43 protein-coding genes and 1 pseudogene (1 of these 44 running past the window's edge) are annotated in these 57,671 nt (G+C 68.5%); 20 read left to right on the top strand and 24 right to left on the bottom strand.

Translation table 11 applies throughout. The annotated features are described in order from the left end of the window. Together VQ02_RS10475 and VQ02_RS10480 are read left to right on the top strand one after the other, a co-directional pair. Positions 1–467, top strand: a 467-nt coding sequence (locus tag VQ02_RS10475) for a DUF4070 domain-containing protein (RefSeq protein WP_048444130.1), incomplete at its 5' end; no start/stop codon positions are given. A gap of 193 nt (positions 468–660) precedes the next feature. Further along, the gene (locus tag VQ02_RS10480; RefSeq protein WP_048444131.1) at positions 661–972 is read left to right on the top strand and encodes a polyhydroxyalkanoic acid system family protein; all 312 of its coding nucleotides are present in this window, start codon (positions 661–663) and stop codon (positions 970–972) included. Positions 973–1,438: 466 nt separating this feature from the next. Here VQ02_RS10480 and VQ02_RS10485 read toward each other — a convergent pair whose 3' ends face one another. The 3 genes from VQ02_RS10485 to VQ02_RS10495 form a co-directional block, all read right to left on the bottom strand. Then, the gene (locus VQ02_RS10485) at positions 1,439–2,746 is read right to left on the bottom strand and encodes an HlyD family type I secretion periplasmic adaptor subunit (RefSeq protein ID WP_048444132.1); all 1,308 of its coding nucleotides are present in this window, start codon (positions 2,744–2,746) and stop codon (positions 1,439–1,441) included. Positions 2,747–2,756: 10 nt separating this feature from the next. Further along, positions 2,757–4,487 (bottom strand): type I secretion system permease/ATPase, encoded by a 1,731-nt coding sequence (locus VQ02_RS10490; protein WP_425339893.1) that lies wholly within the window; start codon positions 4,485–4,487, stop codon positions 2,757–2,759. Between the two features lie 454 nt (positions 4,488–4,941). Continuing rightward, a complete protein-coding gene (locus tag VQ02_RS10495) occupies positions 4,942–6,309 on the bottom strand; it encodes a carbohydrate-binding domain-containing protein (protein WP_048444133.1) in 1,368 nt (455 codons plus the stop codon). Positions 6,310–7,135: 826 nt separating this feature from the next. Between VQ02_RS10495 and VQ02_RS10500 the strand changes: the two genes are divergently transcribed. Genes VQ02_RS10500 through VQ02_RS10515 form a run of 4 tightly spaced genes read left to right on the top strand, consistent with a single transcriptional unit; the run spans position 7,136 to position 16,428 of the window. Then, complete coding sequence (locus VQ02_RS10500) at positions 7,136–12,355, top strand: DUF4082 domain-containing protein (protein WP_167350722.1); 5,220 nt, start codon at positions 7,136–7,138, stop codon at positions 12,353–12,355. Between the two features lie 47 nt (positions 12,356–12,402). After that, positions 12,403–12,702, top strand: a complete 300-nt coding sequence (locus tag VQ02_RS10505) for a hypothetical protein (RefSeq protein WP_048444134.1) — start codon at positions 12,403–12,405, stop codon at positions 12,700–12,702. A gap of 22 nt (positions 12,703–12,724) precedes the next feature. Next, positions 12,725–14,863: a peptidase domain-containing ABC transporter gene (locus tag VQ02_RS10510; RefSeq protein WP_048444135.1), complete on the top strand. Its 2,139-nt coding sequence runs from the start codon at positions 12,725–12,727 to the stop codon at positions 14,861–14,863. Beyond that, the gene (locus VQ02_RS10515; protein ID WP_083469139.1) at positions 14,860–16,428 is read left to right on the top strand and encodes an HlyD family type I secretion periplasmic adaptor subunit; all 1,569 of its coding nucleotides are present in this window, start codon (positions 14,860–14,862) and stop codon (positions 16,426–16,428) included. The genes VQ02_RS10510 and VQ02_RS10515 overlap by 4 nt, the downstream gene beginning before the upstream one ends. A 517-nt stretch (positions 16,429–16,945) precedes the next feature. On the opposite strand, the gene VQ02_RS35520 is transcribed toward VQ02_RS10515, so the two are convergent. Next, positions 16,946–19,198 (bottom strand): glycosyltransferase, encoded by a 2,253-nt coding sequence (locus VQ02_RS35520; protein ID WP_083469142.1) that lies wholly within the window; start codon positions 19,196–19,198, stop codon positions 16,946–16,948. A 382-nt stretch (positions 19,199–19,580) separates the two neighbouring features. After that, positions 19,581–20,216, bottom strand: a complete 636-nt coding sequence (locus tag VQ02_RS10520) for a 2-hydroxychromene-2-carboxylate isomerase (RefSeq protein WP_048444136.1) — start codon at positions 20,214–20,216, stop codon at positions 19,581–19,583. 197 nt (positions 20,217–20,413) lie between these two features. Here VQ02_RS10520 and VQ02_RS10525 point away from each other — a divergent pair, with 197 nt between their 5' ends. Further along, positions 20,414–21,655, top strand: coding sequence for an argininosuccinate synthase (locus VQ02_RS10525; RefSeq protein ID WP_048444137.1), 1,242 nt, complete (start codon positions 20,414–20,416; stop codon positions 21,653–21,655). A 92-nt stretch (positions 21,656–21,747) separates the two neighbouring features. On the opposite strand, the gene VQ02_RS10530 is transcribed toward VQ02_RS10525, so the two are convergent. The 3 genes from VQ02_RS10530 to mtgA form a co-directional block, all read right to left on the bottom strand. Further along, positions 21,748–22,092 carry a hypothetical protein gene (locus VQ02_RS10530; RefSeq protein ID WP_048444138.1) on the bottom strand — a complete coding sequence of 115 codons (345 nt, stop codon included), beginning with the start codon at positions 22,090–22,092 and terminating at the stop codon, positions 21,748–21,750. A 167-nt stretch (positions 22,093–22,259) separates the two neighbouring features. Then, positions 22,260–23,264 carry a DUF4424 domain-containing protein gene (locus VQ02_RS10535; RefSeq protein WP_245239678.1) on the bottom strand — a complete coding sequence of 335 codons (1,005 nt, stop codon included), beginning with the start codon at positions 23,262–23,264 and terminating at the stop codon, positions 22,260–22,262. 67 nt (positions 23,265–23,331) lie between these two features. Beyond that, a complete protein-coding gene (gene mtgA / locus VQ02_RS10540) occupies positions 23,332–24,147 on the bottom strand; it encodes a monofunctional biosynthetic peptidoglycan transglycosylase (RefSeq protein WP_083469140.1) in 816 nt (271 codons plus the stop codon). 55 nt (positions 24,148–24,202) lie between these two features. Between mtgA and VQ02_RS10545 the strand changes: the two genes are divergently transcribed. The 3 genes from VQ02_RS10545 (at position 24,203) to VQ02_RS10555 (ending at position 27,030) form a co-directional block, all read left to right on the top strand. Next, positions 24,203–25,144 carry a polyprenyl synthetase family protein gene (locus VQ02_RS10545; protein ID WP_048444140.1) on the top strand — a complete coding sequence of 314 codons (942 nt, stop codon included), beginning with the start codon at positions 24,203–24,205 and terminating at the stop codon, positions 25,142–25,144. A gap of 174 nt (positions 25,145–25,318) precedes the next feature. After that, complete coding sequence (leuB, locus tag VQ02_RS10550) at positions 25,319–26,425, top strand: 3-isopropylmalate dehydrogenase (RefSeq protein WP_048444141.1); 1,107 nt, start codon at positions 25,319–25,321, stop codon at positions 26,423–26,425. Between the two features lie 26 nt (positions 26,426–26,451). Beyond that, a complete protein-coding gene (locus tag VQ02_RS10555) occupies positions 26,452–27,030 on the top strand; it encodes an LOG family protein (RefSeq protein WP_048444142.1) in 579 nt (192 codons plus the stop codon). Between the two features lie 434 nt (positions 27,031–27,464). Here VQ02_RS10555 and VQ02_RS10560 read toward each other — a convergent pair whose 3' ends face one another. Next, on the bottom strand, positions 27,465–27,875 hold the full coding sequence (locus tag VQ02_RS10560) for a hypothetical protein (RefSeq protein ID WP_048444143.1): 411 nt from the start codon (positions 27,873–27,875) through the stop codon (positions 27,465–27,467). 97 nt (positions 27,876–27,972) lie between these two features. After that, entirely contained in the window at positions 27,973–28,857 is an 885-nt protein-coding gene (locus VQ02_RS10565) for a hypothetical protein (protein ID WP_048444144.1), read from the bottom strand. Positions 28,858–29,283: 426 nt separating this feature from the next. On the opposite strand from VQ02_RS10565, the gene VQ02_RS10570 reads away from it, so the two are divergent. From VQ02_RS10570 to amaB, 3 genes are all read left to right on the top strand, one after another. Then, the gene (locus VQ02_RS10570) at positions 29,284–30,318 is read left to right on the top strand and encodes an aspartate-semialdehyde dehydrogenase (RefSeq protein WP_048444145.1); all 1,035 of its coding nucleotides are present in this window, start codon (positions 29,284–29,286) and stop codon (positions 30,316–30,318) included. A 138-nt stretch (positions 30,319–30,456) separates the two neighbouring features. Next, positions 30,457–31,764, top strand: coding sequence for an SLC13 family permease (locus VQ02_RS10575; RefSeq protein WP_048444146.1), 1,308 nt, complete (start codon positions 30,457–30,459; stop codon positions 31,762–31,764). 70 nt (positions 31,765–31,834) lie between these two features. After that, positions 31,835–33,364, top strand: a complete 1,530-nt coding sequence (gene amaB, locus VQ02_RS10580) for an L-piperidine-6-carboxylate dehydrogenase (RefSeq protein ID WP_048444147.1) — start codon at positions 31,835–31,837, stop codon at positions 33,362–33,364. A 256-nt stretch (positions 33,365–33,620) separates the two neighbouring features. Here the strand turns inward: amaB and VQ02_RS10585 are convergent, their stop codons facing one another. Further along, positions 33,621–34,790 (bottom strand): M20 aminoacylase family protein, encoded by a 1,170-nt coding sequence (locus tag VQ02_RS10585; RefSeq protein ID WP_048444148.1) that lies wholly within the window; start codon positions 34,788–34,790, stop codon positions 33,621–33,623. A 289-nt stretch (positions 34,791–35,079) separates the two neighbouring features. Here VQ02_RS10585 and VQ02_RS10590 point away from each other — a divergent pair, with 289 nt between their 5' ends. The 5 genes from VQ02_RS10590 (at position 35,080) to VQ02_RS10610 (ending at position 40,859) form a co-directional block, all read left to right on the top strand. Continuing rightward, on the top strand, positions 35,080–36,690 hold the full coding sequence (locus VQ02_RS10590; protein ID WP_048444149.1) for an ABC transporter substrate-binding protein: 1,611 nt from the start codon (positions 35,080–35,082) through the stop codon (positions 36,688–36,690). 175 nt (positions 36,691–36,865) lie between these two features. Further along, positions 36,866–37,846, top strand: a complete 981-nt coding sequence (locus VQ02_RS10595; RefSeq protein ID WP_048444150.1) for an ABC transporter permease — start codon at positions 36,866–36,868, stop codon at positions 37,844–37,846. Positions 37,847–37,861: 15 nt separating this feature from the next. Further along, on the top strand, positions 37,862–38,818 hold the full coding sequence (locus VQ02_RS10600) for an ABC transporter permease (protein ID WP_048444151.1): 957 nt from the start codon (positions 37,862–37,864) through the stop codon (positions 38,816–38,818). Positions 38,819–38,832: 14 nt separating this feature from the next. Beyond that, entirely contained in the window at positions 38,833–39,816 is a 984-nt protein-coding gene (locus tag VQ02_RS10605) for an ABC transporter ATP-binding protein (RefSeq protein ID WP_048444152.1), read from the top strand. Beyond that, a complete protein-coding gene (locus VQ02_RS10610; protein WP_048444153.1) occupies positions 39,813–40,859 on the top strand; it encodes an ABC transporter ATP-binding protein in 1,047 nt (348 codons plus the stop codon). Before VQ02_RS10605 ends, VQ02_RS10610 begins: the two co-directional genes overlap by 4 nt. Before the next feature lie 89 nt (positions 40,860–40,948). Here the strand turns inward: VQ02_RS10610 and VQ02_RS36910 are convergent, their stop codons facing one another. From VQ02_RS36910 to VQ02_RS39030, 5 genes and pseudogenes are all read right to left on the bottom strand, one after another. Further along, the gene (locus VQ02_RS36910; RefSeq protein ID WP_157080573.1) at positions 40,949–41,572 is read right to left on the bottom strand and encodes a PIN domain-containing protein; all 624 of its coding nucleotides are present in this window, start codon (positions 41,570–41,572) and stop codon (positions 40,949–40,951) included. Further along, positions 41,541–42,719: an XRE family transcriptional regulator gene (locus VQ02_RS35525; RefSeq protein WP_083469141.1), complete on the bottom strand. Its 1,179-nt coding sequence runs from the start codon at positions 42,717–42,719 to the stop codon at positions 41,541–41,543. The genes VQ02_RS36910 and VQ02_RS35525 overlap by 32 nt, the downstream gene beginning before the upstream one ends. After that, positions 42,716–44,098: a 7-cyano-7-deazaguanine synthase gene (locus tag VQ02_RS36915; protein ID WP_157080574.1), complete on the bottom strand. Its 1,383-nt coding sequence runs from the start codon at positions 44,096–44,098 to the stop codon at positions 42,716–42,718. The genes VQ02_RS35525 and VQ02_RS36915 overlap by 4 nt, the downstream gene beginning before the upstream one ends. After that, entirely contained in the window at positions 44,086–44,661 is a 576-nt protein-coding gene (locus tag VQ02_RS36920; protein ID WP_157080575.1) for a hypothetical protein, read from the bottom strand. The genes VQ02_RS36915 and VQ02_RS36920 overlap by 13 nt, the downstream gene beginning before the upstream one ends. Before the next feature lie 288 nt (positions 44,662–44,949). After that, positions 44,950–45,075, bottom strand: a pseudogene (locus tag VQ02_RS39030) (carbohydrate ABC transporter permease); the annotation flags it as partial. 191 nt (positions 45,076–45,266) lie between these two features. Between VQ02_RS39030 and VQ02_RS10615 the strand changes: the two are divergent. Beyond that, positions 45,267–46,493 (top strand): ABC transporter substrate-binding protein, encoded by a 1,227-nt coding sequence (locus VQ02_RS10615; protein WP_048444154.1) that lies wholly within the window; start codon positions 45,267–45,269, stop codon positions 46,491–46,493. A 126-nt stretch (positions 46,494–46,619) separates the two neighbouring features. Here the strand turns inward: VQ02_RS10615 and VQ02_RS10620 are convergent, their stop codons facing one another. Further along, complete coding sequence (locus tag VQ02_RS10620; protein ID WP_048444155.1) at positions 46,620–49,034, bottom strand: heavy metal translocating P-type ATPase; 2,415 nt, start codon at positions 49,032–49,034, stop codon at positions 46,620–46,622. A 132-nt stretch (positions 49,035–49,166) separates the two neighbouring features. On the opposite strand from VQ02_RS10620, the gene VQ02_RS10625 reads away from it, so the two are divergent. After that, on the top strand, positions 49,167–49,823 hold the full coding sequence (locus VQ02_RS10625) for a DUF1007 family protein (protein ID WP_245239679.1): 657 nt from the start codon (positions 49,167–49,169) through the stop codon (positions 49,821–49,823). Here the strand turns inward: VQ02_RS10625 and VQ02_RS10630 are convergent. The 7 genes from VQ02_RS10630 to VQ02_RS10660 all read right to left on the bottom strand — a co-directional run. Then, a complete protein-coding gene (locus tag VQ02_RS10630) occupies positions 49,790–51,193 on the bottom strand; it encodes an ATP-binding protein (protein ID WP_245239680.1) in 1,404 nt (467 codons plus the stop codon). The genes VQ02_RS10625 and VQ02_RS10630 overlap by 34 nt on opposite strands. Then, positions 51,162–52,304, bottom strand: a complete 1,143-nt coding sequence (locus VQ02_RS10635) for a lysylphosphatidylglycerol synthase domain-containing protein (protein WP_048444157.1) — start codon at positions 52,302–52,304, stop codon at positions 51,162–51,164. Before VQ02_RS10635 ends, VQ02_RS10630 begins: the two co-directional genes overlap by 32 nt. Positions 52,305–52,473: 169 nt before the next feature. After that, on the bottom strand, positions 52,474–53,103 hold the full coding sequence (locus tag VQ02_RS10640) for a uracil-DNA glycosylase (RefSeq protein ID WP_048444158.1): 630 nt from the start codon (positions 53,101–53,103) through the stop codon (positions 52,474–52,476). After that, on the bottom strand, positions 53,100–53,849 hold the full coding sequence (locus VQ02_RS10645; protein ID WP_048444159.1) for a PIG-L deacetylase family protein: 750 nt from the start codon (positions 53,847–53,849) through the stop codon (positions 53,100–53,102). The genes VQ02_RS10640 and VQ02_RS10645 overlap by 4 nt, the downstream gene beginning before the upstream one ends. A 255-nt stretch (positions 53,850–54,104) precedes the next feature. Beyond that, complete coding sequence (locus VQ02_RS10650; protein ID WP_048444178.1) at positions 54,105–55,340, bottom strand: glycosyltransferase family 4 protein; 1,236 nt, start codon at positions 55,338–55,340, stop codon at positions 54,105–54,107. Next, on the bottom strand, positions 55,337–56,161 hold the full coding sequence (locus VQ02_RS10655; RefSeq protein ID WP_048444160.1) for a sugar phosphate isomerase/epimerase family protein: 825 nt from the start codon (positions 56,159–56,161) through the stop codon (positions 55,337–55,339). The genes VQ02_RS10650 and VQ02_RS10655 overlap by 4 nt, the downstream gene beginning before the upstream one ends. Beyond that, positions 56,158–57,671: the 3' portion of a YcaO-like family protein gene (locus tag VQ02_RS10660; protein WP_245239681.1), read on the bottom strand. The gene runs 43 nt beyond the window's last position; only the last 1,514 of its 1,557 coding nucleotides appear in the window; its start codon lies off the right edge, out of view; the stop codon is at positions 56,158–56,160. Before VQ02_RS10660 ends, VQ02_RS10655 begins: the two co-directional genes overlap by 4 nt.

Below are 57,671 nucleotides of genomic sequence, written 5' to 3' on the forward strand. Positions count from 1 at the left end.
CCGGCCTCACCTCCCCCCCCCTGCGGCCCCGCCGCGAGATCATGCAGGACTACCGCGACGTGGTGGCAGCGACCTACAGCCCGGAGGCGTATTTCGACCGCGTGCGCCGGCTCGGGCGGCTGCTCGACCGGCCGACGCTCCGGCCGCGCCGCATCCACTGGCAGACGGTGCGCCGGGACGGAGCCGCCTTCCTTCGCCTCGTCTGGAGCCTGCACGTCCGGCACCCCGAACTCGCCGGCCAGTTCTGGCGCACGCTCTACGACTGTCTGCGCCACCGCCCGAAATCCCTTCAGGCCGTCCTGCGCAACGTCGCCCACTTCGTCCACCTCTACCCCTTCGGGCGGTACGTCGTGCGGACGATCGACGCGCGCATCGCCGAATTCGATGCCGGGCAATGGGCCGAGCCCGAGACCCTTCCGGCGGCTCGGGAGACCTGTGCCCCGCCTCCCGTCGCGGCGGTCGCGTGACGTCCGGGCGACGAGAGCATCGTCCGACGGAGCGGCCACCGGTCTGTCGCAGAAAATTCAACATAATCAAATACCTAGATCACCATACGATGGCGGCGCGATCGGATGGTGCTCTAGCCACGGCGAGCGGCGGGCCGTGCGCCCGAGCACGCTCGGCAGAGTGTCGCAAGACCTTCGAACCGGCAGAGAGACGATGGCGAAACCGCTGATTGTTGTCGTTCCCCACGCCCTGGGCCGGATCGAGGCGCGGCGGCGTATCGCGGCACGCCTCGCGCAGGGCCAGGACATGATCCCGTCGGCCGGCTTCAACATGGCCGACCCGACCTGGTCCGACGACCGCCTGTCGTTTCTCGTGACAGCGCTCGGCCAGACGGTCGACGGGGACGTCGACGTCGAAGACGCCTGCGTCCGGGTCAAACTCCGCATGCCGCTGCTGCTGTCCGTCTTCTCCGGCAACGTGCGGTCGGTCATCGCGCAGCAGGGCGAGAGGCTGCTCGGGAGCTAAGCAGATTCCACAAAGGTGGCCGCCGGTTCGGCGACAAAGATCTGCGACAATCCAAGCACCTGAGCTGACGAAGCGTTGGAGTGTCGACGCTTCGTCAGCTCAGCCCACGGTACCCGCCGCGGGCACGGGCGGTGGGCTGGGCGATCTCGGGCGGGACCATCGGTCGGACGTGGGCGGAAAGATCGCGCATGCGCTATTAATGCAGTGCGGTGAACCTTCCGCTGCGTCCGTCGTTGTAACCGGGAGCCGCCCGCCGTCGCGAATGTGTTGGCATGCGCCTTGCCCGCGGCGGGTATCGCCCAACCCGGCAATTCGAGGACCGTTGATGCTGAAGACCATCACCTATGCGATGATCGGTGTCCTGGCCTGCGGGCTGTTGGTGGCCGTAGTTGGCGCCTCCGGCGCCGTCGGAGGCTGAACGAACATCGGAAGGCCCGTCCCTCGCAGGGCGGGCCTTCCACCCTTTTTACTTCTCCCGGAACGCCCGGGCGACCTGGTCGACCAGGGGCTTGGTGAAGAAGCTCAGCACCGTCCGGGGCTGCGTCTGGATGAAGGCCTCGACCGGCATGCCGGGGGTGAGCCGCACGGCGCCGAGGCGCTGCATCTCGGCCTCAGGCACGGCGACGCGGGTGACGTAGTGGCCCTGGCCGGTGCGCGGATCGGTGGTCAGGTCCGCGGAGATCCGCGACACGGACCCCGTGATGACCGGCGTGGTGCGCTGGTTGAAGGCCGAGAAGCGCAGGGACGTCGCCTGTCCGACATGGACCTGGTCGATGTCCTGCGGCGCGAGCTTGGCCTCGACGGTCAGGTGATCGGCGGTCGGCACGATCTGCATGATCTCGGCGCCGGGCGCCACCACCCCGCCGACGGTGTGGACCGCGAGCTGGTGCACGAGCCCGTCCTGCGGCGCCCGGATCTCGACCCGCCGCAGCTGGTCCTCGGCGGTGATGCGGCGCTCGGCGTATTCCGACATCTTGCTGCGGATCTCGGCCAGCTCCTTGCCGACCTCGGTGCGCAGGTCCTGGTCGATCTGCAGGATCTGCAGCCGCGTCTCGGTAATGCGGCCGCGCACCTGGGCGATGGTGGAGATCAGCGTCCCCTTCTCGCCCTCCAGGCGGGCGAGGTCGCGCTCGAGGGCGCTCACCCGCTGGATCGGCACCAGCTTCTTCTCCCACAGGTCGCGCACCCCGCCGAGCTCCCGCTCGATCAGGACGATCTCCCGGGCCTTGGCGGCGATCTGCTCGTCGAGGCCGCGGATCTGCTCGTCGAGCTGGCCGACCCGCTCGGCGAGCTGGGACTTCTGGCCGTCGCGGGCGCTCGCCCGGGTCTGAAACAGCCGTCGCTCGCCGCTCATCAGCCCGGCGACCACCGGATCGGCGGCCCGCCCCGCGAGGGCGTCCGGGAACGTGACGTCGGCGGTCCCGTCGCGCTCGGCCTCGAGGCGGGCCCGGCGGGCGGTCGATTCGTCGATCGAGCGGGTGACGATGGCGAGATTGGCCTGCAGCACCGTCTCGTCGAGGCGCAGCAGCACGTCGCCCGCCGCGACCCGGTCGCCGTTCTTCACCCGCAACTCGCCGACGACGCCGCCGGTCGGGTGCTGCACCTTCTTGACGTCGGATTCCACCACCAGCGAGCCGGCGGTGACGACGGCGCCGGCGAATTCCGCGGTGGCGGCCCAGCCGCCGGCGCCGACGAACAGCAGGGCGCCCCCCAGGGCCCCGGCGAGGAGATGGCGGCGGATCGAGGCCTGCGTCGCGGGCGTGATCGGGTTCATCGCAGGCTCCCTATCGGCCCTGGGCCGCTCTGAGGGTCATCGGGGCGAAGCGCGCGCCGGCAGGCGTCGCTCCCGCGGGCATCGCGCGGGGCCGGTTGAGGGTCGAGACGATCTCCTCGCGGGGGCCGAGCGCCTGGACGCGGCCATGGGCCATCACCATCACCTGGTCGAGCGCCGCGAGCGCGCTCGGCCGGTGGGCGACCACCACCACGATGCCGCCGCGCGCCCGCACCCCGGCGATGGCCTCGGTCAGCGCCGCCTCGCCCTCCTGGTCGAGGTTCGAGTTCGGCTCGTCGAGGACCACCAGGAAGGGGTCGCCGTAGAGGGCGCGGGCGAGCGCCAGGCGCTGGCGCTGGCCGGCGGAGAGCAGCGCCCCGCGCTCCCCGATCTGGGTCTGGTAGCCTTCGGGCAGGGACAGGATCATCTCGTGGACCCGGGCCGCCTTGGCGGCCGCGATGATCCCCTCGGCCTCGGCCCCGGGCCGGAACCGCGCGATGTTGGCCGCCACCGTGCCGGGAAACAGCTCGACCTCCTGCGGCAGGTAGCCGACGTGACGGCCGAGATCCTGCGGCCGCCACTGGTCGAGGCGGGCGCCGTCGAGGCGCACCGCCCCCCGGGCCGGCGGCCAGATCCCGACGAGCAGGCGCGCGAGGGACGACTTGCCCGAGGCGCTGTGGCCGACGATGCCGAGCCCCTGCCCCGGCTCCAGGGTCAGGCTGACGTCGAGGGCCGTCAGGTGCTGGCCGTTGGGCGGGCCGACGCTCGCCTGCTCGACGGTGAGCCCGCCGCGGGGCGCCGGCAGGGCGAGCCCCTCGGGCTCCTCGCCCGCCGCCACGAGGGCCCCGCCGAGGTGGCGCCAGCACTCGCGGGCGGCGGAGAAGGTCTTACAGTAGCCGATGGCCTGGTCGATCGGCGCCAGCGCCCGGGCGCTGAGGATCGAGCCGGCGATGATCACCCCGGCGGTGGCCTCCTGGCGGATCACCAGGAAGGCGCCGACGCCGAGCACCGCCGATTGCAGCACCACCCGCAGGATGCGCGACACGGTGGAGATCGCCCCGGTGATCTCGGCGGTGCGCTCCTGCGTGGCGTAGGAGGTGGCGTTGACCCGCGCCCACAGGCCGGCGAGGTCGGGCTCCATGCCCATCGCCCGCACGGTCTCGGCATTGCGCCGGCTGGCCTCGGCGACGAAGCCGCGGGCGGCCGCCGCCTCCCGGGCGTCGCGGGCGTGATGGCGGGTGAGGATCTCGGCGAGCGCCGTCAGGCCGACGAGGGCGAGCGCGCCGAGGAGCGCCGTCAGGCCAATCCAGACGTGGAAGGCGAAGAGCAGCCCGAGATAGACCGGGACCCAGGGCAGGTCGAACAGGGCGCCCGGGCCGCCGCCGGAGAGCGCCGCACGGATCTGGTCGAGGTCGCGCATGGGGCGAAGCCCGTCGGCCTCGGCCCGGCCGCGCAGCGGCAGGGTGACGATGGTGCGGAAGATCCGCCGGCTCAGCGCCTCGTCGAAGGCCTTGCCGGCCCGCAGCAGCAGCCGGGAGCGGATCAGGTCGAAGAAGCCTTGGCCGATGTAGAGCACCAGCACGATCAGGCTCAGGCCTACCAAGGTCGGCACGCTGCGGCTCGGGATCACCCGGTCGTAGACCTCGAGCATGTAGAACGAGCCGGCGAGCGCCAGCAGGTTCACGGCGCCGCTCAAGACCGCGACGCCGATGACGACGTGGCGCAGCTGCGCCAGCGCCGCCACGATCGGCGGGGCCGAGCCGGCCCGGGACGGACCGAGGCCGAAGGCCGCGAGCGCGTCGTGCCGGATGCCCTCGCGGGGCGCGGCCGGCTCGGCCTCCTCGGCGGGGGCGCCGCGCGGCTGCCCGGCGCGCCGCAGGGCGGCCACCAGGCCCGGGACGGCCCGGTCGCGCGCGAAGGCGCGGACGCGCCGGACGGGCCCGGCCCGCTCGGGTTGCGGGAGGGGAAGATCGTGGAACGTCACGGGAAGGCTCCGTGTGGCGGCGCCGGCCGGCAGGGCGGGCGGACTCGCATCCGCCCGGGGCCCGGATGGGTCGCGGGTTTCTGCCGCAGAGCCGATGGCCGCCTCTGCGAGAGGAACCCGCCCGACCCGGGGGACGGCGGCGCGACGATGTGGCGGGGAAGCGCGAGGGGCCCCACCCCCCGGTGCGCGACCGGGGGGTGAGGCGACACGCGTCTCAGACGAGGTAGTCGTGGAAGGTGAAGTGCTTGGCGCCGTCCTGCTCGAGGCTCAGGTGGGCGCCCTGGACGTTCTGGCCGTCGTAGGTGGCGCTGTCGACGTAGAGGTTGCGATCCCGCGCGGCCGAGCCGCCCCAATCGTCGTTGAGGAACTTGATCGCCACGTCGTGGTTGCCCTGTCCCCAATCGCCGCGCACCGAGATCAGGTCGGACTGACCGGAGCTGTGCAGGGACTGCGCGGTCTGGACGCCGCCGATCTGCTTGCCGTCGACCGACACGGTGTACTGCGCGTTGCCGTGGTACGCGTCCTGGCTGATCTTCAGCAGGAGCTGGTCGGAGCCGCTGCCGAGAGTGACGCTCGGCTGCGCGGTGCCGCCGGTCGCCGGGGTCGTCGACGGCGCGGTCGGCGCCGGCGCCGGCGTGGTGACCGTGCCGGGGCTGGTCACGCTGTGGTCACCGCCGCCGGCCGGAGTCGCGGCGGTGTTGTTGGTCACCAGCTCGAGATGCGAGCGGATGGCGTTCATGTCCTTGAACAGGTTGTCGACCTGCTGGTCGCTCGCGCCCTGCTCGAGGTAGGCGAGCTGCAGCGTGTTGGAGCCGGCGGTGTCGGTGACGTAGCCGCCGTAGTTCTGGTAGGCCTTCGCCAGCGCCATGCCCTCGGGGGTCTGGATGCCGATCTTGGTCAGGTCGACGTCCTTCGGGATCGCGAACAGCGAGCCGAGGGGGATGCTGCCGGAGTAGCTGCCGCTGAAGCCGTCGGCGGTGGTCGCCGGCCAGACGTAGGGCGTGCTGCTCGAGCCGGCCTGGGTGGTCGAGATCGCCATCGCCACCGCGTGGTCGATCGAGAGGTTGTCGAGGTCCTCCTTCTGCACCAGGCCGCCCATCAGGGACATGCCGGCGGCGCGGATGCCTTCGTGGGCGCCCGGCACGTCGGCGATGCCGTCGCCGGTCACGGTGTTCTCGGCCAGGTAGGTAGCGTGGTAGCTGTTGTTGCCGGTCTTCGCTCCGAGCCAGGTCTCGATGTAGTGCTGGCCGTCCTCGGAGACGATGATCGCCCAGCCATCGCCGGTCTTGAACTGCAGGTCGGTCGGCGTCCGCATCTGGAACGTGCCGTTCGTCGAGGAACCGCCGAAGGTCCAGTCGGAGTTGGTGGCGCGGGACTCGTAGCTCCAGGTCGCCATCGGATCGGTGGATTTCGCCTGGTAGATCGGGATGGCGTCCTCGCCAATCCAGGTGTTCACGCCGGACTGGTGCTGGATGGAGGCGGTCTGCGCCCCTGATGCTGCCTGGAACTGGGCATTGGACCCGATCGGGGTGTTCCAGATGCTGCTCGGTGCAAAGGGCTGCGCGACCGTTTGATAAGCCATGTATCACGTCCGATTATGTGGATGGACAGCCGGACCGCAGGACGCGGCGGCATGGATGCGTCATCAAGAGAAGATCAAGGGCCAGCTGGGGCCCGGCTCGATGCGCACCGCGGACAATAAGTAGCAACGATTCACTGTCAAGCCGATGTTAATAAATGTAGTCTTGCCGATACTTCTGTGAATATTTCTGAGATCCCCGGCGCAGAACGGGCGATTCGCTGATTCGCGTCGGCAAATGTGCGGCAGTGAACTGTGGCTGGTGTGCCGTGCGGGCAGATTGCGCGCGAGACCTTAGGGCCGGCAACTCTCGGCGGTTCGATGCAGTGCAGCAACTCGGCCGTATTGAGGACCCGGCAAATGGTATGCGGACCTGCCGGAAAGCTCGCCTCTTTCATTCTGCCCAAGACGAATGTTCGTCCCATTATGGAACGCGAGCCGGCCGGCGCTGACGAGGGCCGGCGCTGATCGCAGCGAAGCTCGGCATCGATTGGGCGCGGCGAAGATCCGCCGCAGACCATCCCGGCCGATGCGCCGGCCCCTCCAGCCCGCAGAACTGGAAGCGCGAAGACCAGTCCGGACCCGACACCTGGAACGACTTGCGACAGTCACCATCACCATGGGGACGGACACCGCGCCTGCGGATCCGCCTGCCGCGAACTCAAGCACCACGCCGACCAGTCACGGAATACCTCCAAAAGAGGTAGGTAGAAGTCATCGTCCTCGTCGAAAGGCTGTGTGCGCAGCCGGCATATGGCTCCTTCCACAATTCAGGGCCAGGTGTGACAGTGCCGCTCATCGTGATTCCTTCTTGTCGAAAGCAGATGCCATGCTCTATTCCGACGAGACATCCGTCGATCCGGTGCTGAATCCCATTCAGACCGGAAGCAAAGCATCGTCCTCGGCCCCCGAACCGGCTGAGCCGCCGGCGGCTGCGCACGCTGCGGCAGCGACCGACGCGGGCTCCGGAACCAAGCCGGTCGCGCTTTCGACCCAGTCGCCGGTCGGCTCGAGCAGCCTGCCCGATGCCGCCTCGCTGCCGGCCCAGACGATCAAGGATCTCACGGTGACCTCGGGCTCGGCGGCCCAGTCGAACGTCGCGTTCTGCTGCGGCACCTGCGGCTACGTGAACTGCCCGTCCCGGCTGCTCGAACAATCGGCCGGCAGCATCCTGTCCGCGGACGGGCAGCTGCCCGGCTACGGCAGCGGCGCACCGCTCGGCGCCATGACGGTCCTGCCCGGCGGTCCGGAGACCGGCACCGGGCTCGGCCCGTCGAAGACCCAGATCTCGACCCTGAGCGGCCCGATCACCCGGGCGGTCGCGCCCACGACGTCCCGCCCGACGACCGTGACCCCCAACTCCCTCACCGGCACCGCGACCGGCTCGACGACCAACAAGATCGTGCTTGAGAATCAGAAGCTCGGCACCCCGGCAAGCGAGTGGGCGATCGACGGCGCGGGCGATTCGAACATCGAGGGCTTCGCCACCGACATCAGCGTGAATGTCGGCAAGAAGATCGACTTCAAGATCAACACCAACTCGACCAACTACAAGATCGACATCTACCGCCTCGGCTATTACGGCGGCCTCGGCGCCCGGAAGGTCGATACGCTCCAGCATACCGGGCTGCAGACCCAGCCGACGCCGCTGCGCGACGCGGCGACCGGGCTCGTCGACGCCGGCAACTGGTCGGTTTCGGCCTCGTGGAACGTGCCGGCGGACGCGGTCTCGGGCGTCTACATCGCCAGGCTGTCGCGTCAGGACGGCACCAAGGGCGAGAACGAGATCCCGTTCATCGTCCGCGACGATTCGAGCCACAGCGACATCATCTTCCAGACCGCGGACCAGACCTGGCAGGCCTACAATCCCTGGGGCGGTGCCAACTTCTACGGCGGCAACGGCCCGGCCACCGGCCAGGGCCAGGGGCGCGCCTACGCGGTCAGCTACAACCGGCCGATCACCACCCGGGGCGGCACGCTCGCGGCCGGGCCGCAGGACTACATCTACGGCGCCGAGTTCCCGGCCATCATGTGGCTGGAGCAGAACGGCTACGACGTGTCCTACATGTCGGGCGTCGACGCCGACCGCTACGGCAGCCTGCTCCTGAACCACAAGATGTATCTCGACGTCGGCCACGACGAGTACTGGTCGGGCCAGCAGCGCGACAACGTCGAGGCGGCGCGGGACGCCGGCGTCAACCTGTCGTTCTGGAGCGGCAACGAGATGTACTGGCGGACGCGCTTCGCCAACAGCATCAGCAGCGACGCCACGGCGTACCGCACGCTGGTCTCCTACAAGGAGACCTGGGGCCAGAACCAGAACCTCGACCCGACCAACCAGTGGACCGGCACCTTCCGCGATCCCCGCGGGCCGGCCGGGACGGTCGGCAACAACGATCCCGAGAATGCCCTGACGGGCACGATGTTCCAGGTCGATTCGTACGTCCTCGACACCATCCAGGTGCCCTACGACGACGCGAACCTGCGCTTCTGGCGCAATACCAGCGTCGCCAGCCTGCAGCCGGGCCAGACCGCCTCGCTGACCCAGAACTATCTCGGCTACGAGTGGGACGAGGCGCCCGACAACGCCTCGGCTCCGGCCGGGCTGGTGCGCCTGTCCTCGACCACGATCGACGAGACGACCTACCTCCAGGATTACGGCAACACCACCGGCAAGGGCACGGCGACCCACAACCTGACGCTCTACCGGGCCCCGAGCGGCGCCCTCGTGTTCGGCGCCGGCTCCGTCTACTGGTCGTGGGGCCTGTCGGCCAACCACGACAACGAGCCGACGCCGGCCGATCCGCGGGTCCAGCAGGCGATGGTCAACCTGCTCGCCGACATGGGAATCCAGCCGGCGACCCTCGACCCGGACCTCACGCCGGCCATCGCCTCGACCGACCACACCGCGCCGACCTCCGCCATCACGGCGCCGACCACCGGCAGCAGCGTCGCGGCGTTCCAGACCGTGACCATCACGGGGACGGCCACCGACGCGGGCGGCGGCGTGGTCGCGGGCGTCGAGGTCTCGACCGACAACGGCGTCACCTGGCGCGCGGCGACGGGCGACGAGAACTGGAGCTACAAGTTCGCGCCGCAGGTCGCGGGCACCTACGTGATCCGCACGAGGGCGACGGACGACAGCGTCAACATGGAGACGCCGTCGACCGGGCGGACCCTGACGGTGACGGCGCCGACCGCGCAGACGCTGTTTCCCGGCTCGGCGAAGCCCAAGGTGGTCAACACCGCCGACACCGATCCGGTCGAGCTCGGCGTCCGGTTCCAGAGCTCGACCGCCGGCACGGTCACCGGCATCCGCTTCTACAAGGGCTCCCAGGACATGGGGACCCATACGGGCACCCTGTGGTCGAGCACCGGGCAGAAGCTCGCCACCACGACCTTCACCAACGAGACGACGGACGGCTGGCAGACCGCCACCTTCTCGAACCCGGTGAGCATCAGCCCGGGCACGCTCTACACCGCCTCCTACCACTCGGACCGCGGCCACTACTCGAGCGACGTCGGCTACTTCGATACGGCCTTGACCAGCGGGGCGCTCACCGCCCCCACCAACAACGGCGTCTTCTCGTACGGCAGCACCAGCGCCTTCCCGAACGAGTCGTTCGAGAACACCAACTTCTGGGTCGACGTGCTGTTCAACCCGGGCGGCGGCACGACCACCAACCAGGCACCGACGGCGATCAACGACACCGGCCCGGCGGTGACGCAGAACACGGCCGTCACCTTCTCGACCTCGACGCTGCTGGCCAACGACACCGATCCGAACGGCGATCCCCTGACGGTGACGAGCGTCACCAACGGGACCGGCGGCAGCGTCTCGCTCAACACCACGAACTCCACCGTCACCTTCACGCCGACCACCGGCTTCACCGGCGCGGCCAACTTCTCCTACGCGATCTCGGACGGGCGCGGCGGCGCCTCCTCGGCCAGCGTCGCCCTCACCGTCTCGGCCCCCGGCACCGCGCCGGTCAGCCTGTTCTCGTCCTCCGCGACGCCCGCGGTCGCCAACGAGGGCGACACCGACGCGGTCGAGCTGGGGGTGAAGTTCCAGAGCTCGACCGCCGGTACGGTCAGCGCGATCAGGTTCTACAAGGGCAGCCAGAACACCGGCACCCACACCGGTACCCTGTGGTCGAGCACCGGGCAGAAGCTCGCCACCGCGACCTTCACCAACGAGTCCGCCAGTGGCTGGCAGACCGCCACCTTCTCAAGCCCGGTCGCCCTCACCCCGGGCGCGACCTATACGGCGTCCTACCACACCAATACCGGCCACTACTCGACGACGGCCAACGGCTTCTCGAGCGCGGTGACGAGCGGGCCCTTGACCGCGCCGTCCACCGGCAACGGCGTCTTCGCCTATGGCAGCACCAGCGCCTTCCCGACCCAGAGCTTCCAGAACACCAACTACTGGGTCGACGTCGTCTTCAATCCCGGCGCCACGGTCGCCAACCAGGCACCGACGGCGGTCAACGACACCGGCCCGGCGGTGACGCAGAACACGGCCGTCACCTTCTCGACCTCGACGCTGCTGGCCAACGACACCGACCCGAACGGCGATCCCCTGACGGTGACGAGCGTCACCAACGGGACCGGCGGCAGCGTCTCGCTCAACACCACGAACTCCACCGTCACCTTCACGCCGACCACCGGCTTCACCGGCGCGGCCAACTTCTCCTACGCGATCTCGGACGGGCGCGGCGGCGCCTCCTCGGCCAGCGTCGCCCTCACCGTCTCGGCCCCCGGCACCGCGCCGGTCAGCCTGTTCTCGTCCTCCGCGACGCCGGCCGCGACCAACACCAATGACACCGATGCGGTCGAGCTGGGGGTGAAGTTCCAGAGCTCGACCGCCGGCACGGTCAGCGCGATCAAGTTCTACAAGGGTACGCAGGACACCGGCACCCACACCGGCACCCTGTGGTCGAGCACCGGGCAGAAGCTCGCCACCGCGACCTTCACCAACGAGACCGCCAGCGGCTGGCAGACCGCCACCCTGTCGAACCCGGTGACGCTCAGCCCCGGCACGACCTACACGGCGTCCTACCATACCAATGTCGGCCGCTACTCGACGACGGCTAACGGCTTCTCGAGCGCGGTGACGAGCGGGCCCTTGACCGCGCCGTCCACCGGCAACGGCGTCTTCGCCTATGGCAGCACCAGCGCCTTCCCGACCCAGAGCTTCCAGAACACCAACTACTGGGTCGACGTCGTCTTCAATCCCGGCGCCACGGTCGCCAACCAGGCGCCGACGGCGGTCAACGACACCGGCCCGGCGGTGACCCGCAACACCGCCATCACCTTCTCGACCTCGACGCTGCTGGCCAACGACACCGACCCGAACGGCGACCCCCTGACGGTGACGAGCGTCACCAACGGGACCGGCGGCAGCGTCTCGCTCAACACCACAAACTCCACCGTCACCTTCACGCCGACCACCGGCTTCACCGGTGCAGCCAACTTCACCTACGCGATCTCGGACGGGCGCGGCGGCGCCTCCTCGGCCAGCGTCGCCCTCACCGTCTCGGCCCCAGGCACCGGACCGGTCAGCCTGTTCTCGACCGGCACGCCGGCGACGACCAACACCAACGACACGAGCCCGGTCGAGCTCGGGGTCAAGTTCCAGAGCTCGACCGCCGGCACGGTCAGCGCGATCAAGTTCTACAAGGGTACGCAGGACACCGGCACCCACACCGGCACCCTGTGGTCGAGCACCGGGCAGAAGCTCGCCACCGCGACCTTCACCAACGAGACCGCCAGCGGCTGGCAGACCGCCACCTTCTCGAGCCCGGTCACCCTCACCCCGGGCACGACCTACACCGCGTCCTACCACACCAATGCCGGCCGCTACTCGAACACCGCCAACGCCTTCGCGAACGCGGTGACGAGCGGACCGCTGACCGCGCCGGCGAGCGATGCGGCGGGCGGCAACGGCGTCTTCGCCTACGGCAGCACCAGCCTGTTCCCGACCCAGTCCTTCAACCGGTCCAACTACTGGGTCGACGTCGTCTTCAACCCCTCGGCCGCCGCCTGACACGGGCCTGCCGCGTCCTGACAGCCACTCTTGAGGAGAGAACCCCGATGATCCAGGAAACCTACTCGGACGGCATCAGCGAGATCACCGTGACGGGCTCGATCGTCCGCGTCGACCTGATGAGCCTGTCGCCGTCCGAGCGCGACGCCCACGGCAACCCGGTGCCGATGCTGCGCCAGCGCCTGATCATGCCGGCCGACGCCTTCGCCAACGCCGCCGACCTGATGCAGACGGTGAAGCAGAGCCTGATCGAGTCCGGCGTCATCAACCCCGGACAGGCCGCCCGCGAGCCGGTGCCCTTCGCCGGCGCCCGCCCGGGGCGCAACACCTCGCCGAACTTCTCCTGAACCCCAGAGACCGGGCGCCGCCGTGGATACCGGACTGCACTGCCTCGTCGCCGTCGCGCGCCACCACGGCGTCGACCTCACGCCCGAGCGCCTCGCCCACGCCTACGCGGTGGGGGACGAGGCGGTCTCGAGCCCGCGCCTGACGCGGATGGCGCGGGAGGTCGGCCTCCGCGCCGGCCGGGCCCGCCTGTCCTTCGCGGGCCTCACCGACCTCGGCGGCGCCTTCCCGGCGCTCGCCCGCCTGCGCAACGGCAACTGGGTCGTCGTCACCGGGGTCGACCGGCACGGCGACGGGCCCCGCCTCGTCGTGTTCGACCCTAAGGCCGTCCGGCACGAGCCGATGCTCCTCGACGAGGCGGCGTTCTGCGCCGCCTGGGCCGGCGAGGTGCTGCTGGTGCGCCCGAAGCCGGCGCGCCGCACTTCGGACGGGCGCCGCCCCTTCGGCCTCCTGTGGTTCGTGCCCGAGATCCTGCGCCAGCGCCGGCTCTTCTCCGACGTGATCGTGGCGGCGCTGGCGCTCTACGCCGTCGGGCTCGCGGTGCCGCTGTTCTCGCAGCTCGTCATCGACCGGGTGCTGACCCACGAATCCTACGCCACCCTGACGGTGCTCGCCGGCGGCGTGGTGCTGGCCCTGGTCTTCGAGGCCTGCTTCACCTTCTTGCGACGCTACCTGCTGCTCTACGCCTCGAACCGCATCGACATCCGCGTCGCGGTGAAGACCTTCGCCCACCTCCTCGGCCTGCCGCTCGCCCATTTCGAGCAGGTGCCGGCGGGCATCCTGGTCAAGCACATGCAGCAGGCCTCGCGGGTGCGGGAGTTCCTGACTGGGCGGCTCCTCACCACGGCGCTCGACGCCTGCTCGCTGGTGGTCTTCCTGCCGGTGCTGATGCTCTACAGCCCCAAGCTGACCATGGTGGTGCTGGTCTTCACCGGGCTCGTCGCGCTCACCATCGCGGCCCTGATCGGGCCGTTCCGGCGCCGGCTCCAGGCGCTCTACGACGCGGAGGGCGAGCGCCAGGCGCTGCTGGTCGAGTCGGTCCAGGGCATGCGCACCATCAAGTCCCTGGCGATGGAGCCGCTCCAGGGCCGCCACTGGGAGGATTCCTCGGCGCAGGCCGTCCAGATGCGCTACGGCGTCGAGCGGATCTCCGCCATCGCCCAGGCCGTGACCGGGCTCCTGGAGAAGCTGACCAGCGTCGCGATCATCGGCCTCGGCGCCATGGACGTGTTCGACCGCTCGATGACGGTCGGCGCCCTCGTCGCCTTCAACATGCTGGCGGGCCGCGTCTCGGGGCCGCTCGTCCAGATGCTCACCATGGCGCACGAGTACCAGGAGGTGGCGCTCTCGGTCAGGATGCTCGGCGAGGTGATGAACCGGGCGCCGGAAGCCGAGGGGCCGAGCCGCGGCCTGTGCCCGCCGGTGCGCGGCGAGATCACCTTCGAGGACGTGCGCTTCGCCTACGGGCCGGACCGGCCGCCCGCCCTCGATTCCGTGTCCTTCACGCTCGAGGCCGGCAGCATCGTCGGGGTGGTGGGGCGCAGCGGCTCGGGCAAGACCACCATCACCCGGCTGATCCAGCGCCTCTACCCGGTGCAGCAGGGGCTGGTGCGCCTCGACGGGCACGACATCCGCGAGATCGACCTCGCCCACCTGCGCCGCCAGGTCGGCGTGGTGCTGCAGGACAGCTTCCTGTTCCGCGGCACGGTGCGGGAGAACATCGCGGCGGCCAAGCCCTCGGCGAGCTTCGAGGAGATCGCCGAGGCCGCCCGCGCCGCCGGCGCCGACGAGTTCATCGAGCGCCTGCCGCGGGGCTTCGAGACGCTGCTCGAGGAGAACGCCTCCAACCTCTCGGGCGGCCAGCGCCAGCGGCTGGCCATCGCCCGGGCGCTCGTCACCGACCCGCGGCTCCTGATCCTCGACGAGGCGACGAGCGCCCTCGATCCCGACAGCGAGGCGATCATCCGCCGCAACCTGCGCCGGATCGCCCGCGGCCGCACGGTGCTGATCGTCTCGCACCGCCTCGCCACCCTGGTCGACGCCCACGCGATCCTGGTGATCGACGGCGGCCGGCTGGTGGCGACCGGGCGCCACGACCAGCTGCTCACCTCCTGCACGACGTACCGCCACCTGTGGAACCAGCAGACGAGGCAGGCCGCATGACCGCGTCCCAGCGCCAGAACGGCTCGCATCACGACGGCTCGTCCCAGGAGATCTCGCAAAAAGAGATCTCGCAAGAAGAGACCTCGCAACAAGGAAACCCGCGCCTGGACGGCTCGCACGACGAGGCGGCCGGGCGGCCGCCGCTCGCCTCCGTGCCCGCCGGGGAGCCGGCGCCCGGGCCGGCGGCGCGGCCCGCCCGCTCCGGGGGCGAGGTCGTGGCCCTGCCGGTCCGGCGCCGCCCGGCCGTGGTCTCGGCGTTCCAGCCCGACGCCCTCGCGGTGGAGGAGCGGGCGCCGCCCCGGACCGCCCGGGCGACGCTCTACTGCGTCGCGGCCCTGCTCGCGACCGGGGTCGCCTGGTCCTGCCTGTCGGAGATCGACGAGATCGCCAGCGCCCGCGGCCGGCTCGTCACCACGGTGCCGAACATCGTGGTCCAGCCCCTCGAGACGGCGGCGATCCGCTCGATCGCGGTCGCGGTCGGCCAGTCGGTCAAGGCCGGCGACACCCTGGCGGTGCTCGACCCGACCTTCAGCGAGGCCGACGTGCAGCAGCTCACCGCCCGGCTCGCCGCGGCGGAGGCCCTGGTGGCCCGGCTCGAGGCCGAGTACGACGAGCGCGAGGTCGCCTTCGACATGGCCCGCCCCGAGCAGGCGCTCGAGGCCCGCCTCGCCCGCCAGCGCCGGGCCCTGCGGGAGAGCCGCCTGCGCGGCCTCGACGAGGAGCTGGCCCGGGCGGAAACGAGCCTCAACCGCAACCGCCGGGAGGAGACGGTGCTGCTCGCCCGCCTTGAGGGCCTGCGCGAGATCGAGGGGATGCGTACCACCCTGCTCGAGCAGCAGATCGGCTCGAAGCTCAACCTGCTCCAGACCCGGGACGCCCGCCTCGACGTCGAGGCCTCCCTGGTGCGCACCCGCGGCGCGCAAGGGGAAGCCCGGCACGACATCGCCAAGGCCGCGGCGCAGCGCCAGGCCTTCCTCGACGAGACCGGGCGGACGGTGCTCGAGGCCCTGGTCGAGGCGCGCGAGAAGCGCACGATCGCCGCCGAGGAGCTGCGCAAGGCGAGCCTGCGGCGCCAGCTCGTCACCCTGACGGCTCCCGCCGACGGCGTGGTGCTCGATATCGCGCAACGCGGCGCCGGCTCGGTGGCCAAGCAGGCCGAGCCGCTCTTCACCCTGGTGCCGGCGGGCAGCCCCCTCGAGGCCGAGGTGCTGATCCACCCCCGCGACATCGGCCACGTCGCGGCGGGCCAGACGGCCCGGGTGAAGCTCGACGCCTTCCCGTTCCAGAAGCACGGCACGGTCTCGGGCCACGTCCGCACCGTGAGCCGCGACGCCTTCCCGTCCGACGCCGAGGGCCGCAGCGCGGGGACGGGCCAGCCGACCGCCCTGTTCTACCGCGCCCGCATCGCCCTCGACGACACGCCCCTGCGCGCGATGCCCTCCGGCGCCGGCCTGATCCCCGGCATGGCGGTGCAGGGCGAGGTCCAGGTCGGCCAGCGGCGGGTGATCGCGTACTTCCTCTACCCGCTGATGCAGGTGGCGGACGAGGGGATCCGCGAGCCGTGAGGGCCGGGGAGGACCGGCCGAGCCGCTCCGCGATCCGGATGCCGGGGACACATTCGGTCCGGGTGCGAGGTCACGCGGTGAGACTCGAACAAGCCCCGGCCCACCAGAGTATCATCGATCTCCCCAGCTCCGATGCGCACCAGCGGCACCGGTCTCGCCACGAACGTCGGCCGCGTCTGCACCGTCCTAGGTGCGGTCGCTCGCCGGGAATGGCTATGGCGGCGGCCAAGGAGCGGCCGGATTACTGCGCAGCGCGGCCTTTGCTCATATTCGCTGCTGCTTTGTGACGGTGGCCGGGTCAATGCGGAGGAACGCATGGCGGCGCTACGAGCATTGGAATTTTATAAGACGCCACATAGTAAATTTCATATCGAACGCGATAACTTTATAAATAATTGCTCAATTCATACATCTATTAAATTTGGGAAAGAGATTACTAGGATGCCCGACTAGCTTATAATCGGACGTCGCTGTGGCTTCAAATTAGAAATTAAACAATATTAAAAATAGTTGATTTCTACATGAAAATACGAACTCCACCCAACGCGTGGCAAGCTGCGGCGAAGTAAGAAAACTTCGCATGATTTGAGGCAAGTTCGATTCTCGAATTTGTATCATTTTTAATAAATTCGATCATCCCGTCAGGATAACATACGTCAATGTCCCCAAATTTCGTTCCGGACAAAAGTTGTTTTATATTTTTAACATCCCACCTCACACCAAATATAAATTCGTTTTCATGCTTGTCTTTCGACTCAAATTCCCATTTCTGAAAAACCTCTGAAGCTGTTAAATTTACAGCGGAATAGAATATGAATAAGGGCTGTGCTCGCTCTTGATCTAAGGCAAACGCGATGCATTTGCAGTTTTCTAAATCGAAATGACAATCATCAATTCCCAATTCATCCTTTGTCGATCTTATTAGGGTCGCGAACGGATGTGGCTGCCCATCGATTATATCACATGACTCATGTATATCATACGATCTATACATACCTTCCGCTATGGACGCATGGACTTTAAATATATCAGGTCGCTCTACGTTAGATCCTACTATAAGCTGCCTTTTCGATCTGGCGGTGGCTATGACGTAATTGTCGCTCGTAATAAATATTCCATTTACTCCGACTCTGTAGTGATACCGGAAATTTTCCAAACTTGCAAAACTGAGCTTATGCTTATGTAATCCCGTTGCTTCTCTGCGACTCACCGGGGAACCACTGTCAGGGTCTATAAAAATTGAATCTAAATTCCTATTAGGAAATACAAATCTTTCATAATTTGAAGGATAGAACTCAAAAGTATAAATATTTTCTCTCCTCCCGCTTGCGCCTTCTGGACGACTCACCAACATCCTGCGCATCGAATAAGTTCCATTATTATCAAATGTCTGTCCACGTTGTTCAGCATTGCGCTTATCTATTTCGATTTGATCTCGGAAAATTTGTTCAATTTTATCTGGATAATTAATCCATTTATCTATAAATCGTCCCTTGATGCGTTGCGGCGGGAGTGCGTTCGATTCGAAGAACAAGTTCTCGACACGAATATCACGAATATCAAGCATTTTTAGGATTTTTGACATATCCATCTCCCTTGATTCTGAAGCAAAAGATAATTTCATATCTGAGAAACCGAGCGTCAGAAGCAGATCATGAACTCTTTTATCCCAAGTAAATTCTCCTTTACGCAACATTCGCGCCAACGATCGCGCGTTTGCTTTTGACTCTTTAATATTCAAAAGCATTTCTCTCAGTATTTTTTCAGATTTTTTAACGTCTTCTGGATTGGCAGTTTCATCGTGATGTCCGTTTACTTCTACAGTCCTAATATATCCAAGCAAGTCCGGTCTATTGCTTGCGATGTAACGTGCCAATCCTGTTTGTTTTGAAATTAAAACAGGCACCTCCAATGCCATTGCCTCCCATGCTACGAGACCAAACCCTTCCCTTGCTGACAACATCAACAAAACATCCTGCTTTCTTAACAAATCACAATAATCATCGAAGTTCTTCGTATATCTAAATGGCATATAAGAAATCCTTTTTCCCGCTATCTCATATATTTTTGTCCCGATCAATTTCCTTGGAGACAGACTCTCTTCACTTAAACCGAATATTGTTATCAGTGGATCAAATCCATCGTCGACAAGAGTCGAAGAAACTTTTGCCGCGGAGGTCAACATCAAATCAAATTGCTTTATCAAGGACTGCTCGTCCTCAAGTCGTCCTGCTAGCATTATTCTGCGGAATTTTGTTTCTACGGCCACTTCAGGCTCGGCATCTAACAAGCCGGGAACCATCGTGACAATTTTGCGTTTTCCACCTGTAATGATTGCTGCAGATTCGTGCAATGCCGGCCCAACCGACACAATGGTGGAACTTGACATAAGTATGCTACGTTGCTGGCGATATTTGTGCTCAAATTCGCTTTCAGATTTAAATGCGTAGTAGGCCTGATAACTCATATGATGAAAAACGATTAAATCTACTTTTTTGCTTATTTTAAGACCAATTGCATCCTCCGGAGTGAAAACATCGTGACCAAAAACGCATTTAACATCTCCGCCGATTTGAGCTATTTCTCTTGTATCGATAAGTGTAACCCCTTTAAGTTTTGCATCGTTATTATCTAAGTGATCAAATCTTTCAACGACACAATAGACTTTCGCACGGGAAACCCGCGCCAATGCTGAGCAAAAATCAACATTGAATGAACTCACACCACCATGTACGCGACCCCATTCCGGACAGAACACCAGAAATGACATGTCTGTACACGCCTCAAAATGAGTAATTTCGGCCTGGCGATACGAAAATCGAGCCCGATGCTGCCGATCAACTAATTACATTGCAAGGAATTTTTATACTGTACATACGCTGAGTATCTATTCGCACGGCCATTCACTGCAATCCCAGCAAATCAACGTTATTCGCATTGGATATAAAATAAATGTAAATATTACTAATTCCACATTATCCTTATACTAAAACCAAAATCGAATTTACTAAACATCTTACAATACAGAATTTTGTTGCAGCGCATGCTATTATTGCAGAAACTGTCCGTCGCACCAAGTGCTTATTCGATGATCGTTTGTGACTGCCCGCAAATTCGCGCCGCGCGATGCACCCATTAAAGGCATCGACGCATTAGTTTTGGCGCCGCATTCCCGCCGGCCGCTCCCCCACTGACCATTCCAGCGCCTGCTCCAGCCGGTCGTTGCCCCAGAACAGTTCGCCGTCCTCGGTCAGGAAGCTCGGGGCGCCGAACAGGCCGCGGGACTTCGCCTCCTCACCGATCGAGCGCAGGCGGTTCTTCACCGGCTCCTGGGTCGCGGCGCGGATCAGGGCCGGCCCGTCGAGGCCGAGGCCGTTGAGGATGGCCGAGATCGCGGCGGGCTCGGCGATCGACTCGCCGCGGGCGAACTCCGCCGCGTAGACCGCCCGCACGTAGGCGCCGATCCACGGCTCCTCGGCGCCGTGGACCGCCACCCGGGTCGCCGCCAGGCTGTTCTGGGGGAAACTGTCGGGGCGCACCACCGGCGGCAGGCCGAGACGGGCGGCCTCGCGGGCGAGGTCGCGCCACATGTGGCGGCCCTTCGCCGGGTAGAGGTTGAACGGCGAGGAGGTCCAGCCTTGCGCGGCGAAGACCGGTCCGAGCAGGAACGGGCGCCAGCGCAAGCTCACCCCGGCCGCGTCGGCGAGCGCCTCGATCCGCATCGCGGAGAGGTAGGAGTAGGTCGATGCGAACTCGAACCAGAATTCGAGCGTGGGCCGGCGCGGCATCGCACCCCTCCGTTGGATTGATATCGCACCTTCGCGTCCGCGCGCTCCGCCCACAAGCGCCGCCCCGGGCGTCGCATCGCCACGGGCGGGCGGCGGAACTTTGGCAGCGCAGTTGCACGCGGCCGGGCCGGGCTGTTAAGCCCCGGCGCGTTCATTCCGTTCCCCTTGCAGTTCCCCATCGCGTGAGGCCCGCCCGCATGTCCGACCAGCCCCAGAAGCGCGTGAAGAAGGTCGTGCTCGCCTACTCGGGCGGCCTCGACACCTCGATCATCCTCAAGTGGCTCCAGACCACCTACGGCTGCGAGGTGGTGACGTTCACCGCCGATCTCGGTCAGGGCGAGGAGCTGGAACCGGCCCGCCGCAAGGCGGAGCTGCTCGGCATCAAGCCGGAAAATATCTTCATCGAGGACCTGCGCGAGGAATTCGTCCGCGACTACGTCTTCCCGATGTTCCGGGCCAACGCCCAGTACGAGGGCGTCTACCTCCTCGGCACCTCGATCGCCCGGCCGCTGATCGCCAAGAAGCAGATCGAGATCGCCGAGAAGGTCGGGGCCGACGCGGTGTCCCACGGCGCCACCGGCAAGGGCAACGATCAGGTCCGGTTCGAGCTCGGCTACTATGCGCTGAAGCCCGACGTGACGGTGATCGCCCCCTGGCGGGAATGGGATTTCCGCTCCCGTGAATCGCTGCTCGCCTTCGCGGAGCAGCATCAGATCCCGATCGCCAAGGACAAGCGCGGCGAGGCGCCGTTCTCGGTCGACGCCAACCTGCTGCACGCCTCCTCCGAGGGCAAGGTGCTGGAGGACCCGGCCCTGGACGTGCCGGACTACGTCTACTCGCGCACCCTGTCGCCCGAGGAGGCGCCCGACACCCCGACCGTCATCACCATCGGGTTCGAGCGCGGCGACGCGGTCTCGATCGACGGCGAGCCTTTGTCCCCCGCGAGCCTGCTCGCCAAGCTCAACGAGCTCGGCCGCGCCAACGGCATCGGCCGCCTCGACCTCGTCGAGAACCGCTTCGTCGGCATGAAGAGCCGCGGCATGTACGAGACCCCCGGCGGCACCATCCTGCTGCCGGCCCACCGGGCGATCGAGTCGATCACCCTCGACCGCGGCGCGGCCCATCTCAAGGACGAGCTGATGCCGCGCTACGCCGAGCTGATCTACAACGGCTTCTGGTTCTCGCCGGAGCGCGAGATGCTCCAGGCGCTGATCGACAAGAGCCAGGAGATGGTCACCGGCACGGTGCGGCTGAAGCTCTACAAGGGCGGCGTCCACGTCATCGGCCGCGAGAGCCCGAACTCCCTCTACGACCAGGACCTCGTCACCTTCGAGGAAGGTGCGGTCGCCTACGACCACCGCGACGCGGCGGGCTTCATCAAGCTCAACGCGCTGCGCCTGCGGACCCTGGGCCAGCGCAAGCGCAAGCTGGGGGCCTGAGAACGAGCGAGGCCCGCACCGGGAACGGGGCGGGCCTCGCGGGCAGAGCGGAGGGTGCGGCCGGCCCTGCGCCGGCCGCGCGAGGCTCGCGCCTACGCCTCGTCCTCGTCGTCGATGTCGACCAGGAACAGGATGTCGACGTCGTCCTCCTCGTCCTCGTCGTCGTCGGTCTGGCCCTGGGAGTCGGTCGCGGCGGCCTCGGGGGCGTCGTCCTCGAACTCGTCCTCGTCCATGGCGTCCTCGAAGGACTCGACCTCGTCCTCGGTCGCCGGGCGGAGCTTCAGGGCTTCGGCCTTGCCCGACCACAGCGGGCGGCCGTCGCTCTTCATGGTGCGCAGGTCGTCCTTGAAGCCTTCGACCTCGAGAAGCTCCCGGGCCCGCTCCTCGTTCGACCGGATGATGGCGACGGGCGTGCCGTCGATCTCGAGAGTGAACATCGTGCTTCCCTTTTGAGGGCCGCGCCGCACGGGCGGGCGGCGCCGGTGTTACGGGGGGAAAGCCCGCCGCGCCAGCCCCGTTCCGGGCGGCCTCGGGGGAAAGTCGCGCCGGCCCGCGACGGTTCGCCGGCTCATCGGCGTCCGGCACGCGCCCTCCTTGGGCGCGCTCACCGGATCCCCAGCAGGGCGTCGTCGTTGGAGACGATCAGGATCATCAGATCCTTGTCGGGCACGTAGTCCTTCGCCTCCCACACGAAGGTGGTCGGCCCGGTCTTGCGCACGCCAGTGCGGCAGAAGCTCACCAGGGCGCCCGGGCTGCCCTTGTCGACCGTCAGGGTGAAGCGGCCGATGCGCCCCGCCCAGTTGCGGGCGGTGGTGACGATGTACGGCACCTCGACCGCCCGGGTCAGGCCGTGCTCCTTCTGCGGCGAGGCGGCGATCAGGCGCCGGATCCCGGCGAGGCCGGCATCGTCGAGGCAGTACTGGGCCCGGTAGGCGGGCGTGGCCGCCTCCTGGATCGAGAGCAGGTGGTTGCCCTTCACGGGCGCGTAGGCGTGGGACACGCGCAGGTCGCGGCCAGCCGGAAACGTCTGCTCCCAGTGGAACTTGGCCTCGCTGCGCCACTGGCCGTCGGCGTCGGCCTTGGCCTCCGACAGGAGGCCGGCCTTCTCCAGCTCCCCGAGCACCGCCGGGGAGAGCCGCTTGAGCGCCGCCTCGACGTCCCTGCGCCGCAGCGGGTTGAGCGGCACGCCGTGGCCGCGCAGCAGGTCGGTCACCTCGCGGGTGCCGAGATAGGCCCGCTCCTCAAGGAGCGGCGTCACCGGCGCCCCATCCACCGTCGCCGTGAAGCCGACGAAGTTCGCCCGGTCCTCGTAGGGCAGGTTGAGCGCGCTCATCGACAGCTGCGCCCCGTCGATGGCCGGCAGCGGGAAGGCCACCCGCAGGGTCTTCGGCGCGGATGCGCGGTTGCGGAAGACGTAGTCCACCGCGATGCGGTCGAGGCCGATGCGCAGGTCCTCGCTGGCGAGCGCGATGTCGGGATCGCGCACCAGCACCAGGCCGCCGGCCTCAAGGGCGGCGGCGCTGTCGTTGGCCCGGGCCGGTCCGGACGGCCAGAGTGACGTCGCCACCATGGCGGCTGCCAGAGCCGCCCGCATTCCACCGCCCGCCATCGCCGCCCCCCGCGCGAATCGCACGGCTCCGCTTACGGCACCCGGCAACGATCCAGCAACCGGCCGGTCACGGCCGCACGCACTGGCTCAAGGTCGCGATCCCGGCCGTGCGGCCCTGGATGCGGCCGGCCAGCGCCCGGAGCGCCCGGGTGGGTCGGCGCGGGTTGCGGAGGATCGGGTTCGGCAGGGCGGCGACGAGCAGCGCCGCCTCGCCCCTCGTGAGGTCGCGGGCCGGCTTGCCGAACCAGTGCCGGGCGGCGGCCTCGGCGCCGAAGATCCCCTCCCCCCACTCGGCGACGTTGAGGTAGATCTCCATCGTCCGCCGCTTGCCCCAGACGAGGTCGGCCATCAGCGCCAGCGGGATCTCCAGCGCCTTGCGCAGGTACGAGCGGCCCGGCCACAGGAAGACGTTCTTCACCGTCTGCATCGTCACCGTCGAGGCGCCGCGGCTCGGGCCGTCCTCGTCGTCGACCACGCTCCAGAGCGCGTCCCAGTCGACGCCGCCGTGCAGGCAGAAGCGCTGGTCCTCGGAGGCGACGACGCCCTGGACCAGGGCCGGGGCGATGGCGTCCAGCGGCACCACCTCCCGGGTCACCGGCTGCAGCGTGGCCCAGCGGCCGAGCATCAGGGTTGAGGGCGGGGTCAGCGCGCGATAGACGAGCGCCAGGACCAGGAGGAAGGCGACCGCCATGACGGGCACGAGGAGCACGGCGCGCAAGACCCGCCGCCCGCGGGCCCGGACCGGCGGCGCGCCCGCCGGCACCAGCCCCCGCAGCGGCCGCGGCCAGCCTCCGTCCCGACCTGCCCCGTCCCGGTCCGCCGTGGCGCGCGGCTCCTGAATCCGACCCTCCTCTCGGCGTGCCCGTCGATACGAGGCCACCATGACGTCAACGCGGGCCCCGCAGGACACGACGCCGGGCCGTCCCCAGGAAAATACGATGGCCGGCACCACTGGATACCCGCAGGCAGGCGATTTCACGGCGCGGCTCTCGGCCGTCGCCAAGACCGTCGAAGGCTTTCTCGCCGAGCGCCTCGGCGACGCGGTGCAGCCCGGCGAGATCGCCCGGCCGCCCCGGCTGATGGAGGCGATGCGCCACGCCGTGCTCAACGGCGGCAAGCGCCTGCGCCCGTTCCTCGCCATCGAGACCGCCCGGATGCTCGGCGGGCCGTTCGAGGGCGCGCTGGCGGCCGGCGCGGGCGTCGAGCTGGTGCATTGCTACTCGCTCGTCCACGACGACCTGCCGGCGATGGACGACGACGACCTGCGCCGCGGCCAGCCGACCGTACATAAGAAGTACGACGAGGCCACTGCGATCCTGGTCGGCGACGCCCTCCAGACCCTCGCCTTCGAGATCGTCGCCGATCCGGCCTGGCAGGCCGACCCGCTGATCCGCGCCGAGCTGGTGCTCGGCCTCGCCCGGGCCTCGGGCCTCGGCGGCATGGTCGGCGGCCAGCTCCTCGACCTCGGGGCGGAGGGGCGCTTCGGCCCGGCCAACCTCGACGTCGACGCGACGCTCCAGCTCCAGGCGATGAAGACAGGCGCCATCCTGGCCTTCTCGGTCGATGCCGGCGCCCTCGTCGGCGGCGCCTCGGCCGACGAGCGCCGCGCGCTCCTGGCTTACGGCCGGGCGCTGGGCCAGGCCTTCCAGGTCGCCGACGACATCCTCGACCGCGAGGCCTCCGCCGAGGCGATGGGCAAGCGCACCGGCAAGGACAAGGACGCCGGCAAGGCCACGCTCGTCGACCGCCTCGGCCTCGACGGCGCCCGCGCCGAGTGCGAGCGCCTCGTCGCCGAGTGCGAGGCGGCCCTCAAGCCCTGGGGCACGGCCGCCGCGACCCTGTGCGAGGCCGCCCGCTTCACCGTCGCCCGCAAGTCGTAACGCCCAGGGGCGCTGCCCACGATCCGCTCTCCCCTGGGAGCAGATCGCGACCTTGATGATGACGCGCTCTCCGGACGAACCGGGGACCGGTTCGTCCGGAGAGCGCTGTCGATCCCGGCAGAGGGAAGCCTTCCCTCTGCACACCCGGAATTTCCAGACGAAGAAGGTCACGCCATGGCCACGTACAAGATCCTGCTCCTGCCCGGCGACGGCATCGGCCCCGAGGTGGCGCGGGAAGTCTCCAAGGTGCTGGCCTGGTTCACCCGCGCCGGCATCGCCCAGTTCGAGACCGAGACCGACCTCGTCGGGGGTGCGGCCATCGACGCGCACGGCGTGCCGCTCTCCGAGGCCGCGATGGATCGGGCCAAGGCCGCCGACGCGGTGCTGTTCGGCGCCGTCGGCGGGCCGAAATGGGCCGGCGTTCCTTACGCCAAGCGCCCCGAGGCGGGCCTGCTGCGCCTGCGCAAGGACCTGGGCCTGTTCGCCAACCTCCGCCCGGCGATCTGCTACCCGGCCCTCGCCGACGCCTCGGCGCTCAAGCGCGAGCTGGTCGAGGGCCTCGACATCGTCATCGTGCGCGAGCTCACCGGCGGCGTCTATTTCGGCGAGCCGAAGGAGATCGTGACCCTCGAGGACGGCCAGAAGCGCGCGGTCGACACCCAGGTCTACACGACCGGCGAGATCGAGCGCATCGCGGCGGTCGCCTTCGACCTCGCCCGCAAGCGCCGCAACAAGGTCGCCTCGGCCGAGAAGCACAACGTGATGAAGACCGGCGTCTTGTGGAAGGAGGCCGTCACCCGTCTCCACGCCGAGCAGTACGCGGATGTCGGCCTCGAGCACGTGCTGGCCGACAACTGCGCCATGCAGCTGGTGCGCAACCCCAAGCAGTACGACGTGCTCGTCACCGACAACCTGTTCGGCGACATCCTGTCGGACGTGGCCGCGATGCTGACCGGTTCCCTCGGGATGCTGCCCTCGGCCTCCCTCGGCGCGGTCGAGAACGGCACCCGCCGCGCCCTCTACGAGCCGGTCCACGGCTCGGCCCCCGACATCGCCGGCCAGAACCTCGCCAACCCGATCGCCATGATCGGCTCGCTCGCCATGGCCCTGCGCTACTCCTTCGGCCTGATCGAGGCGGCCGACCAGCTCGAGAGCGCCATCACCCGGACGCTCGCCAGCGGCACCCGCACCCGCGACATCGCCGCGCCGGGCACCAACGCGGTCGGCACGGCCGAGATGGGCGACGCCATCGTGCGCGAGCTGCAGGCCCAGGCGGGCTGACATCCGGCCAGAGGAGGGGCGAACCCATGCGCCTGTGCGTGTTCTGCGGCTCCAGCGACGGGGCCCGCCCGCTCTACCGCGAGGCGGCGACCGCGCTCGGGCGCTACTTCGCCGAGAGCGGGATCGAGCTGGTCTACGGCGGCGGCAAGGTCGGGCTGATGGGGGCGGTCGCCGACGGCGCCCTCGGTGCCGGCGGCCGGGTGACCGGCATCATGCCCCGCGCGCTGGTCGAGAAGGAGACCGCCCATCTCGGCCTCACCGACCTGCGCGTCGTCGCCTCGATGCACGAGCGCAAGGCCCTGATGGCCGACCTCGCCGACGGCTTCGTCGCCCTGCCGGGGGGCCTCGGCACCTTCGAGGAGATGTTCGAGGTCTGGACCTGGGCCCAGCTCGGCTACCACAGGAAGCCGCTCGCCGTGTTCAACGCCGGCGGCTTCTACGACGGGCTCCTGGGCTTCCTCGATTCCGTGGTCGCCGAGGGCTTCGTGCGCGAGCCGCACCGGGCGATGCTGATCGTCGGCACCGAGCCGGCGGACCTCGTGGCGCGGATCCGGGCGTATGAGCCGCCGCGCGTGATCAAGTGGGTGAAGGCGGAGGAGCGGTAGGGGCGGAGCCGGTAAGAGACTTTGCCACATCCAGAACCTGTCGATTCCTCGCCGACACAGTTGACCTCCACCGGGGTCATTCCGGTCTCCGCCGCGCGACCCCGAAATGACTCCGTGATATTAGTAACGCCGCAAATCAAATAGAATTCGATGCTCGTCGATGTGGTGCGGCAAGTTGAATGACTGCCCGCATCGGTCGTCCTCGGCGTCATCCCGGGGCTCGCCGCAGGCGAGAACCCGGGATCCAGAACCGCTGACGATCCAGGACAGGCTGAACGCGGTCCGCCTCTTTCTTCAACGTCAGCGATTATGGATCCCGGGTTCCGCTGCGCGGTCCCGGGATGACGCGGAGGGTGCGAAACCGGTCGAGAGAAACTCCAAAAAGAAACGGGCCCCTCTCGGGGCCCGTCGCACGTCCGGTTGATGCGGTCGGCTCAGTACCCGCGCGCCCGCGACAGCGGCGAGGTCGGGTCGAGGTAGTCGATCGCCGACAGGTCGACCGTGACGGCGCTGCGGCGGGCGCCGATGAACGGGCCGTTGGTGATCGGGTCGGGCAGGATGCCGGCGCCGCCCCAGCGCTCGCGGTTGGCGATGTAGGGCGGCGAGTTCAGGTAGGACGCGGTGATGAAATGCGGGTTGGTGGCCGGGTTGCCGGTCGCGCCCGAATTGGCCTCCACCACGTTGCCGGCATCGAGCCAGCTGCGCGGGCGCACGCGGATCGCGAGGCCCTGGCCGTCCCGGTAGCTGCGGATGACGTAGCTGTCCTGCGCCTGCGAGGCGGCGGTGCCGGCGCCCAGGGCCGCGAGGGAAAGAAGCCCGGTCAGGGCGAGAGTCTGGAAGCGCATGACGCACCTTTGATGAACATCGCCAGGGTAGCGCCGCACTCGTTAAGAAACGACGCCGTTATGGAAAGAGACGTGCGAGCGCGGCCGAGGTTCCGTCTCACGGCGACGCTGGTCGCGAATGCCGCACTCTCGCCGCATTCTTTCGAACCGGCCTGCGGCCCGTCGGAACCGCGGCGGTGGTGGCCGGCTCCTCCGGGGCGCAGGCCGGGAGGCGGGGCTGCGCCAGCATCTCGGCCACGGCTGGCGTCAGCCCGGCACCCGGGAGCGGCGTGAGGCGATCGACCGCGCAGGCGACGGCCTGCGGCTCGGGCAGCTGCCCCAGGGGAGCGCAGAGCCAGCCCTCGAGCCGCAGGGGCGCGGTGCCGAGGCGGAACGCCGTGCAGGCGCGCCGGCCTTCCTCGCCCGCGAGGGTCGCGTCGACGGTGTCCAGCGCCCCGAACCGCGTCGTCAGCTGGCCGCGCTCGCCGGTGCGGGCGACCGAGAGGCCGCCGGCCTCGGCGGCCCGGCGGGCCAGGGTGACGAACAGGCTCCCCTCCCCGTCCGGCTCCGCCGCCTCGGCGGCGACGAGGCGCAGGAACGGCGCCTCCTGGGCCGCGAAGGTGCCGGCGGTGAGCGTGTCCTCCCGCAGGCCGGGCTGCACCCGGGCGCTGCCGGCCGCCTCCTCGCCGAGGCGGTAGCGGTCGGCCGCGACCGCGCTCCAGGCCGGCGGCGCCACCGCGGGGGCGGCGAAGCGCGGCACGAAGGCGGCTTCTCCGGAGAGGGGCGGATCGGCGGCGCGCCGCTCGCTGGCGAGCACGCTCAGGAGCGCGATCACCGCCGCCGCCCCGAGGGTCCGCCCGGCCGCGCGCCAGGGTCGAGGGACCCGCGGGGAGACGCGCCGCAGCGGCCGCGGCAGCAACGGCTCGACGGGACCGATGTCCTGTGCGAGGGCAATCCCCGCCCGCTCGAGGGCGGCGTCGTCGAAGTCCGGCCTCTGCCGCACGGGATCGCTCCTCCGGTTGCGCGTGGTCGTCGCCTCCGGGATCGCACCGCATTTTAGCGATTTCCTTGACCCGGGCCGGGTTGTCCCCGACGGGACCGGATCAGGGTGAACGCGGTGCTAACGGGTGACGGGAGCGAGAATCTGTTGCCGGCGACCGAATCCGGCCCTTGACAGCACGGCGCGTTCGGGCTGTTGCTGCGGGCGCTCGCGCACCCCATCTCGGGTGCAGCTTTCCGGGGACTGACCGCGCCATGCGGCCTGTGTCGACCACGACGAAACGCAAAGCCACGACGGCGATTACCGCCGCCGGCTGAAGCCTCGCGTCGTCCTCGGATCCCTCCCCGTCCGTGGCGGGCGGAGGCCGGGCTCCCTCAAGCCCGCCTGAGATCGCCCGGGGAGGAGCCATTCCGAACTGGAGCGATTGAGATGGGTTACAAGGTTGCCGTCGTCGGAGCCACCGGCAGTGTGGGCCGCGAGATGCTCGACATCCTGGCCGAGCGCGCCTTCCCGGCCGACACCGTGGTGGCGCTGGCCTCGCGCCGCAGCCTCGGGCAGGAGGTGTCCTTCGGCGACAAGACGCTGAAGGTCCAGGCCCTCGACCAGTACGACTTCTCCGACACCGACATCTGCCTGATGTCGGCCGGCGGCGAGACCTCGAAGGAGTGGTCGCCCCGCATCGGCCAGCAGGGCTGCGTCGTCATCGATAACTCGTCGGCCTTCCGCTACGATTCCGACGTGCCGCTGATCGTGCCGGAGGTGAACGCCGACGCCGTCGTGGGCTTCACCAAGAAGAACATCATCGCCAACCCGAACTGCTCGACCGCGCAGCTCGTCGTGGCCCTGAAGCCCCTGCACGAGGCCGCCACCATCAAGCGCGTCGTCGTCGCGACCTACCAGTCGGTCTCCGGCGCCGGCAAGGACGCGATGGACGAGCTGTTCAACCAGACCCGCGCGGTGTTCACCGCCGGCGAGGTCAAGGTGCAGAAGTTCACCAAGCGCATCGCCTTCAACGTCATCCCGCACATCGACGTCTTCATGGAGGACGGCTCCACCAAGGAAGAGTGGAAGATGGTGGCCGAGACGAAGAAGATGCTCGATCCCAAGATCAAGCTGACGGCGACCTGCGTGCGCGTGCCGGTGTTCATCGGCCACTCGGAGGCGGTGAACGTCGAGTTCGAGCGCCCGCTCTCGGCCGAGGAGGCGACCCAGATCCTGCGCTCGGCGCCCGGCATCCTGGTCGACGACAAGCGCGAGCCCGGCGGCTACATCACCCCGCACGAGGCGGCGGGCGAGGACGCGACCTACATCTCGCGCATCCGCGAGGACATCACGGTCGAGAACGGCCTGTCGTTCTGGTGCGTGTCGGACAACCTGCGCAAGGGCGCGGCCCTCAACACGGTCCAGATCGCCGAGGTGCTGGTCAACCGCAAGCTGATCCAGCCGAAGCAGAAGGCCGCCTGAGGCCCGCAAGGGCCCTCTCCCCTCGCGGGAGAGGGCCCTCCTTCGCCCGCGGCGAAGCCGCCCTCGCCGAACCACGTCTTTTCTCGGACCCTTCCAGGTCGGAAACCCTCCCGGACGAGAGCGGGGGGAGGATCCGTGATGGGATCGGCGACGGTGGGCGGCCTCGCGTGGCCCGCCCTGGTGGCGGCGGCGACCGTCGGGCTGTGGGCCTTCGCCCTTCTGCCCGAGTTCCTCACCGCCCTCCTGTTCTTCGCCGCCGCCACCATCCTGCGGCTGGCGCCGCCCGAGGTGGTCTTCTCCGGCTTCGCCTCCTCGGCCTTCTGGCTCGTCCTGAGCGGCTTCGTCATCGGGGCGGCGATCCGCAAGGTCGGCCTCGCCGACCGGGTCGCCGGGCTCGTCGCGCCGCGCCTCGCCGGTTCCTGGCCGGCCCTGGTCGCCGGCGTGATCGGGCTGACCTACGCGCTCGCCTTCGTCATGCCCTCGAACATGGGCCGCATCGCCGTGCTGATGCCGGTGGTGATGGCGCTGGCCGACCGGGCCGGGCTGCCGGCGCAGGGGCGCGGCCGGGTCGGCCTCGCCCTGGCGGTGGGATTCGGCACCTTCCAGCTCTCGGCCAGCATCCTGCCGGCCAACGTGCCGAACCTCGTCATGGCTGGCGCCGCCGAGAGCGCCTTCGGCCTCCATCTCGCCTACCTGCCCTACCTCGCCCTGCACGCCCCGGTTCTCGGGCTGCTGAAGGGCGCGGTGCTCGCCGCCTGCATCCTCGTGCTGTTCCGCCCCGGCCCCCTCGTCCCGGCCGACGCCGGACCGGGGCCCGGCCCGATGAGCCGGGAGGAGCGGCGGCTCGCGGGCCTGCTCCTCGCCACCCTGGCCCTGTGGATGACCGACGCGGTGCACGGCGTCCCGCCGGCCTGGATCGGGCTGGCGGCGGCCTGCCTGTGCCTGATGCCGCGGGTCGGGGTCCTGTCCGGCGACGAGTTCGCCGCCGGGGTCAACATCCGCACCTGCCTCTACATCGCCGGCATCCTGGGCTTCGCCGCCTTCGTCGCCCGCACCGGCCTCGGCGACCGGGTCGGCGCGGCGCTGGTGGCCGTGCTGCCCCTCGATCCGGCACGGCCGGGCGCGAGCTTCGCGAGCCTCGTCGGCCTCGCCACCCTCCTCAACTTCGCCGTCACCGCGAACGGGATCCCGGCCCTGTTCACCCCGCTCGCCCGCCTGCTGGCCGAGGGCAGCGGCCTGCCGCTCGCCACGGTGCTGATGGTGCAGGTGATCGGCTACGCCACCCCGCTCCTGCCCTATCAGGCGGCCCCGATCGTCGTCGCGATGGGCCTGGGCCGGGTGCCGGCACGGGACGGCGCGCGCCTCTGCCTCGCGGTCGCGGCCGTCACCTTCGCGGTGCTGGCCCCCCTCGACTATCTCTGGTTCCGTGCCCTCGGCTGGCTGTGAGCCCGGCTTGCCCTGCCGCCGGCGCTGTCGCAGTGTCCCGGCTCTCGTGAGATCCGCCGGAGCATCCCGCATGGCCCCCACCGTCCTGTCCGTCCGCGATGACGCGCGCGCCGTGCTGGAGCGCCTCGGCGTCCCGGCCTCCGCCTTCGCCGAGGGCGGGACGCCGGCGCGCTCGCCGGTCGATGGCGGCGTGGTCGCCGAGCTGCGCGAGACCGACCGGGAGGAGGCCGAGGCGGCGATCGGCAGGGCGGCGGAGGCGTTCCTGGCCTGGCGCCGGGTGCCGGGGCCGCGTCGGGGCGAGCTGGTGCGGCTCCTCGGCGAGGAGCTGCGCGCCCACAAGGACGACCTCGGCCGGCTCGTGACCCTGGAAGCCGGCAAGATCCTCTCGGAGGGCCTCGGCGAGGTCCAGGAGATGATCGACATCTGCGACTTCGCCGTCGGCCTGTCGCGGCAATTGCACGGGCTCACCATCGCCACCGAGCGGCCGGACCACCGGATGATGGAGGTCTGGCACCCGCTCGGGGTGTGCGGGGTCATCACGGCGTTCAACTTCCCCGTCGCCGTCTGGTCCTGGAACGCGGCGCTCGCCCTCGTCTGCGGCGACCCCGTCATCTGGAAGCCGTCGGAGAAGACGCCGCTCACCGCGCTCGCCGTCCACGCGCTCGCCGTGAAGGCGGTCAAGCGCTTCGGTTCGGACGCGCCCGACGGCCTGCTCGGCCTGCTGATCGGCGGGCGGGAGCTGGGCGAGCGCCTCGTCGAGGACCAGCGGGTCGCGCTCGTCTCCGCCACCGGCTCGACCGCCATGGGCCGGCAGGTGGCGCCGAAGCTCTCCGCCCGCTTCGCCCGGGCGATCCTCGAGCTCGGCGGCAACAACGCCGCCATCGTCGCCCCTTCCGCCGACCTCGACCTTGCGCTGCGCGCCATCGCCTTCGCGGCGATGGGCACCGCCGGCCAGCGCTGCACCACCCTGCGGCGGCTGTTCGTGCACGGATCCGTCTACGACGCCCTGGTGCCGCGCCTGAAGGCGGCCTACGGCTCGGTGCGGATCGGCGATCCCCGCGACCCCGCCACCCTGATCGGCCCGCTGATCGACGTCGCCGCGGCCGACGGCATGGCGCGCGCCCTCGACGAGGCGCGGGCGATCGGCGGCACCGTCCACGGCGGCGAGCGCCTGCGCGACATTCGCGGCGAGGGGGCGGCCTACGTCCGCCCGGCGCTCGTCGAGATGCCCGAGCAGGCCGGTCCGATGCGCCGCGAGACCTTCGCGCCGATCCTGTACGTGACGCGCTACACCGAGCTGGAGGAGGCGATCACGGCCCAGAACGCGGTGGCCGCCGGCCTGTCCTCCTCGATCTTCACCCGGGATCTGGCGGAAGCCGAGATCTTCCTGTCGGCGTCGGGCTCCGATTGCGGCATCGCCAACGTCAATATCGGCCCCTCCGGCGCCGAGATCGGTGGTGCCTTCGGCGGCGAGAAGGAAACCGGCGGCGGCCGCGAGGCGGGCTCGGACTCCTGGAAGGCCTACATGCGCCGGGCCACCAACACCATCAACTACGGCAAGACCCTGCCGCTGGCGCAGGGCGTGACGTTCGAGGTGTGAGGCCGACAGGCCTTCTCTCCACGGCACCGACACCCTCCGCGTTATCCCGGGGCACGCGAGAACCCGGGATCCCTAACCGCGGATGTTGGAGAATGAGGCGGCTCGTGCTCCGCTTCGTCCTGCATCGTCAGCGGTTATGGATCCCGGGTTCTCGGCTTCGCCGAGCCCCGGGATGACGTGCAGAGTGCTGACGAAGGGAGCAGACCCTCAGACTTCGTTCACACGAACTTTTATGAACCCTGAGGATCCCGCCCCGTCAGGCCGCCGGCATCGCCCGCTCGATCATCCGGGCGAACAGCGAGACGCCGTAGGGCGCCGCTTGGTCGTTGAAGTCGTAGGCCGGGTGGTGCAGGCCGGCGCCGGGGCCGGTGCCGAGGAAGATGTAGGCGCCGGGCCGGGCGTTCAGCATGTAGGAGAAGTCCTCCGCGCCCATCATCGGCGCGACGGCGCGCTCCACCGCACCCTCGCCCGACACCTCCGCCGCGACGTCGGCCATGAAGCTGGTGCGCTCGGCGTCGTTGACGGTCACCGGGTAGCCGCGGCCGTAATCGGCGCTCGCCGTGGCCCCGAAGGCGGCGGCGACGTTCGAGGCCACCTGACTGATGCGCGCCTCGCACAGGTCGCGGACCGATTCCGAGAGCGTGCGCACCGTGCCGTTGAGGATCGCGGTCTCCGGAATCACGTTGAAGGCGTCGCCCGCCTTGATCTGCGTGATCGAGATCACCGCCGACTGCACCGGGTCGACCGTGCGCGAGACGATCGATTGCAGCGCCGTGACGATGTGGGAGGCGACCAGCACCGGGTCGATGCAGTCGTGCGGGGCTGCCGCGTGGCCACCCTTGCCGCGGACCATAATGGTGATCCGGTCGGCCGCCGCCATGATCGCGCCGGGGCGGATCGCGAAGCTGCCGAGCGGCATGCCGGGCTTGTTGTGCAGGCCGTAGACCTCCTGGATGCCGAAGCGCTCCATCAGGCCGTCCTTGAGCATCACGTCGGCGCCGCCGCCGCCTTCTTCCGCCGGCTGGAAGATCACCACCGCCGTGCCGTCGAAGTTGCGGGTCTCGGCGAGGTACTTGGCGGCGCCGAGCAGCATCGCGGTGTGGCCGTCATGCCCGCAGGCGTGCATCTTGCCCGGCACCGTCGAGCGGTGGGGGACGCCGCTGGTCTCCTCGATCGGCAGGGCGTCCATGTCGGCGCGCAGGCCCACCACCTTGCCCGAGCCGCCGTTGCGGCCGCGGATGACGCCGACGACGCCGGTCTTGCCCAGCCCCGTCACCACCTCGTCGCAGCCGAAGGCCCGCAGCCGCTCGGCCACCAGGCCGGAGGTGCGGTCGAGGGCGAACAGCAGCTCGGGATGCTGGTGGAAGTCGCGGCGCCAGGCCGTGATCTCGTCGGCGAGGGCGGCGACGCGGTTGATGACGGGCATGTGACAAAACGCTCGTGTCGGGGCGGGAACTGCCGCCCGGGATGCAACAGGCAGACCGGCACGCGGTCAACCGCCTCGTGCGGCTCGCAAATGTCGCGGGTCCGCGCCGGGCGCATGGCCCGGCGGCTGTTGGCCCGGGACTTGTTAGAGCGGCACGATCGTTCCACACCCTTCCAGCCCCTGGCGAGAAGGGCCGGGACGGTGCATCATTTTTCATCACTCTGGCGTCGCCTGCGGCGCCGGAAGGTGCTCTAACGCGCTCAGAGATCCCCGCGGAGTGGACCCGTCGATGTCGCCTGTGAAGTTTCGTCCGCTGCTGAAGTGCCTCGCCGCCGCCACGGCCCTCGCGGCGGTCGCTGCCGCCGCGCCGGCCTCGGCCGCCAACACCTTCCGGTTCGCCTTCCAGGGCGACCTGAAGTCCCTCGACCCGTACACCCTCAAGGAAACGTTCACGATCGCGGCCCACGGCGCGATCTACGAATCCCTCGTCACCCGCGACAAGGACCTGAAGCTGGTCCCGGGCCTCGCCGAATCCTGGGAGACCCCGGAGCCGACCCGCTACCGCTTCAAGCTTCGCAAGAACGTCAAGTTCCACGACGGCACGCCGTTCACCGCCGACGACGTGATCTTCTCCGCCGAGCGCGTGCGGGCACCGGGCTCGAACTTCCAGACCAACGTGCCGGCGGACGCCACCTTCGTGAAGGTGGACGACCACACCGTCGACATGGTGCTGAAGAACCCCAACCCCATCGCCCTGTACCAGTTCGGCGGCTGGTACATCATGTCGAAGGCCTGGGCCGAGAAGCACGACGCGACGAAGCCGACCCCGGTCTCGGCCTCGACCCCGAGCTACGCGGCGCTGCACGAGAACGGCACCGGCCCGTTCACCATCACCGAGCACCAGCCCGGCGTGCGCACGGTGTTCAAGAAGTTCGACGGCTACTGGGGCAAGGTCGAGTCGAACATCGACGAGGCGATCTTCACCACGATCAGCAACGACGCGACCCGCGTCGCCGCCCTGCTCTCGGGTGAGGTCGACTGGGTCGATCCCGTCCCGCTCCAGGACCAGAGCCGGGTGAGCTCCAGCGCCAACGCCGTGGTGGTGAACGCGCCCGAGCTGCGCACGATCTATCTCGGCATGGACCAGACCAGCGACGAGCTGCGCGGCTCCAACGTCAAGGGCAAGAACCCGTTCAAGGACGTGCGGGTGCGCGAGGCGTTCTTCCGGGCGATCGACGAGGACGCGATCGTCAAGCGCGTGATGCGCGGGCAGGCCACCCCGGCCGCCCTGCTGATCGCCCCGCCGCTCTTCCCGCTGGCGGGCGAGTTCAAGCGCCCGGCCTACGACCCGAACAAGGCCAAGGCGCTGCTCGCCGAGGCCGGCTACCCCAACGGCTTCGAGGTGCCGCTCGACTGCCCGAACGACCGCTACGTCAACGACGAGGCGATCTGCCAGGCCATCACCTCGATGCTCGCCCGCGTCGGCGTCAAGGTGAACCTGATCGCCCAGCCCAAGGCGAAGTACTTCGCCAAGATCCTCAAGCCCGCCTTCGACACCTCGTTCTACATGCTCGGGTGGACGCCGTCGTCGATGGACTCGCACAACATCCTGTACGAGATCGCCGGCTGCCGGAACGACAAGAACTCCCCGCGCGGTACCACCAACCTCGGGAACTACTGCAACCCGAAGGTGGATGCGCTCGCCGACAAGATCGAGCGCGAGACCGACCAGGAGGCCCGCAACCTGATGATCAAGCAGGCCTACGACATCGTCATGGCCGACTGGGGCTACATCCCGCTGCACCAGCAGGCGCTGGCCTGGGGCGTGTCGAAGAAGGTCAAGCTGGTGCCCCGCGCCGACAACCAGATGATGCTGTTCTGGGTCTCGAAGGAGCCGTAAGCGGCACCTGAGGCATAGGGCGGCAGGGCCGTGCGCATTCTCCTCTCCCCGCCCGCGGGGAGAGGAGATCCTGGTGCCTTTTTTGTTGACGGACGAGTGTGTTAGCCGACCCTCATCCCTCCAGTTCGAACTCCGAGATTTCTCGGACCACACGAGAACCCAAGAAACCCCCCTCATGCTCGCCTTCATTCTCCGCCGCCTGCTGCAATCCGTCGGGGTGCTGCTGGCGGTCGGGCTGATCGCCTTCGCGATGTTCCGCTTCGCCGGCGATCCGGTGAACCAGCTCGTCGCACCGGACACGCCCTATGCCGAGCGGCTGCAGATCCGGCAGAGCCTCGGCCTCGACGATCCGGTGCTGGTGCAGTTCGCCCGCTACGCCGGCAACGCCGTGCGCGGCCAGTTCGGCAACTCGTACCAGTTCCGCCAGCCGGTCTCGACGCTGCTCGCCGAGCGGATGCCCGCGACCCTGGAGCTGGCGCTTTGCGCCACCCTGTTCGCGCTCACCGCCGGCATCCTGATGGGGGTGTACTCGGCGCTCCACCGCGACAGCGTCGGAGCCAAGCTCCTGCAGGCCATCTCGCTCATCGGCGTGTCGCTGCCGACCTTCCTGATCGGCATCCTGCTCATCTTCCTGTTCTCGGTGACGCTCGGCTGGCTGCCGTCCTACGGCCGCGGCGACACGGTGCGGATCGGCTGGTGGACCACCGGCTTCCTCACGGCCTCGGGGCTTCGCGCCCTGATCCTGCCCTCGATCACCCTCGGGCTGTTCCAGATGACGCTGATCATGCGCCTCGTCCGGGCCGAGATGCTGGAGGTCCTGCGCACCGACTACATCCGCTTCGCCCGCGCGCGCGGCCTCACCACCCGGTCGATCCATTTCGGCCACGCGCTCAAGAACACCCTCGTCCCGGTGATCACCGTCGCCGGCCTCCAGCTCGGCTCGATCATCGCCTTCTCGATCATCACCGAGACGGTGTTCCAGTGGCCGGGCATGGGCCTGCTGTTCGTGCAGGCGGTGCAGAACGTCGACGTGCCGATCATGGCCGCCTACCTGCTGCTGGTCGCCCTCATCTTCGTGTCGATCAACCTCGTGGTCGACCTCCTCTACACCATCGTCGACCCGCGCCTGCGCCTCTCGGTGCGGCGGGCGGCGTGAGGATTGTTTAGAGACATGGCCTCCCCCACTCCCGCGCCGGCCCTGGCAGCCGCGGCCCCGCCCTCGCGCCTGGGCCGGTTCCTCGATTCCGACCTCCTCGCCAGCTTCCGGCGCTCGAAGCTGGCGATGGCGGCCTTCGCCGCCACCGTGCTGTTCGTCGCGCTGGCGCTGCTCGCCCCCGTCATCTCGCCGCAGAACCCCTACGACCCGGCGCAGCTCGAGCTGATGAACGCCAACCTGCCGCCGCTCTGGTACGCCGACGGCCAGGCGCCGTTCCTGATCGGCACCGATGACCAGGGCCGCGACGTGCTCTCGGCGGTGTTCTACGGCATGCGCCTGTCGCTCCTCGTCGGGGTGCTCGGTGTGCTCTTGTCGGGCTTCATCGGCATCGGCCTCGGGCTCATCGCCGGCTACGCCGGCGGATGGGTGGATACCGTCATCATGCGCGTCGCCGACGTGCAGCTGACCTTCCCGGCGATCCTGATCGCCCTCATCGTCGACGGCGTCGCCAAGGCGGTGGCCGGCGGCCACATGGAGGCGGAGGCGCAGATCGCCCTCATCGTGGTGGCGATCGGCCTGTCGTTCTGGGTGCAGTACGCCCGCACCGTGCGCGGCTCGGTGATGGTCGAGAAGAACAAGGACTACGTCCAGGCCGGCCGGCTCATCGGCCTCTCGGCCCCGGTGATCCTCACCCGCCACATCCTGCCGAACGTCACCGGCCCGGTCTTCGTCATCGCCACCATCAACCTGGCGCTCGCCATCATCACCGAGGCGACGCTGTCCTTCCTCGGCACCGGCCTGCCGGAGACGATGCCGTCCCTCGGCACCCTGATCCGCACCGGCAACCGCTTCCTGTTCTCGGGCGAGTGGTGGATCGTCGCCTTTCCGGGCCTGGCGCTCGCCGGCCTCGTGCTGGCGATCAACCTGCTCGGCGACTGGCTGCGCGACGCCCTGAACCCCAAGCTGCAATGACACCCGGTTCCACCATGTCCCAACCCGTCCTCTCGGTGCGCGACCTGCGGGTCGAGTTCGCCACCCGCCGCGGCGTGCTGACGGCGCTCGACGGCGTCTCCTTCGAGATCGAGCGCGGCGAGGTGCTCGGCGTCGTCGGCGAGTCCGGTGCCGGCAAGTCGGTGACCGGCTCGGCGGTGATCGGCCTGATCGACCCGCCCGGCCGCATCGCCGGCGGCGAGATCCGCCTCAACGGCGAGCGCATCGACAACCTGCCCCCGGAGGCGATGCGGAAGGTGCGCGGCAAGCGCATCGGCATGATCTTCCAGGACCCGCTGACCAGCCTCAACCCGCTCTACCGGGTCGGCCGGCAGATCGAGGAGACGATCCGCACCCACACCGACCTCTCGGCCAAGGCCGCCCGCCAGCGGGCGATCGACCTCCTGGCCGAGGTCGGCATCCCGGCGCCGGAGCGGCGCATCGACGGTTTTCCGCACGAGTTCTCGGGCGGCATGCGCCAGCGGGTCGTCATCGCGCTCGCGCTCGCCGCCGAGCCGGAGCTGATCATCGCCGATGAGCCGACCACGGCGCTCGACGTCTCGGTCCAGGCCCAGATCATCACGCTCCTGAAGCGCCTCGGGCGCGACCACGGCACCGCCGTGATGCTGATCACCCACGACATGGGGGTGATCGCCGAGGCCGCCGACCGGGTGGCTGTGATGTATGCCGGGCGCGTCGCCGAGATCGGCCCGGTGGCGGCGCTGGTGGGCGATCCGCTCCACCCCTACGCCAAGGGCCTGATGGGGGCGATCCCGTCGCTGTCGCACGAGGCCGACCGCCTGGCCCAGATCCCCGGCGCGATGCCGCGGCTCTCGGCGATCCCGCCCGGCTGCGCCTTCAACCCGCGCTGCCCCAACGTCTTTGCCCGCTGCACGGTCGACCGGCCCGAGCCCCTCGTGGTCGGCTCGCACCGGGTCGCCTGCCACCTCTACGACGCGTCCGGACAGGCCGCCGCATGAAGCCCCACATCGCCTTGAAGCCCGTGATCGCTCCCCAGCCCGACTACGTGCAGGTCCGCGACCTGCGCCGCCTGTTCGACGTCTCGCGCCCCTGGCTCAACCGGGTGATCGAGCGCCAGCCGCGCCAATACTTACGCGCCGTCGACCACGTGTCGTTCTCGGTCGCCAGGGGCGAGACCCTGGCGATCGTCGGCGAATCCGGCTCCGGCAAGTCGACGGTCGCCCGCATGGTGGTCGGCCTGATGCCGCCCTCCGACGGCGAGGTCACGATCAGTGGCGTCTCGATGACCGACCCGCGCCAGGCCGCCGAGCGCCGGGCCCTGCGGCGGCGCATCCAGATGATCTTCCAGGACCCCTACGCCTCGATGAACCCGCGCTGGCGGGTCGACCGGATCGTCTCCGAGCCGATCCGCGCCTTCGGGCTCCTCAATGGCGAGCGCGAGATTCAAGCGCGGGTCGGCGAGCTCCTGACCCTGGTCGGCCTGCACCCGGACGACGGCAAGCGCTACCCCCACGCCTTCTCGGGCGGCCAGCGCCAGCGCATCGCCATCGCGCGGGCGCTCGCCTCCGAGGCCGAGTTCCTGGTCGCCGACGAGCCGACCTCGGCCCTCGACGTCTCGGTCCAGGCCCAGATCCTGAACCTGATGCGCGACCTGCAGGACCGGCTCGGCCTGACCTACCTGTTCATCAGCCACAACCTCGCCGTGGTGCGCCACATGGCGAACCGCATCGGCGTGATGTATCTCGGCCGCATCGTCGAGATCGGCGGCGGCCGCGAGCTCTTCACCGCCCCGAAACACCCCTACACCCGCATGCTCCTCGACGCGGTCCCCGACCTCGCCCATGTCGGCCGGCAGCGCGTGCCGGTGCAGGGCGAGATCCCGAACCCGATCAACCCGCCGTCAGGGTGTACTTTCCACCCGCGCTGCCCGTTCGCGAATGACCGGTGCAAGGCGGAGGTGCCGGTGTTTCGGGATGGGGTGGCGTGTCATGCGGTGGAGGAGGGAAGGTTGATGCCGGGGGGTGTGGCAGCGGTGGCGTAATGTGATGTGCCGCGGCTTGCTCTAGTCGCGGCACATTGGCCCGGACGCCTACATGATTGCGCAAACTTCATATTTATGACAAGCAATTATCACTTTGTTGTTATTCGTACATGAGCTGGTAGGCTAAGGCATTTCGATGCCCGTTCGGCGCCGAGAAGAGAAACAACGGTACTGAGATATCTATCAGGAACTCGCATACGCGCATCAACAAGCGCGTTGAAGATAGCATCAGATATAAAATCTCCGTTAAGTTTAGAAATCTTTCCGGCCTCAATTATTAGCTCTACAGTGGATATAATTTGAATTTTTGGGAAAACGATCTCCGCCAACGACGTTGCCTTGCGTTCATCAATGATCGCTGTCCCACCCAATCTTGATGCGCATACAAGCGTCGCAGCTTCTCCATCATCGAGAGTATTTTCCGCAGGCCCAATTGTCAGATTGAGAAAAGCTTGTTCATCCTCGGCTGCGCAGCGCTCAACCTTCACCCCTCCCGCACACACTAATGTGTCCATGAGTTCCGCCGCACAGCGACCTTTCGAACGCCCACGCCCCAACTCCCGCAACGCGGTATCAGTAATGCGCGGAAGTTCCCCAAATGCATTGAGTAGGCTTTCTGACTGCCCCGTCGCAAAGAGATTGATCCAAAAACTGGCATCGCCGATTAGGGGGGACACCCGATTAGATGGGGAGCCTGAGAGATGCATCTGCATCACCCCCCTCATCGTTACAGCTATCCACGATCTCGCGCACTTCCGTGCGGTCAAGACCAAGTAGGCGCGCAATTTGCCCCTCACTCAGAAGCTTACGCCGCCACGCCTCGGCCGCCATGGCCCCAAGTCTAAGTGGAACCAATTGCGCAGCCTCCAGCTTTTCGTGATCTGACTGAGTCACCCCAAGAACCTGGCGAGCCTGCTCATCGGTTATTCCATTATTTCGAGCAAACCAATCCCACGTCCCTGCCTTGGTCAGTTTTAGCTCTTCTAATCTTCGTACCATCGCCTCGCGTGAAACGCCGAAAGTATGAGCTAAGATGATGACATGACGCCTTGTTAGCTGTGACGCTCCAGCTGTCACGTCTTGGAACTTACTCATGACAGTGCGAGCAGGAGTGAGAAATGCCCGAGCGAACGTATTTGCATAGCGCTCTTCGCGACTCTCATCGGATGAACCTTCGTAAACGGCATCCGGCGCACGGCGCGTAGAAATGTAATGACCTAACTCATGAGCAGCAGTCTGCGCTCGGCGATCACGAGGGTGCGCAGCATTCAACAAAATACACGCTCCTGGCCCATCCACATAAGCATATAGACCGGAAATTTTTGCTGGAAGTTTACGCACAAAGACATGCGCACCGAGCTGCAACTCAAGCAAAGAGGCAATGTCATGCACTGGCGCAAGCCCAAGGCCTAACCACTGACGTAACTCGAACGCATCTTGCTCCGCTTGCGATGCGACATCGCCCGGTAACAGAGGTCTCTCCGGAGGATCATTACGTCTCCTTTGCACCCCGAGCAAGCTTTCTAATTCAATTTCAGCCTGCACCAGCCTCGTTAACGTATCGGTAGCCCTTTCAACTTCGACGTTTTTTTCAGGCCCCTTTCGAAACCGCGGCTTGAGATCTACGTAGACGGCTTCACGACGCAGAACAGCATTAACTGAGGTGTCATATGTGATGGCTAGACGCTGAAGCTCATCCAGCCGAATGCGACGCTGACCTTGCTCGATAGCGACGATTGTAGTACGAGCAACATTAATCGCATCTGCGGCAGCTGCCTGAGTGATCTTTGCACTTTCGCGCGCGATACGCAGCCGCTCACCTACCTCCTGAGGCGTGAATTGGTCGATATTATTGCTCATGGCCGCACTGACGCAATGTCATAGATAAAAGACTTTGAACCTACATGCCTCATGAAGTTAATCCACTCATCTCGATGCCGCTCAAGTAATTCCTGCAAATTCTTTTCTGCTGTACTCGAATTTATGTCTTCTGCGCTCGCAACCTCCCTTGCAATACGTCGCTTGACCTCTAAGTGCAGCTTCGATTCAGCCATAGACGCCAAATGATCGAGATACAGCACGCCAGCAATCGCATATTCCCTAAACGCCCTTCCAATCCTAGAAAACCCTAGTGCAGCACAGTTATCTAGACTGGGAAGCGAAAGATCATCACACACGTATGTCTTCCTAGGCTCGCTGAGACCAGCCCGATGCATGCTGATCCGGCGTAGTAAGCAAGCAGCACACACGCCGCATTGAATTCTACGACCATCAACTGACACCTGCCGCGACTGTTGCCAGCAGGAGCGTGTATTCGACAGATCGAACTTTGACGGAAGAGCAATTGCCGCGGCTATCGTCTCTCCTTTGGTACTCCAAATCCTAGGAAATTCGTAACGCGGACTTTCTCCGAATAACGAATAAAATATACTTTCGATTTTCCTCAAGAAGGTTGGATGGACGCGATAATCTGGATGCATATGACCACTAACAGTAAGAACAGGCCCAAATATACCCTGACCACTCTCTGTTACAACTACCCTTTTTACACCTGATAGATGTGCAGCGGCGCCAGTTACAACCGAGAATTTGAAGCCACGAGACCGAACCGATGACTCGCGACGATCCCTCTTTGAGACACGTACCGCATAAGGAACAACTGTAAAAGGGTAGCGACGTCGCAAAGGCACGCTCTGGTCAGAGCCTCGCGCGCCGAGCCTGACGCGCACCAAACTGTCACGCTCTTGGCTCGCAATTAGTGCGGCCACTGCGCGAGAGTCCAAGCCATCACTATAAGGCATAACGATTTTTGCTGAAGAACCTAATTCTAGCAATTGCTCTTGGGCCCGCTCCGCCGGTCGAGTACGTTTTTCGAAACTGAATTTCCATTTATCTCCAGTTAAAAGATTGGCGGCACTAACGATCGAATTTTGCACATTACTTTTTTGCCAAATTTCAGGCAAATGTACGGCAATACGTACATCGAATGATCGCGCCCAACCAAGCGGAGGCCGGCGGTGAACAATATCGCAGTATTCAATAGCCGCTGCCACTACCATTAAGTCGACAAGCAACGGCTCCCACTTTGCAAAGAAATATTTTTCCAATCCGATCGTTGATAGAATGATGTTTTTGTCGATTAAGGCAGCTCTGGCGCCATTTCTGATTTGATCTTCGTGCTGAACTGCGTCAATGAGATGCGGCACCTTGTTAGAAGCCGCATATTCTAGCGCGCGCATAGCTGAACTCCATCATCTAAATCGTTGCGAACTTTTGGCTCAAATCTCTTTATGATACTCAGGCCGTTTGAAATTGCCTTCACAAGTGCATCGAACGACGTACAATTTACAGCTTCTTCGAGTCGCAGCCGTACGCTCAACGCGCGCACTCTGTCCGATCTTCGCATGTAATGTTCTTCAACCGCCCTGATTTGACAAAGGGCTCGATCAACAAGCGACGTTTTTATTGCTTGCTCTATTGTATCAGGCGCACGCAAGCCGTCTATTAAAACGTTTTTTACGGCATCGCAAAAGGCAGCGGCGAGCGGCGAATCACATGATGACCGAAGACGATTTATTTTGTCTATCTCATTCTCGAAAAGCCCTTGCTGCGCAGATTCTTCTAATATCAAAGTCGCAGAATTGATAAGGCTTGGCCGGACCTCCGAGTGCCAATCACTAGCAAGTGCTGGGCATACAAGCTCAGCCACCTCTTCAGCACTATAGATTTGATTGTCCGCGCGATAAGCAAACCTCTTCCATGCCGATCGCATCGGTAATGTACGATGAGGTCCATCAGTCATGCCAACCTCCAATGTCGGCACTCTCTCATAGGCATTCTGACATTGTCAAGCGCATGAACGCTACCTCCTGACATTGCCGGGATGTCTCCTTTAGAAGAGGGCCAGAGCTAGTCCAGGAGTCGAAACCCAAATAAGAGCAGCTTATTCCAAGCATTACGTGGAAATTCATCAAATATTTTTGCAGCGCCGTGCAGATGCTAGATGAATTTGATCAATAATATCAAGCAAAATGGCCACGGACACCGTCCATGGTCAGCAGCGATTGCAAACTAAATTAAGAGGCCACGATCAGCTCTTAACAGCTCCCGCCATGAACCCACCCATCATATACCGCTTGAACACATAATAAATCGCGGCCGGCGGCAAGGCGTAGATCAACCCGGTGATCATCAGCAGCTCCCACGGCGACTCGTCGAGATTGGGAAGAACTCGGACCCGATCGCCCGGTGCAGCCCGGCACAGCAACAGGACTCTTGCAGGAGAGATCGCGCCGCCAGCCGCCCAGCACACCCATCACACCTCAGATCGCCCACGCCCGTGGCCGAGGCCGCGCCGGTCCCCTATCAAAAGACGGATCACGCCACAAAAACGATCAGGGGGAAGCGATGTCCGGGACGATCTTCGGAAACGCGGGCGCCGCGCTGCTCGCTGCGGCGTTGCTCGCGGCAACACCGGCCGCGGCCGACTACTCCGACAACCGCATCAAGATCGGCGTCCTCACCGACATGTCCGGGGTCTACGCCGACATCACCGGCAAGGGCTCGGTGGTCGCGACGCAGATGGCGGTCGATGACTGCCTCAAGGCCGAGTGCCGGGGGATGACGATCGAGGTCGTCTCCGCCGACCACCAGAACAAGGCCGATGTCGGCTCCAGCCTCGCCCGCGAGTGGATCGACCGCCAGGGCGTCGACGTGCTGACCGACATGTCGAACGCCTCGATCCAGCTCGCCGTGCCGCCGCTGCTCAAGGCCAAGAACCGCATCGGCCTCTTCCCGGGCGGCACGGCGCGGCTCACCGGCGATGCCTGCGTGCCGAGCCACATCGTGCAGTGGATGTGGGACACCTACGTCCAGGTCGCGGGCGTCTCCACCACGCTGACGACGCCCGGCACGAGCTGGTATCTCGTCACCGCGGATTACGCGCTCGGCAACCAGCTCGAGGCCGACACCAAGACCCTCGTCGCCCGGAAGGGCGGCCGCGTCGTCGGCTCCGTGCGCCATCCCTTCCCGGCCGCCGACCTCTCGTCGCAGATCCTCACCGCGCAGGGCTCGGGCGCCGACATCGTGGCGCTGGCGAATGCCGGCGGCGACACGATCACGGGCGTCAAGGCGGCCCGCGACTTCGGGCTGCTCGGCGGCGGCCAGCGGCTCGCGGCCTTCTTCCTCACCGTGATGGACGTGAAGAGCATCGGACTGCCGACCGCGCAGGGCACGGTGCTGACGGAGGGCTTCTACTGGGACCTCGACGAGGGCACCCGGGCGTTCTCGGCCCGGTTCCGGGCGGCCCACGGCACCGTGCCCTCGGCGATCCATGCCGGGATCTACTCGGCCGTCCGCCACTACCTGAAGGCCGCCGCCAGCGCGGGGACGGACGAGGCCGGCGCCGTGATGGCAAAGATGCACGCCCTGCCGATCGCCGACGAGGTCGTGCGCAACGCGCGCCTGCGTTCGGACGGGCGGATGGTGCACGACGTCTACGTCTTCCAGGTCAAGGCGCCCGGCGCCTCGAAGGGGGAGTGGGACTTCTACGAGCGGGTGGCGACGATCCCGGGGGAGCAGGCCTTCCGGCCGCTGGAGCAGGGGGGCTGCCCGGCGGTGAAGGAGGGACGGTAAGGGGCGCCGTCCGATGTCATGGGCCGGATTGCCGTCCCGGTCCTGTTTTCAGGTGAAGCACGCTTCCCCACTCCCGTGTGGGAGAGGGGGGATCCCGCGAACGTCTCATCGGGGTCTGGGGCAGCCTCACGCCCGCCGCAGCCGCAGGGCGTTGCCGAGCACGAACACGCTCGACAGGGCCATCGCCCCCGCCGCCAGGATCGGCGACAGCGACGGCCCACCGAAGGCCCGCAACGCCCCCGCCGCCACCGGGATCAGCGCCACGTTGTAGGCAAAGGCCCAAAAAAGGTTCTGGCGGATGTTGCGCATCACCGCCCGCGACAGCCGCAGCGCCTCGGCGACGGTGGCGGGGTCGCCGGCCATCAGCAGCACGTCGGCGCTCTCCACCGCCACGTCGGTGCCGGTGCCGAGCGCGAGGCCGGTATCGGCCTCGGCCAGCGCCGGGGCGTCGTTGATGCCGTCGCCCACGAAGGCGACAGGGCCGTACTGATCGCGCAGGGCCCGGACGGCGTCGCGCTTGCCCGCGGGCAGCACCTCGGCGCGCACGGTGGCGATGCCGAGGGTGCGGGCGACGCCCTCGGCGGTGCGCCGGTCGTCGCCGGTGACGAGGGCGATCGTCAGGCCCTGGTCGGCGAGCGCCCGCACCGCCGCGGCCGCTCCGGGCTTGATCGGATCGGAGACCGCCAGCACCGCCGCCGGGACCCCATCGAGGGCGACGTAGACCGGGGAGCGCCCCTGCGCCGCGAGGGCCTCGGCGTGGGGTGTGAGCCCCGCGAGGTCGAGTCCGGCGAGGTGGCGCGCGGCGCCGACCGCGATCGCCCGGCCGCCGGCCCGGCCGGTGATGCCGTGGCCCGGCACCGCCGCGAAGTCGGTCACCGGCGGCAGGGCCAGCCCCCGCTCCGCGGCCGCCGCCACGATGGCGCGGGCGATCGGGTGCTCGGAGCGGGCCTCGAGGGCGGCCGCCGCGGCCAGCACCGCCTCGGGATCCTGGCCCGGGGCCGGGATCAGGTCGGTGAGGCTCGGGCGGCCCTCGGTCAGGGTGCCGGTCTTGTCGAAGGCGACGACGCGCACCGCCTCCAGGGCCTGCAGGGCCTGCCCGCTGCGAAACAGCACGCCGCGCTCCGCCGCGCGGCCGGTGCCGACCATGATCGAGGTCGGGGTGGCGAGCCCCATGGCGCAGGGGCAGGCGATGATCAGCACCGCGACGGCGTGGACCAGGGCGTCGCCGAGGGACGGGGCCGGCGCGAGGGCGAACCAGGCCAGGAATGTGAGGAGCGCGAGCCCCAGCACCGCCGGCACGAACCGGGCGGTGACCCGGTCGGCGACGGCCTGGATCGGGAGCTTGGCGCCCTGCGCCGCCTCGACCATGCGGACGATCTGGGCGAGCGCCGTGTCGGCGCCGACCCGCTCGACCACGACCTCGAGCGCGCCGGTGCCGTTGACGGTGCCGCCGGTGACCGGGTCGCCCGGACCCTTGCGCGCCGGCACCGGCTCGCCGGTGAGCATGCTCTCGTCGACGCGGGAGGTGCCCTCGACGACCCGGCCGTCCGCCGGCAGGCGCTCGCCGGGACGGACCCGGACCCGGTCGCCGACCCTCAGGTCCGCCGCCGGCACCTCGGTCTCGGCGCCGTCGCGCAGGAGCAGCGCGGTCTTCGGCGCGAGGCCGACGAGGCGGGCGATCGCCGCCCCCGTGCGGCCCCGGGCCCGCGCCTCGAGGGTGCGCCCGAGCAGGATCAGGGTGACGATGAGGACCGAGGCCTCGAAGTAGACATGGGCGGCGCCTGCCGGCAGCACCCCCGGCGCCAGGGTCGCGACCACGGAGAAGAGGTAGGCCGCCCCGGTGCCGAGCGCCACGAGGGCGTTCATGTCCGGGTGGCCGCGCATCAGGCCGGGCACGCCGCGGGCGAAGAAGCGCCGCCCGGGCCCGGCGAGGACGAGGGTGGCGAGCACGGCCTGGATGCCGGCGCTCCAGCGTCCCGGCAGCAGGTCGTGGCCGGCGACGTGGGCGCCCATGTCGAGCACCACCACGGGCAGGGAGAGGAGCGCGGCGACGATCAGGTCCCGGGTCAGCGTCCCGGCCTCCCGCGGGGCCGCCGGGGCTCCGTCGGTCGGCGCCGCCACCGGGCGGGGCTCGTAGCCGGCCTCCCGCACGGCCGCCTCGATCGCCTCCAGGGGCACGAGGCCGGCGGGGTGGCGCACGCTGACCCGGCCGGTGGCGAGGTTGGCGCTCGCCGCGCGCACGCCGGGGATCGCCGTCAGCACCCGCTCGACGCGACCCGTGCAGGCGGCGCAGGTCATGCCCCCGACAGAGACCTCGCTCACCGCCTCCGGCACGGCGTAGCCGGCGTCCTCGACCGCCTCCGCGAGGGCGACCGGATCGTTGTCGGGCGCGAGGTCCAGGGTGGCGCGGCCGGTCGCGAGGTTGACGGCGACCGCCTCGACGCCCGGCACCCGCTTGAGCACCCGCTCGACGCGGCCCGTGCAGGCGGCGCAGGTCATGCCCTCGATGGGCAGGGTGAGGTGGCGGGCGGGTGCGGTCATCGGCAATCTCCCGCGCGGTATGTGGGATGCGGGGCGCCGCCGCAATACGGCACCGATCGCCGTCGGCCCCTGCAGGGCGAACATGGTTCGCGCCGACCATGGTTTCGCCGCGCTCTCCGCCCAGAGCGCGGGGTGAAGCGGGAGCGGGCGATGATCGGGCGGGTGCTGGCGGCGGCTGTGATGCTGTGCGGTGGGGCGGGGGCGGCGCTCGCCCATCCCCACGTCTGGGTGCAGGCCCGGGCCGAGCTGGTGCTCGACGGGAAGCGCAACCTCGTGGCGATCCGCGAGAGCTGGACCTTCGACCCCGAATACTCCGCCTTCGCGGTGCTGAACCTCGATTCGAAGCGCGACGGCGTGCCGGACCAGGGAAAGCTCGACGAGCTCGCCGCGCAGCGCCTGGAGGCGATGGCCGAGACCGCCTTCTTCACGCAAGGCAAGCTCAACGGGCGCCCGCTCGCCCTTAAAGGCGGTCCCTCCCCGAAGGCGAGCTTTTCCGACGGCCGCCTCACCCTCGACTTCACCCTGGTGCCGCAGGGACCCGCCGGCCCGGTGCGCACGCTCGTGGTGAGCTTCGACGACCCGGACTTCTACGTCGCCTTCGGGTTCCCGGCCGGCGAGCCGGTCCGCCTCTCCGGCACCGCCGAATGCGTGCTGAAGCTCAGCCGGCCGGCCCGGCAGGCGCGGGAGGGCGAGCAGCTCATCCCCGACGAGGAGGCCACCGGCACGCCGGGCGCCGCCGCCGCGGCGGCCGCGGACTATACCGGGCGCCTGCTCGTCGCCTGCCCCTGATCGGCCGGCTCCTTCGCCTCGCCGTGGGCCGGGATCAGGGCCCGGAACACCGCGCCCTCCCCCGGGGTGCTCTCGATCACCAGCCGGCCGCGGTGGCGGTTGAGGATGTGCTTGACGATGGCGAGGCCCAGGCCCGTGCCGCCCTGCTGGCGGCTGGAGGCGGCGTCGACGCGGTAGAAGCGCTCGGTCAGGCGCGGCAGGTGCTCGGGGGCGATGCCCGGGCCCTCGTCGCGCACCGCGATCTCGACCTGCGGCGGCCGGCCGTCCTCCGCCGGGCGGCTCCCCACGTGGATCTCGACCCGGCCGCCGTCGCCGCCGTACTTGACGGCGTTCTCCGCCAGGTTCTCGATCACCCGCAGGATCTCGTCGCGGTCGCCGAGGATCCGCTGCGGCCCCGGCTCCGCCTCCAGCGCGATTGTCACGCCGCGCTCGCGGGCGAGCACCCCGAGGGAATCGGCGATCTGGCGGGCGAGCGGCACCACGTCGACCACCTGGGTCGGCGGCACGTGGGCGCGCAGCTCGATCCGCGAGAGCGACAGGAGGTCGTCGATCAGCCGGGTCATGCGCAGGGCCTGCACCCGCATGATGCCGAGGAAGCGCTCGCGGGCCCTGGCATCGTCACGGGCCGGGCCCTGCAGGGTCTCGATGAAGCCGAGGAGCGAGGCCAGCGGCGTGCGCAGCTCGTGGCTGGCATTGGCCACGAAGTCGACCCGCATGGTCTCGAGGCGCTGGGCCGAGGTGAGGTCGCGCAGGAAGAGCACCACGTTCGGCCCAGCCCGCGCCGCCCCGCCGCCCTGCATGGCGCCGATCTGCACCTCGAAGGTGCGCTCCGTCGGCACCCGGGGGGAGTAGAGCGTCTTCAGGGGCTCGCCGGTGCGCAGGACAGTCTCGATGCCGGCGAGCACGTCCGGGTCGCGCAGGGCGAAGGAGAGCGGGTGGCGGGGCCGCAGGGACGGCAGCAGGGCGCGGGCGGCGGCGTTCGTCTCGATCACCAGGGCGCGGCGGTCGATCAGGATGACCGGATCCGGGATGTTGGCGAGCAGCGCCTCGGCGAGGCCGTGGCGGGTCCGGCCCGGCTTCGCCTCCGACCGGAGCACCGGCTCGCTCCGGCGCGGAGCCGCCACGAGGCCGCCGACCACGACGGCGAGGAGCGCAGCGAGCCCGGTGCCGAGGTCGAGCCCGTGCTGCCAGACGCTTCCCGCCAGGAGGACCAGCGCGGCGCAGGCCGCGCCCCGCCAGCCCGCCCGCCGGGCCGACGAGAGCGCCCCGGAGGCACCGGGCAGGAGCGGCGGCGCCGGGGCCGGGTCGTCGTCCGGCGGATCGAGCAGGGGAGCCGGGTCAGGGCGTCGCGTCGCTCTCTGCGGCATCATCGTCCGGCGCCTCCCGCGGGGTGAGGCGCGCCCGCTTGGCGATCTCGTAGGCGCCCAGCGCCGCGAGCGCCACCACGAACGGCACCAGGTAGTAGCAGACCCGGAACAGCAGCAGGGCGCCGAGCACCGATTCCCGCGGCAGGCCGGAGAGTGCCAGCAGCACCGTGGCCTCGAACACCCCGAGCCCGCCCGGCGCGTGACTGGCGATGCCCAGCATCGCGGCGAGCACGTAGATCGCCACGAAGGTCTCGAAGCTGACGCCGTGGCCGGCCGGCAGCAGGACGTAGAGCACGCCGGCGGCGGCGCAGACGTCGCCGGCGCCGACCAGCATCTGGCTCAGGGAGAGCTTCAGCCCCGGCAGTTCCAGGCGCCAGCCCCGCACCTTGACGCTGCGGCGCTTGAGCGTGACCCAGACGAGATAGGCCAGCACCGCGGCCAGCGTCGCGACGCCGAGCCCCTGGTTGAACATCGGGCTCGTGTAGGTGAGCCGCGAGAGCGGCTCGGCCTCGCGGATCAGGCTGATGCCGAGCACCGCCCCCATGCCGAGCCAGAAGGTGAAGCCGGCCACGATGGTGAGCGCGGCGATGCGCCCGGGGCTGAGTCCCTGGGCCGAGTAGATCCAGTAGCGCACCGTCCCGGCGGTGAGCAGCGGGAAGCCGAGGTTGAAGCTCACCGCGTAGCTGGTGAAGGAGGCGAGCGCGGTGGTGCGGTAGGGCACCTTCAGCTTGAGCTGGCGCAGCGCGAGCGCGTCGTAGCAGGTGAGGAAGAGGTAGCTCACCGCCACCAGCCCAATGGCGAGCCCGACCTGCTCCGGCGTCGCCGCCAGGAAGGCCGTGCGCAGCTCCGCCCAGGTGACGGTGGAGACGAGCTTGCCGAGAACCCCGAGGGAGATGACGAACAGCACCACGCTGGCGAGCGTGCCGATCCAGGCGTAGCGACGCCGGTGACGGGCACGGCGCTCATCCGGCGCCTGCCGGTCCGCAGGAGCCTGCGGGTCGCGGCCCGGATCCTGCCCGGCCGGATCCTCGTCGCGCGGCGGCTCGCCCTGCGCGCTCGGGTCGCGCAGGCGGCTGGCCTGCGCGAGGTGCTTGTCCTGCGTGGCGAAGTTCATCGCGTCGGCGTCCGACCCCGCTGGTCGCCGGCGCGAGCCCGCGGCCGATCGCGGCCAGGCTCGCGCCCTGTAGGTGCCCGGCGGCACTCCGACCGAGCCCCGCTCGCCAAGGCGCCATGTAGGCCGTCTGCCGGCGAATGACCAGCCGGACCGTCGGTCAAGCCGCACATCAGCCCGGGAGACCGAGGTGGCGGGCCGCCTCGGCCAGGCCGGCGGCGATCCGCGCCGGCACCGCCGGGCTGGTGCAGACGTAGGTCGGGCTCGGATGCGGGATCGCGACCTGGGGCAGGTCCGGGCGCGCCTCGGCGAGGAGCGGTGCGAGGGTCTGGGAGACCCGGCCGGAGAGGACCACGACGGCCAGGTTCGGCATCAGGGCGAGGAGCGGCGGGAGGTAGGCCTGGGCCGTCCGGATCTCGGCCGTGCGCGGCGCCCGGTTGCGGGCGCCGGGGGCGTGGATCACCCACGGCACGGCGTTCCAGATCAGGGTGTCGGCCCGCGGGATCCCGGCCCCGGCGAGGAAGCGAAAGAGGTTGGCGGCGGTGCCGGTCGGGTTGTCGCGGGAGACGAAGGCGGTACGGCCGGTGGCCGGCCCCGGGGTCTCGAGCAGCAGCAGCAGGCGGGCCGCCACGCCGCCGTCGAGGGGGTCGGCCTCCGGCACCGGCAGGCCCCGCTCGGCCCGGATCCGTTCCGCGAGGCGGCGCAGGGGCGCGAGGTGGGGGCTGGCCGCGACGAGGGCGTGGCGCGCCGCGACGGCGCCGGAATCGGCCAGGCTCTTCGGGGCGGCCGGCTGGCCGCTCACCCGAGGGCGAGCCCGTCCGGCAGGGTGCCGGCGAGGCGGAAATGCTCGCGCGCGCCCTCGGCGCTCAGGCGCTCGGCGAGCCCAGCGGGCCCGCCGAACTGGAAGCCGATCTGGCTCGCATAAGCCGCGCAGGCGGCGTGCTTGGCCGCCTCCTCGTCCGGGGACAGGCGCACGGTGAGGGAGGCCAGGCCCGCGAAGGCGTCGCGGAACGGCTCCCGCGGGTCGGGGTGGCGCACGGTGTAGGGAAAGTCGCGCCACCACAGCACCGGGCAGGCCGGCGCCAGGGCGGTGAGCGCGCGCACCAGCTGCACGTGGTCGACATGGCCGCCCACCCCCTGCGGGGCCAGCAGCAGATCCGGCACCGCCTCGTCCATCAGGCGGGCGAGCAGAAGGCCGAGATCGTCCGCGAGCGTGTCGTCGGGCCGGGTCTCGGCGAAGAGTTCCGGCGCCGAGGCGTAGCCCCGGTGCGGCGCTTCCCTCAGGGCGACGTGGACCGGGGGATGGAGGCCGAGGGCGGCGGCCGCCGCCCGGTCCTCGTCGCGGCGCAGGGCCATGTAGTCGACGTCCGGCCCGAGCCCCTTGTCGAGCTGGCAGGCCAGGGCGAAGCCGGTCGGGTCGGGCACGCTGGCGGTGAGCAGCGTCACCATCACCACCCGCCACCCCCCGCTCGCGAGCTGCGCCAGGGTGCCGCCGCAGGAGAAGGCGGCGTCGTCGAGATGGGGCGAGAGGGCGAGGGCTGTGGGCATGAGACTCGACTTGCGACGACCGATGTGACGCGGGTTTCCCCTCTCCCCGGGGGCGGGGAGAGGGCTGCGCGCCCCTCGTCGGGGGCGCAGCAAGCCCGCAGGGCGGGGGTGAAGGGGTGTGACCGGAGGAGGCACATCCGGGAACGTCCCCTCACCCTCGGCTACCGCCTCGCTCCGTCGACCATGACGTCGCCGAAGCCCTCTTCCCGCCCGCGGGGAGAGGAGGGATGCGCGCGAGCCCCGCTGGAGGTGCCCTCACAACAGGTGCGGCTCGGCCCGGAAGCGGCAGCCGGGATCGTGCGGCAGGTCCGGGTCGAAGGCCGGGTCCGGGCGCTCCCCCTTCACCGCCGCGTAGACGTCCATGATCTGGCGTCCCACCGCCTGCCAGGAATAGACCCGCCGGCACTCCTCCAGGGCCGACGCGGCGAGGCGGGCGCGCAGGGAGCGGTCGGTGATGACCCGGTGCAGCGCCTCGGCGAGCGCCGTCACGTCGCCGGGCTGGACCAGGAGCCCGTTCTCGCCGTCGCGCAGGCAGTCCGAGACGCCGACCGAGTGGGTCGAGACCACCGCCTGGCCCGCCGCCATCGCCTCCAGGATGGTGTTGGAGAACCCCTCCGCGTAGGTCGGCGAGACGAAGACGTCACCCATGGCATAGAGGGCCGGCACCGCGTCGTAATCGGCGTAGCCGGTGAAGCGCAGCTCGGCCTCCGAGAAGCCCAGATCGGCCGCGAGCGACCGGGCCGGCTCGACGTCCGGGCCTATCCCCGAGACGACGGCGGAAAACGGCGTGCCGCGCAGGCGCAGCAGGCTCAACGCGTCGAGGAAGTCGAGCACGCCTTTCCGGCGGTCGACCCGGCCGTGGTAGAACAGCCGCACCGGGTTGGCGGCGTCGCCGGGCTGCCAGCCCTCCGGTGGGCGGAAGCGCGCGGTGTCGACGGCGCCCGGCACGATGGTGAAGCGGTCGGGGTCGCTGCCGAGCCGGTCGCAGACCTCGGCGACGAAGGAGCGTCCGCCGATCAGGAGCGCGTTGGCATGGGCGAGCACCCGCACCATGGCGAGGCGGTGGGTCTCGCAGCACGAGCCGACCCAGTGGCCGTCGCCGCCCTGGATCGAGACCACGTTCGGCACACCGAGCTGCTTGGAGGCGATCAGCGTCGCGAAGCCGGTGGGATAACCGTACTGGGCGTGCAGCACGTCGAACGGCGTCGTCTCGTGCTCCGCCGCGATCGTCTCCACCATCGTGGCGATGTCGCGCTCGAAGTCGCCGCTCTCCTGCTCGCCGAGCTGCTCGAGGCCGATCACCCGCACGCCGGGCACCGGCGGCGGCGGGCCGCCGCCATAGACCCTGGTGCCGAAGGCGTCGCCCCGGTACTGGCTCACCATCGTGACGTCGTGGCCGGCGCCGACGAGTTCGCGCAGGAGGTTCTGCGCGTAGACGCTCATGCCGGAAATCGCCGGGAAGTAGCGCCGGCTGACGAAGCACACCCTCATCGCCGGCACTCCCGCAGGTAGCGCAGGGAATCCGGGATCATCCGGTCGGCCCGGTGGCTCTCGCGCGAGAGCTCGACGCAGACGAGCTTATCGAAGTTGATCGCCTCCAGGGCGTCGAGCACGCCGGCTACGTCCATGTCGCCCTCGCCGAAGGGCAGGTGGATGTGGGTGCCCCGCGCCATGTCCTCGATCGCCACGGTGCCGAGCCGGTCGGCGAACTCCGTCACGGCGGCCGCGGGCTCGCGCTCCTGCGTCACCAGGCAGTGGCCGGTATCGAGGGCGAGGCGCAGGCCGGGCAGGCCGAGGGCGGCGTAGTCGTCCAGGGTCTCGATCAGCATGCCGGGCTCGGGCTCGAGCGCCGCGACGACCCGGCGCTCGGCGGCGTAGGCCACGACCTCCTCCAGGCCCGCCCGCAGCCAGTCCCTCGCCTCCGCCGGATCGACGCCCGGCTTCGGCACGCCGGCCCAGAACGACACCGCCTCCGAGCCGAGGATCGCCGCGATGTCGATGGCGCGGTGCAGGAAGGCGACCCGGCGGGCCCGGCCGGCGGGGTCCGCCGTCACCAGGGTCGGCTCGTGCTTGGCCCGCGGGTCGAGGAGGAAGCGGGCGCCGGTCTCGATCACCGAGCCGAGGCTCAAGCTGTAGAGCCGGCCGCGCACCCGCTCGGCCTCGCGCGCCCAGTCCTCGGCGAACGGATCGAGGTGGTGGATGTCGAGGGTGAGCGCGACGCCGTCGTAGCCGGCCTCGGCGATCAGGCTCAGGGCGTCGTCGAGGCGGTGGTTGGCCGCCCCGTTGGTGTTGTAGGCGAAGCGCAAGGTCATGCCGCCCTCCCCCGGCGCTCGAGGCGGAACGGCGCGTGGTGCGATTCCGGCTCGCGGTAGAGCGGGTAGAGCGGTCCGACGATCGCTTCCGCCAGGGCGACGTCGAACAGCGGCTGGCCGCCGAAGCGTTCCAGCGCCTCCGGCGTCAGGCGCACCGGGCGCAAGCTCTCGCTCTCCTCACCGAAGCAGATCAGCGGGTGGTCGCGCTCGATGAGCTTTCGCGTGTTGCGCTCGCCGATGCGGTAGTAGCTCATGGTCTCGACCTCGAGCCCCGGCACGATCGCCTTGACGATGCCGACGCCGCCACCCGGCGGCGAGGCGTCGACGTAGAGAACGTCGAAGCCCCCGGCCTCCAGCCGCTCGCGGGCGATGCGGCCGCGGTCCTGGCCGGTCGGGGCGGGTTGCGTCGGCAGGTCGGTGAAGCGCTTCGTCGCGCGCTCGGAATAGACCGTCTGGCTGAGGAAGCCCCGCAGGGTCTCGGCCGGCTCGCCGATCCAGTCGAGCATCGCGGCGAGCGCCCGGCCCTCCTCGAGGTCGAGGCTCGGCAGGGCCTTCTCGATGAAGGCGTCGACGTAGCCGGGCGGAGTGATCGAGCGGGCAAGGTCGAGGGGACCGTGCCCGAAGGTCTTGCGCACCCGCGCCGCCTGGAACTCGAGGATCGCCTTGCGCAGGGCCCGCTCGCGGTCGGGATCGCAGGCCTCGCCGCAGGCCGAGAGCGCGATCGGCGCAGGCGTGCGCGAGGCATCGACGTCGTAGCCGACGCAGTAGACGTTGGTGAAGCCGAACTGGTCGGTGGCGAACTTGGGCATCGCGCGGATGCCCAAGGATTCGAGCCGGTCGAGCATGCCCCTCGTCTCGGGGGCGAGGCCCTCCGATGTGTCGAGCATCACGCCCTGGTCGAGGGCGCGGAACAGGAGGCCGTTGCCGTCGCGCTGGAGCAGTTCGAGGAGCCCATGCCCGAGGGCGAAATCCACGTCCGGCCCGGCGCCGAGCCCGTTGGTGATGAGGTTGGTGAAAGGCTGGTAGCCCGGCGACAGCTCGAAGTAGTCGGTCGCTGCCAGATCGAGCGGCATCAGCACGGTCTCGCCGGTGCGCGCCCGCACGGTGCCGGTCCATTCGAGGACGGTGTCGCGGTTCACGGGGCTGCCCGCCGGCAGGCCGAGGGTGAGCGGATCGGCGACCGACGTGGCGCCGAAGACCCGCACGAGGTCGTGGTAGCTGCCGCGCTCCTTCTTGCGCGGGATCAGCGCCAGGCTCGGCATCAGGTTCTCGGCGATCTCGGCCACCGAGCCGATGATCGCCTCGTCGTCGGTGGCGCCGTACCCGATGCCGCTCGGCATCGCGCCGACGAAGTAGGGATCGTCGAGAAAGAGCGAGACGAACCAGCACGGCACCCCGGTGCGGTCGAGGGGTGCGAGCGGGAAGCCGACGATCCGGCCCGGCGGCAGCACGTCGAGATAGGCCCGGACCGCGTCCGGCAGGCGCGCGGGCAGGCCCTCGATGACCCGCG

It is taken from the genome of Methylobacterium variabile, from assembly GCF_001043975.1.
GTDB lineage: Bacteria > Pseudomonadota > Alphaproteobacteria > Rhizobiales > Beijerinckiaceae > Methylobacterium > Methylobacterium variabile.

Coding starts and splice junctions, on each gene's coding strand:
- VQ02_RS10480 (WP_048444131.1), top strand. CDS start 661: ATGGCGAAACCGCTGATTGTTGTCGTTCCCCACGCCCTGGGCCGGATC.
- VQ02_RS36915 (WP_157080574.1), bottom strand. CDS start 44,098: ATGCGCGCGCTAGAATATGCGGCTTCTAACAAGGTGCCGCATCTCATT.
- VQ02_RS10535 (WP_245239678.1), bottom strand. CDS start 23,264: ATGGCGGGCGGTGGAATGCGGGCGGCTCTGGCAGCCGCCATGGTGGCG.
- amaB (WP_048444147.1), top strand. CDS start 31,835: ATGGCCCCCACCGTCCTGTCCGTCCGCGATGACGCGCGCGCCGTGCTG.
- VQ02_RS10575 (WP_048444146.1), top strand. CDS start 30,457: ATGGGATCGGCGACGGTGGGCGGCCTCGCGTGGCCCGCCCTGGTGGCG.
- VQ02_RS10605 (WP_048444152.1), top strand. CDS start 38,833: ATGTCCCAACCCGTCCTCTCGGTGCGCGACCTGCGGGTCGAGTTCGCC.
- VQ02_RS10530 (WP_048444138.1), bottom strand. CDS start 22,092: ATGTTCACTCTCGAGATCGACGGCACGCCCGTCGCCATCATCCGGTCG.
- VQ02_RS10595 (WP_048444150.1), top strand. CDS start 36,866: ATGCTCGCCTTCATTCTCCGCCGCCTGCTGCAATCCGTCGGGGTGCTG.
- VQ02_RS36910 (WP_157080573.1), bottom strand. CDS start 41,572: ATGCAGATGCATCTCTCAGGCTCCCCATCTAATCGGGTGTCCCCCCTA.
- VQ02_RS10485 (WP_048444132.1), bottom strand. CDS start 2,746: ATGAACCCGATCACGCCCGCGACGCAGGCCTCGATCCGCCGCCATCTC.
- VQ02_RS10590 (WP_048444149.1), top strand. CDS start 35,080: ATGTCGCCTGTGAAGTTTCGTCCGCTGCTGAAGTGCCTCGCCGCCGCC.
- VQ02_RS35520 (WP_083469142.1), bottom strand. CDS start 19,198: ATGTCATTTCTGGTGTTCTGTCCGGAATGGGGTCGCGTACATGGTGGT.
- leuB (WP_048444141.1), top strand. CDS start 25,319: ATGGCCACGTACAAGATCCTGCTCCTGCCCGGCGACGGCATCGGCCCC.
- VQ02_RS10635 (WP_048444157.1), bottom strand. CDS start 52,304: ATGAACTTCGCCACGCAGGACAAGCACCTCGCGCAGGCCAGCCGCCTG.
- VQ02_RS10560 (WP_048444143.1), bottom strand. CDS start 27,875: ATGCGCTTCCAGACTCTCGCCCTGACCGGGCTTCTTTCCCTCGCGGCC.
- VQ02_RS10585 (WP_048444148.1), bottom strand. CDS start 34,790: ATGCCCGTCATCAACCGCGTCGCCGCCCTCGCCGACGAGATCACGGCC.
- VQ02_RS10525 (WP_048444137.1), top strand. CDS start 20,414: ATGTCCGACCAGCCCCAGAAGCGCGTGAAGAAGGTCGTGCTCGCCTAC.
- VQ02_RS10555 (WP_048444142.1), top strand. CDS start 26,452: ATGCGCCTGTGCGTGTTCTGCGGCTCCAGCGACGGGGCCCGCCCGCTC.
- VQ02_RS10520 (WP_048444136.1), bottom strand. CDS start 20,216: ATGCCGCGCCGGCCCACGCTCGAATTCTGGTTCGAGTTCGCATCGACC.
- VQ02_RS10505 (WP_048444134.1), top strand. CDS start 12,403: ATGATCCAGGAAACCTACTCGGACGGCATCAGCGAGATCACCGTGACG.
- VQ02_RS10600 (WP_048444151.1), top strand. CDS start 37,862: ATGGCCTCCCCCACTCCCGCGCCGGCCCTGGCAGCCGCGGCCCCGCCC.
- VQ02_RS10630 (WP_245239680.1), bottom strand. CDS start 51,193: ATGATGCCGCAGAGAGCGACGCGACGCCCTGACCCGGCTCCCCTGCTC.
- VQ02_RS10650 (WP_048444178.1), bottom strand. CDS start 55,340: ATGAGGGTGTGCTTCGTCAGCCGGCGCTACTTCCCGGCGATTTCCGGC.
- mtgA (WP_083469140.1), bottom strand. CDS start 24,147: ATGGTGGCCTCGTATCGACGGGCACGCCGAGAGGAGGGTCGGATTCAG.
- VQ02_RS10645 (WP_048444159.1), bottom strand. CDS start 53,849: ATGCCCACAGCCCTCGCCCTCTCGCCCCATCTCGACGACGCCGCCTTC.
- VQ02_RS10500 (WP_167350722.1), top strand. CDS start 7,136: ATGCTCTATTCCGACGAGACATCCGTCGATCCGGTGCTGAATCCCATT.
- VQ02_RS36920 (WP_157080575.1), bottom strand. CDS start 44,661: ATGACTGATGGACCTCATCGTACATTACCGATGCGATCGGCATGGAAG.
- VQ02_RS10610 (WP_048444153.1), top strand. CDS start 39,813: ATGAAGCCCCACATCGCCTTGAAGCCCGTGATCGCTCCCCAGCCCGAC.
- VQ02_RS10515 (WP_083469139.1), top strand. CDS start 14,860: ATGACCGCGTCCCAGCGCCAGAACGGCTCGCATCACGACGGCTCGTCC.
- VQ02_RS10570 (WP_048444145.1), top strand. CDS start 29,284: ATGGGTTACAAGGTTGCCGTCGTCGGAGCCACCGGCAGTGTGGGCCGC.
- VQ02_RS10655 (WP_048444160.1), bottom strand. CDS start 56,161: ATGACCTTGCGCTTCGCCTACAACACCAACGGGGCGGCCAACCACCGC.
- VQ02_RS35525 (WP_083469141.1), bottom strand. CDS start 42,719: ATGAGCAATAATATCGACCAATTCACGCCTCAGGAGGTAGGTGAGCGG.
- VQ02_RS10620 (WP_048444155.1), bottom strand. CDS start 49,034: ATGACCGCACCCGCCCGCCACCTCACCCTGCCCATCGAGGGCATGACC.
- VQ02_RS10495 (WP_048444133.1), bottom strand. CDS start 6,309: ATGGCTTATCAAACGGTCGCGCAGCCCTTTGCACCGAGCAGCATCTGG.
- VQ02_RS10615 (WP_048444154.1), top strand. CDS start 45,267: ATGTCCGGGACGATCTTCGGAAACGCGGGCGCCGCGCTGCTCGCTGCG.
- VQ02_RS10545 (WP_048444140.1), top strand. CDS start 24,203: ATGGCCGGCACCACTGGATACCCGCAGGCAGGCGATTTCACGGCGCGG.